At 65.4% G+C, this 40,379-nt stretch carries 34 protein-coding genes; 22 read left to right on the top strand and 12 right to left on the bottom strand.

All coding sequences use genetic code 11. The features are described 5' to 3' along the window. Positions 1–78: 78 nt before the first annotated feature. Positions 79–258 (bottom strand): hypothetical protein, encoded by a 180-nt coding sequence (locus K0M74_RS12415; protein ID WP_293972685.1) that lies wholly within the window; start codon positions 256–258, stop codon positions 79–81. A gap of 103 nt (positions 259–361) precedes the next feature. Here K0M74_RS12415 and K0M74_RS12410 point away from each other — a divergent pair, with 103 nt between their 5' ends. From K0M74_RS12410 to K0M74_RS12380, 7 genes are all read left to right on the top strand, one after another. Continuing rightward, positions 362–1,282 carry a LysR substrate-binding domain-containing protein gene (locus K0M74_RS12410; protein ID WP_293972682.1) on the top strand — a complete coding sequence of 307 codons (921 nt, stop codon included), beginning with the start codon at positions 362–364 and terminating at the stop codon, positions 1,280–1,282. Next, positions 1,279–2,016: a tRNA (guanosine(37)-N1)-methyltransferase TrmD gene (trmD, locus tag K0M74_RS12405; protein ID WP_293972679.1), complete on the top strand. Its 738-nt coding sequence runs from the start codon at positions 1,279–1,281 to the stop codon at positions 2,014–2,016. The genes K0M74_RS12410 and trmD overlap by 4 nt, the downstream gene beginning before the upstream one ends. A gap of 4 nt (positions 2,017–2,020) precedes the next feature. Next, positions 2,021–2,398, top strand: coding sequence for a 50S ribosomal protein L19 (gene rplS, locus K0M74_RS12400; RefSeq protein WP_088442879.1), 378 nt, complete (start codon positions 2,021–2,023; stop codon positions 2,396–2,398). A 114-nt stretch (positions 2,399–2,512) separates the two neighbouring features. Next, positions 2,513–3,538 (top strand): aspartate-semialdehyde dehydrogenase, encoded by a 1,026-nt coding sequence (locus tag K0M74_RS12395; RefSeq protein WP_293972676.1) that lies wholly within the window; start codon positions 2,513–2,515, stop codon positions 3,536–3,538. Between the two features lie 109 nt (positions 3,539–3,647). After that, complete coding sequence (locus K0M74_RS12390; protein ID WP_293972672.1) at positions 3,648–4,430, top strand: dimethylarginine dimethylaminohydrolase family protein; 783 nt, start codon at positions 3,648–3,650, stop codon at positions 4,428–4,430. Between the two features lie 125 nt (positions 4,431–4,555). Beyond that, entirely contained in the window at positions 4,556–5,176 is a 621-nt protein-coding gene (locus tag K0M74_RS12385; protein ID WP_293972669.1) for a DUF2238 domain-containing protein, read from the top strand. A 3-nt stretch (positions 5,177–5,179) separates the two neighbouring features. Further along, positions 5,180–5,785, top strand: a complete 606-nt coding sequence (locus K0M74_RS12380; protein ID WP_293972666.1) for a hypothetical protein — start codon at positions 5,180–5,182, stop codon at positions 5,783–5,785. Positions 5,786–6,117: 332 nt separating this feature from the next. Here K0M74_RS12380 and K0M74_RS12375 read toward each other — a convergent pair whose 3' ends face one another. From K0M74_RS12375 to K0M74_RS12360, 4 genes are all read right to left on the bottom strand, one after another. Next, positions 6,118–6,810: a hypothetical protein gene (locus K0M74_RS12375; RefSeq protein ID WP_293972663.1), complete on the bottom strand. Its 693-nt coding sequence runs from the start codon at positions 6,808–6,810 to the stop codon at positions 6,118–6,120. Positions 6,811–7,244: 434 nt separating this feature from the next. Continuing rightward, positions 7,245–8,834: an MDR family MFS transporter gene (locus tag K0M74_RS12370; protein ID WP_293972660.1), complete on the bottom strand. Its 1,590-nt coding sequence runs from the start codon at positions 8,832–8,834 to the stop codon at positions 7,245–7,247. Between the two features lie 120 nt (positions 8,835–8,954). Further along, entirely contained in the window at positions 8,955–10,073 is a 1,119-nt protein-coding gene (locus K0M74_RS12365; protein ID WP_293972655.1) for an HlyD family secretion protein, read from the bottom strand. Next, complete coding sequence (locus tag K0M74_RS12360; RefSeq protein WP_088442865.1) at positions 10,073–10,522, bottom strand: MarR family transcriptional regulator; 450 nt, start codon at positions 10,520–10,522, stop codon at positions 10,073–10,075. The genes K0M74_RS12365 and K0M74_RS12360 overlap by 1 nt, the downstream gene beginning before the upstream one ends. A gap of 142 nt (positions 10,523–10,664) precedes the next feature. On the opposite strand from K0M74_RS12360, the gene K0M74_RS12355 reads away from it, so the two are divergent. From K0M74_RS12355 to K0M74_RS12340, 4 genes are all read left to right on the top strand, one after another. Then, positions 10,665–11,312 carry a 2-hydroxychromene-2-carboxylate isomerase gene (locus K0M74_RS12355; protein WP_293972649.1) on the top strand — a complete coding sequence of 216 codons (648 nt, stop codon included), beginning with the start codon at positions 10,665–10,667 and terminating at the stop codon, positions 11,310–11,312. Positions 11,313–11,354: 42 nt separating this feature from the next. Continuing rightward, positions 11,355–12,107 (top strand): alpha/beta hydrolase, encoded by a 753-nt coding sequence (locus tag K0M74_RS12350; RefSeq protein WP_293972646.1) that lies wholly within the window; start codon positions 11,355–11,357, stop codon positions 12,105–12,107. Between the two features lie 76 nt (positions 12,108–12,183). After that, complete coding sequence (locus K0M74_RS12345; protein ID WP_293972643.1) at positions 12,184–14,031, top strand: M2 family metallopeptidase; 1,848 nt, start codon at positions 12,184–12,186, stop codon at positions 14,029–14,031. A 99-nt stretch (positions 14,032–14,130) separates the two neighbouring features. Continuing rightward, positions 14,131–14,865, top strand: a complete 735-nt coding sequence (locus K0M74_RS12340) for a hypothetical protein (protein ID WP_293972640.1) — start codon at positions 14,131–14,133, stop codon at positions 14,863–14,865. Position 14,866: 1 nt separating this feature from the next. Here K0M74_RS12340 and K0M74_RS12335 read toward each other — a convergent pair whose 3' ends face one another. After that, positions 14,867–15,193, bottom strand: a complete 327-nt coding sequence (locus K0M74_RS12335) for a helix-turn-helix domain-containing protein (RefSeq protein ID WP_293972637.1) — start codon at positions 15,191–15,193, stop codon at positions 14,867–14,869. Positions 15,194–15,241: 48 nt separating this feature from the next. On the opposite strand from K0M74_RS12335, the gene K0M74_RS12330 reads away from it, so the two are divergent. Both K0M74_RS12330 and K0M74_RS12325 read left to right on the top strand, forming a co-directional pair. After that, the gene (locus K0M74_RS12330) at positions 15,242–15,724 is read left to right on the top strand and encodes an SRPBCC family protein (RefSeq protein ID WP_293972634.1); all 483 of its coding nucleotides are present in this window, start codon (positions 15,242–15,244) and stop codon (positions 15,722–15,724) included. A gap of 100 nt (positions 15,725–15,824) precedes the next feature. Beyond that, positions 15,825–16,667 (top strand): hypothetical protein, encoded by an 843-nt coding sequence (locus K0M74_RS12325; protein ID WP_293972631.1) that lies wholly within the window; start codon positions 15,825–15,827, stop codon positions 16,665–16,667. Positions 16,668–16,780: 113 nt separating this feature from the next. Here the strand turns inward: K0M74_RS12325 and K0M74_RS12320 are convergent, their stop codons facing one another. Both K0M74_RS12320 and K0M74_RS12315 read right to left on the bottom strand, forming a co-directional pair. Continuing rightward, positions 16,781–18,268: an AMP nucleosidase gene (locus tag K0M74_RS12320; RefSeq protein ID WP_293972628.1), complete on the bottom strand. Its 1,488-nt coding sequence runs from the start codon at positions 18,266–18,268 to the stop codon at positions 16,781–16,783. A 167-nt stretch (positions 18,269–18,435) separates the two neighbouring features. Beyond that, the gene (locus K0M74_RS12315) at positions 18,436–18,918 is read right to left on the bottom strand and encodes a peroxiredoxin (protein ID WP_293972625.1); all 483 of its coding nucleotides are present in this window, start codon (positions 18,916–18,918) and stop codon (positions 18,436–18,438) included. A gap of 310 nt (positions 18,919–19,228) precedes the next feature. Between K0M74_RS12315 and K0M74_RS12310 the strand changes: the two genes are divergently transcribed. Then, complete coding sequence (locus K0M74_RS12310; protein WP_088443418.1) at positions 19,229–19,792, top strand: YqgE/AlgH family protein; 564 nt, start codon at positions 19,229–19,231, stop codon at positions 19,790–19,792. Here the strand turns inward: K0M74_RS12310 and K0M74_RS12305 are convergent. Further along, positions 19,789–20,187, bottom strand: coding sequence for a hypothetical protein (locus tag K0M74_RS12305; protein ID WP_293972622.1), 399 nt, complete (start codon positions 20,185–20,187; stop codon positions 19,789–19,791). The genes K0M74_RS12310 and K0M74_RS12305 overlap by 4 nt on opposite strands. A gap of 403 nt (positions 20,188–20,590) precedes the next feature. Here K0M74_RS12305 and ahcY point away from each other — a divergent pair, with 403 nt between their 5' ends. After that, positions 20,591–22,006: an adenosylhomocysteinase gene (ahcY, locus tag K0M74_RS12300; RefSeq protein ID WP_293972620.1), complete on the top strand. Its 1,416-nt coding sequence runs from the start codon at positions 20,591–20,593 to the stop codon at positions 22,004–22,006. Between the two features lie 42 nt (positions 22,007–22,048). Here the strand turns inward: ahcY and K0M74_RS12295 are convergent, their stop codons facing one another. After that, on the bottom strand, positions 22,049–23,734 hold the full coding sequence (locus tag K0M74_RS12295) for a tetratricopeptide repeat-containing sulfotransferase family protein (protein ID WP_293972618.1): 1,686 nt from the start codon (positions 23,732–23,734) through the stop codon (positions 22,049–22,051). 129 nt (positions 23,735–23,863) lie between these two features. Then, on the bottom strand, positions 23,864–27,010 hold the full coding sequence (locus tag K0M74_RS12290; protein ID WP_293972616.1) for a TonB-dependent receptor: 3,147 nt from the start codon (positions 27,008–27,010) through the stop codon (positions 23,864–23,866). 329 nt (positions 27,011–27,339) lie between these two features. Between K0M74_RS12290 and K0M74_RS12285 the strand changes: the two genes are divergently transcribed. The 7 genes from K0M74_RS12285 (at position 27,340) to trxA (ending at position 38,953) form a co-directional block, all read left to right on the top strand. Continuing rightward, positions 27,340–29,697, top strand: coding sequence for a PAS domain-containing sensor histidine kinase (locus K0M74_RS12285; protein ID WP_293972614.1), 2,358 nt, complete (start codon positions 27,340–27,342; stop codon positions 29,695–29,697). Positions 29,698–29,818: 121 nt separating this feature from the next. Continuing rightward, the gene (gene tsaE, locus K0M74_RS12280) at positions 29,819–30,268 is read left to right on the top strand and encodes a tRNA (adenosine(37)-N6)-threonylcarbamoyltransferase complex ATPase subunit type 1 TsaE (RefSeq protein ID WP_293972610.1); all 450 of its coding nucleotides are present in this window, start codon (positions 29,819–29,821) and stop codon (positions 30,266–30,268) included. After that, on the top strand, positions 30,265–31,233 hold the full coding sequence (locus K0M74_RS12275; protein ID WP_293972688.1) for a phosphotransferase: 969 nt from the start codon (positions 30,265–30,267) through the stop codon (positions 31,231–31,233). The genes tsaE and K0M74_RS12275 overlap by 4 nt, the downstream gene beginning before the upstream one ends. After that, entirely contained in the window at positions 31,233–31,952 is a 720-nt protein-coding gene (locus K0M74_RS12270) for a nucleotidyltransferase family protein (RefSeq protein WP_293972608.1), read from the top strand. Before K0M74_RS12275 ends, K0M74_RS12270 begins: the two co-directional genes overlap by 1 nt. A gap of 132 nt (positions 31,953–32,084) precedes the next feature. Beyond that, positions 32,085–35,099 (top strand): double-strand break repair protein AddB, encoded by a 3,015-nt coding sequence (addB, locus tag K0M74_RS12265; RefSeq protein ID WP_293972605.1) that lies wholly within the window; start codon positions 32,085–32,087, stop codon positions 35,097–35,099. Further along, positions 35,096–38,569, top strand: a complete 3,474-nt coding sequence (addA, locus tag K0M74_RS12260) for a double-strand break repair helicase AddA (protein ID WP_293972602.1) — start codon at positions 35,096–35,098, stop codon at positions 38,567–38,569. The genes addB and addA overlap by 4 nt, the downstream gene beginning before the upstream one ends. A gap of 63 nt (positions 38,570–38,632) precedes the next feature. Further along, entirely contained in the window at positions 38,633–38,953 is a 321-nt protein-coding gene (gene trxA, locus K0M74_RS12255; RefSeq protein ID WP_088442833.1) for a thioredoxin TrxA, read from the top strand. An 80-nt stretch (positions 38,954–39,033) separates the two neighbouring features. Here trxA and argJ read toward each other — a convergent pair whose 3' ends face one another. Beyond that, a complete protein-coding gene (argJ, locus tag K0M74_RS12250) occupies positions 39,034–40,260 on the bottom strand; it encodes a bifunctional glutamate N-acetyltransferase/amino-acid acetyltransferase ArgJ (RefSeq protein WP_293972596.1) in 1,227 nt (408 codons plus the stop codon). Between the last annotated feature and the right edge of the window lie 119 nt (positions 40,261–40,379).

The raw sequence follows: 40,379 nt of genomic DNA, 5'->3' as shown, positions 1-40,379 counted from the left end.
AGGGGGCGGGACTCCCTTCGACCAGCTCGCGGCTATGGTTTGGACGATCCTGCCATTAACCAGCCTTGTGCTAAATGGTCAGGCTGCATCGGGCCGCGGCACCGGTGCGGGGGTCGATTCCACGGTGGTGGTGCGCCGCATCACCCGGCCTCCGATACGCCGGAATCGGGCGACCAGCCATAACAGACCATCGTGCAAATCATCGCTGAAACGGGGACGGCCGTCGTCCCACGTCCGCATCCAAAGTTCGTCCTTCATCACACGTCTCCTGCTGGTCCAATGGTTGCCAGATGCGCCTTCGCGTTGCGGTCCGCCAACAAAAGCTTTGCGTCATATCATAAGGTCAGCTTATATAGTGGCGATGCCGAAGCTACCGCCCCTCGCCGCGATCCGGACCTTCGAAGCTGCCGGACGCCTGCAGAATTTCTCGCGCGCCGCCGAAGAGCTGGGGCTGACGCAGGCGGCAGTCAGTTATCAGGTGCGCCAATTGGAGGACCGGCTTGGCCGTGCCTTGTTCGTGCGCGAAAAGGGGCGGGTGCGGCTGTCCGAAACCGGCCAGCGGCTGCTTCCTGCAATCTCCGGCGCCTTTGGCGCGATGGGCGACGCGTTTGCCGCGCTAGGCAATGACGAGGCCGATGTGCTGACGATCAGCGCGATGACGACCTTTGGCGGCACTTGGCTCAGCGCGCGGATCGGCGGGTTCCAGCTGGCCTATCCCGACCTTGCAGTGCGCATGCTGATGAACAACGATTTGGTCGATTTCAACGCCACCAATGTCGATGTCGCAATTCGGGTGGGCCTTGGCGGATGGTCCGGGCTGCGCGCCGATTTTCTCTACCGCAGCCATGTGACGCCGATCTGCGCGCCTGGCTTTCTCGACGTCAATCACATCGCGTCGCCCGCCGATTTGCTGAACGTCGACCGACTGGCGCCCAACGACCCCTGGTGGGCGGGCTGGTTCGCCGCCGCGGGCGTCGCCACCGTGCCGCCGCCTCAGCGCAGCGGCATCGAACTCGACAGCCAGTTGCAGGAGGCGAGCGCGGTGCAGAGCGGTTACGGTATCGCAATGATGACGCCGCTGCTGTGGCGCGCCGAACTCGACGCCGGGCGACTGGTCCAGCCGTTCGACACGCTCTTTCAGCCCGGCACCGCGCATTATCTTGTCCACCGCGAAAACCGCGTCGGCGTCCGCAAGATCGAACGCTTCCGCGAATGGCTGCGCGCCGAACTCGCGAAGGATCGTCATCTGTTGCCCGAGGCGCTATGGCATCCGCTGCCATGACCTTCACTGCCGTCCCCCTAACCCTTTATCCCGATATCTTCCCTGGCCCGCTGGGACACAGCATGGCGGGGCGCGCGCTCGAGAGCGGGACGTGGGCGTGCGCGCCAGTGCAGATCCGCGATTTTGCGACCGACAAGCACCGCACCGTCGACGACACGCCCGCGGGCGGCGGAGCGGGGATGGTGCTCAAGGCCGATGTGCTGGCGGCGGCGCTCGACCATGCGGTCGCGGCGCATCCGGGCCTCCCGATCCTCGCCATGACCCCCCGCGGCACGCCGATCACCCAGCGCCGCGTGCGCGACCTCGCGGTGGGGCCGGGGGTGATCATCCTCTGCGGCCGGTTCGAGGGTTTCGACGAACGCATCTTCGACGCGCGGCCGGTCGAACAGGTGTCGATGGGCGACATCATCCTGTCGGGCGGCGAGATAGGGGCGCTGTTGCTGCTCGACGCTTGCATTCGGCTGCTTCCCGGCGTAATGGGCGCGGCTTCTAGCGGGGACGATGAGTCGTTTGAAAACGGCTTGCTCGAATATCCGCACTATACCCGGCCCGTCGAATGGGAAGGGCGCACGATCCCCGAAGTGCTGCGATCGGGGGATCATGCGAAGATCGCGGCCTGGCGGAAACAACAGGCGGAAGATCACACACGGTTACGCAGGCCGGACCTTTGGGAGCGTCATATCGATGCTCGGGCCCGACCTGCCTCTGGCGCGCGGCGAAAAGAAAAGGACTAGAGGCATGAACCTCATCCAGACGATCGAAGCCGAAGAAATTGCCAAAGCGGCAAAGACCATTCCGACCTTCCGCCCCGGCGACACGCTGAAAGTCGGCGTGAAAGTGGTCGAAGGCGAACGCACCCGCGTCCAGAATTTCGAAGGCGTGTGCATCGCGCGCTCGAACAAGGGCATGGGCTCCAACTTCACCGTGCGCAAAATGTCGTTCGGCGAAGGTGTCGAGCGCGTGTTCCCGCTGTACTCGCCCAACCTCGACAGCATTACTGTCATCCGCAAGGGTGCCGTGCGTCGTGCGAAGCTTTATTATCTTCGTGGCCGCACTGGTAAATCGGCGCGTATTGCGGAGCGCCGCGACTACCGGCCGGAAGCCAGCGAGGGCTAAGGGAGACTTTCCCAACCCCAAGCGAAAACAGCTTTCCAAAACGACCGGTTCCGCCAAAGCGCAGAACCGGTCGTTTTTCGTTTCAGCACATCATCTTCAGAACGGGATTTCATCATGGGTTATCGGATCGTTGTCGCCGGCGCGACGGGCAATGTTGGGCGCGAAGTGCTCGCCATCCTTACCGAGCGCGAATTCCCCATCGACGAACTGGCGGTCGTCGCCTCGTCGCGCAGCCAGGGGACCGATGTCGAAATCGGTGACACCGGCCGTACGCTGAAATGCCAGAATATCGATAATTTCGACTGGGCCGGCTGGGACATGGCGATCTTCGCGATCGGCAGCGAGGCGACGAAGATCCACGCGCCCAAGGCCGCGGCGGCGGGCTGCGTCGTAATCGACAATTCGTCGCTGTACCGCATGGACCCCGACGTGCCGCTGATCGTGCCCGAGGTGAATCCCGACGCGATCGACGGCTATACCAAGCGCAACATCATCGCCAACCCCAACTGCTCGACCGCGCAGATGGTCGTCGCGCTGAAGCCGCTCCACGACGCCGCCACGATCACCCGCGTCGTCGTCTCGACCTATCAGTCGGTCAGCGGCGCGGGCAAGGCGGGCATGGACGAGTTGTGGAACCAGACGCGCCAGATCTTCGTCGGTGACGAAAAGGACATCCAGAAGTTCACCAAGCAGATCGCCTTCAACGTCATCCCGCACATTGACAGCTTTCTCGACGACGGGTCGACCAAGGAAGAGTGGAAGATGGTCGTCGAGACCAAGAAGATCCTCGATCCCAAGATCAAGGTCACCGCGACCTGCGTCCGCGTGCCGGTGTTCGTCGGCCATTCGGAAGCAATCAACATCGAGATGGAGCGCGAACTGTCGGCCGAGGACGCCCAGCGCATCCTGCGCGAAGCCCCCGGCATCGTCCTCCACGACAAGCGCGAGGACGGCGGCTACATCACCCCCGTCGAATGCGTCGGCGACTTCGCGACCTTCGTGTCGCGGGTTCGCGAGGATCCGACGGTCGAGAACGGCCTCAACCTGTGGTGCGTCAGCGACAACCTGCGCAAGGGCGCGGCGCTGAACGCGGTGCAGATCGCGGAGTTGCTGGGGCGGCGGCATCTGAAAAAGGGCTAATCCCGCCTTCCGAATTCCATTCGTGTCGAGCGCAGTCGAGACACCCATCGTCGGTGCGCGCCCTCGCGGCATCTCGACTTCGCTCGATGCGAACGAATAAGGGAGGCAGATGAATTCTGACCCCTACATCTTCACCCACGCGCTCTGCCGCGCCCCCGCCCCGTCGGCGAGCCACGGCATCCGTGCCGACGGCGGCCCCGATCCCGATTTCGCGGGTCTCGCCGCCGAGCATGCCGCCTATGTAGCGACGCTGCGCGACCTCGGCCTGACCGTCGACGTCCTCCCGCCGCTCGATGACTTCCCCGACGCGCTCTTCACCGAAGACGTCGCGCTGACTTTTCCGGAGGGCGCGATCCTGCTCCGCCCCGGTGCGCCGACTCGCGCAGGCGAGGTCGCGCATATCCGCGCCGCGCTCGCCTTCCATCACGCACAGCTGCTTGAAATGACCGGCCCCGGCTACGCCGACGGCGGCGACGTGCTGCGCCTCGCCGACCGGGTAATCATCGGCCTGTCCGACCGCACCGACCGCTCGGGCGCGACCGAACTGGCAAAGCTGCTCGAAACGCTCGACTACCGCGCCGAAATCGCCGAAACACCGCCCGGCGTCCTCCACTTCAAGACCGGCTGCGGCCTGATCGACGCAAACACGATCCTCGCGGTCCCCGAACTGGCGAGCTGCCCGCAATTCGCCGGGCTCGAAGTCGTGCTCACCCCGCTTGGCGAAAACCCCGCCGCCAATATCCTGCGCGTCTGCAACACCGTTCTCGTCGGCGACCGCTGGCGCGCGACGCGCGCGATGCTCACCGCGCGCGGCATCGATTGCCGTCCGCTCCCGACCAACCAGATAGCGCGCATCGATGCCGGGCTCAGCTGCATGTCGCTGCGCTGGTGACCGCCGACAAACTCTTGCTCAGCTCTCAAATTCCGTTTGCATCGAGCGAAGTCGAGATGCGCCTCGTTCGTGCTAGTCTTGACGGTGTCTCGACTTCGCTCGACACGAACGGATAGGGGGACGGGATGACCGAAGCCGCTTCCACGACCCAGCCCGCCCAGCGCCGCCTGCTCGGTGTCCTCCTTATCCTGCTGCTGCTCGCGCAAATCGAGCAACCCTATCCCGAGATCGCGCTACTCCAGCATATCCCGACAATGGCGCTGCTCGTCGCCGCCCCCGCGCTGCTCCGCCGCTGGCCGCTATCCACCCCCGCAGTTGCTTGCATCGTCGCCTTCATGGCGCTCCACATCCTTGGCGGCCGCTATGCCTACAGCAGCGTCCCCTACGACGCCTGGTCGCGGGCATTGACCGGCACCAGCCTGTCCGACGCCTTCGGCTGGACCCGCAACCATTATGACCGCCTCGTCCATTTCGCCTTTGGCGCGCTGTCGGTCATCCCGGTGGCGCAGGTCGCGCGGCGGTCGGGCGGGTTCGGCAAGCGCGGCACCGCGTTAACCGTGCTGGGTTGGGTCTTGGCCACTTCCTGCCTTTACGAAATCTTCGAATGGCTGCTGACCATCGTCGCCGCGGGCGAGACTGCCGACCGCTACAATGGCCAGCAGGGCGACATCTGGGACGCGCAAAAGGATATGGCGCTGGCGGCGCTGGGTGCGATATTGGTGCTGCCGGTTCAGCGGAGGAGATAGGCGATGCGTAACATGACGGCCCTCGCGATGGTGGCACTGCTCGCCGCGTGCAAACCGGCCCCCGAAAAAGTGCCAGCCCCGACCGAGATCACCGCGCCCCCGGTCCCCGAAGCGAAAGCTGACGGCCCCGCCGCCGCAACCACCGCGGTCAGCCTTGATGGCGAGGGGCTGCGCTTTATCGACAAGACCAGCGGCAAGGCCAGCCTGCTCGCTTTCGGCGTCCCGCGCGCGCAGGCCGAGGCGGCGCTGGCGAATGTTGCGGGCAAGGAAGACGATCGCAGCACCAACGACGAATGCGGCGCCGGCCCGATGCAATTCACCCGCTATGACGCGATGACGCTGAATTTCCAGGACGACAAATTCGTCGGTTGGTTCCTCGGCAACGAACCCGGCGCCGCCGCCTATTCGACGGCGAGCGGCATCGCTATCGGCACCACGCGCGCCAAGGCGGGCGAGTCGGTGTCGATCATCGCCGTCGAGGACAGCTCGCTGGGCGAGGAATTCAGCATCGGCACCGGCGAGCATGTCGTCGGCGGTATGTTCGCTGCGCCGGGCGACGCGGCAAAGATCGATGCACTGTTCGCAGGGGTGAATTGTTTCTTTCGGTGATCAGCGGACGCGGGCCTCTCTTCTCCAATCCCCACTAGGGAGGGGCTGGGAGCGGGTAGCCGCCGAAGGCGGCGCTCTGCCTCGGCTCGCTATCGCACGTACCCACCCCTATTCCCTCCCTGAAAGGGAGGGAATGCCCGAAGCGAGCGATTGCGGACGAAAAGTTCCCTCCCCATGGGAGAGAATTGGGTGAGGGTGTCCGCGGTTAGTTTTCTTAGTCGATGGATGATCCCCTCACCCAACTTCGGCTAGGTTGCTGCGCAACCAAGCCGTCGTATCGCTCTCCAGACGGGAGAGGGAAAAGGTAGTTCCCCACCTCCAAGCGTCCAAACCTACCGCCGCCGCACCCCATAATCGATCCGGATCCGCACCCACGCCCCAACCATCGGCTTGCCGCCCAGCCGCGGCGGTCGCACCCGGAACTGCCAGGCCGCGGCCAGCACCGCGCGCATGATCTGCGATCCGGTCGGATATTCGTCCAGCCCGACGCAATCCTCGACGCGGAAATCGGGGGCGGTGCGGCAGGCGATCAGGCCCCAGCCGGGGCCGTCGGCGGTGGACAGATATCCGCGCAATTCGCCGTCGCTCGGCTCGCGGTACCAAGCGGCGGCATAGAGCGGCTCGCCGTTGGGCGCCGTCCCGACCCGTTCGGTGTCGCGAGACGATGACGAAGCGCCCCCCGTATTGGGCGGCCCGTAAACCTGTCCGCCTGGCGGGCGCGCCCCGATCCGCGGGACCGTCGTCGGCGGTAGCGGTAGCGGGGGCTGAGGCGGAGCGGGCGGTGTCGGTGCGGCGAGCGGCTCGGCGGCGTTTGGCGTCACTGGTTCGTTGGGCGTTGGTGGCTCAGGCAGAGGCTCGGTCTCGGCCCGCTGGCTCTCGCGCGGGCTGGCTTCGGCGGCCTCTTCGGCCGCCTGCGGCGCGGCGATGCTGACCACGCTGACCCACTCCTCCTTGACCACCGGCGGCTCTTTCACGCCAAAGGTCAGGAGCATTAACAGCAGCAGCGCCGGGATCAGGACCGCCAAGCCGATGGCAAGCGAACGCCGCCCCGCCCCGATGTTGAGCTGTTCGACATAGGGGGTGGGGGGAACAGGGCTCAGCGGAAGCGATCTTTTGGTGGCGGCACCCGGCGGCGGGCACCCGAAGGCACGGTTCGCGGGGATAGGGGGAGGTCGGGTCTTTGACAAGGGGACGGGCGTAGAAGGGTATCGAGCGATTGCGGACATGGGCGATCCGTCCCCCGCCGGGCGAGGGAAACCACCCGAAGGGTGGTGTAGTGGCGCAGGAAGCTTACGCGGCGCCAGTGTAAGTAGGTTCCCTCTTACGGAGGATATCGCGGTCATGCATTATGGCAGCGGCAAGGCAAGCCGATGGCGCCCCTCCACCAGCTTCGCTGGTTCCTCTCTCCGTTCCGGGGAGGATCGGCTACGCTGACTTCCTATCCCAAAGCAGCCTCAACCTAATGTCCCATATCCGCCGCCGACGCCACCGGCCCACCCGGCCTCGGCGGCCGCAGCAGCAGCACCAGCGGCACCGCCGCCAGCGTCATCCACATCATCGCCCAGAAATCGTCGATATAGGCGACCATCGCCGCCTGCCGGTTGATCTCGGCATTGACCATCGCCAGCGCGGTTTCGCCCGCGATGCCGAACCGGTCGGCGGTCGACGGGTCGAGTATGCTGACCGAACTGCTGGTGACATGCGCCGACAGGTCGGCGTGGCTCGTCTGGATATTCGACCCCAGCAGGGTGGTGACGATCGAGATGCCGATCGAGGCGCCCAGGCTGCGGAACAGGTTGAGCAGGCTCGATCCGTCGGTGCGATATTGCGGCGCGATCGTCGCGAACGCCATCGTGTTGAGCGGGATGAAAATTAGCCCCATGCCCAGCCCCTGCACCAGCCCGCTAATGATCACCGGCTCCATACCCATCGTCAGCGACCAGTGGCTCATCTGCCACAGCGAAAATGCGGCGATCGCGAGGCCGGTCCCGACCAGCCAGCGCGGATCAACCTTGCCCAACAGGCGCCCGGCGACCGCCATGCTCATCAAAATGCCGATCCCGCGCACCGCCAGCGCCAGCCCGGTGTCGATCACTGGCCACCCGAACAGATTCTGCAACATCGGCGGCAACAGCGCCATTGACGCGAACATCACCACCCCGACCACGACCATGAACCCCATCGCGGTGACCAGATTGCGATCGGCCAGCATCGCGCGGCTGAACAGCGGCGCGCGCGCGGCAAACATATGCACCACGAACATCCACAGGCACGCGACCGCGACGCCGCATTCGATCCAGATTTCGACGCTGTCGAACCAGTCGGCATGCGCGCCGCGGTCGAGCATCAATTGCAGCGCCGCCAGCCCGAGCGCGAGCATCGAAAAGCCGAACAGGTCGAACCGGCGGCTCGTCTTTTTCGTTGCCGGCAGCAGCGCCCACATCAGCGCCAGCGTCAGCAGTCCGAACGGCAGATTGACATAAAAAACCCAGCGCCAGCTCGCCTGCTCGGTCAGCCAGCCGCCCAGGACGGGGCCGACGATCGGTCCGATCATGATTCCCATGCCCCAGATCGACATGGCGCGCGCATGGCGTTCGGGCGGGTTGATGTCGAGCATCACCGCCTGCGACAGCGGCCCGATAAAGGCCGCAAAAACGCCCTGCAAAAAGCGAAAAGCGACCATCTGTTCCAGCGATTGCGCCGCACCGCACGCCATCGACGCAATGATGAAGCCGAAAATCGCGCCGAGAAACAGCTCGCGCCGCCCGATGCGGTCGGCCAGCCAGCCGGTGATCGGCATCGCGACCGCGCTCGCCAATATATAGCTGGTCAGTACCCACGTCACCGTCTCGCTCGTCGCGCCCAGCGCCGACTGCATGTGCGGAATCGCGACATTGGCGATCGTCGTGTCGAGGATCTGCATGATCGATGCCCCCATGACCGCGACGGTCAACAGGGCGCGGTGGCGGACACGTTCGTGTAGCGGGATGCTGTCGTCGGCGGGCAGCGCGGTCGCGGCGGGGCGGTGTGGGAGAGAGCGCGAGGCCATCGGTTCAGCTAACAAACTTCGTCATTTCGAGCGCAGCGAAGCTATCCAGAGTTCCGCAGACCGCTCTGAATTGCTTCGCTGCGCACGCAATGACGAGCGTTGGGGACGCCAAGGCCACCCCTACTCCCCCGTCACCGCACCAGCGCTGGTAAACACTCGCACATCCGCCGACAGTCCCGCGATCATCTCGCGCGCCGGTTTCTCGTCGAAAGCGATCCGCACCGGCACGCGCTGCGTCACCTTCACCCAATTGCCGGTCGCATTTTGCGCCGGCAGCACCGAAAATTCGCTGCCCGTCCCGGCGCCGATCGTCAGCACATGCCCGCGCACCTTCAGCCCCGGATAGGCATCGAAGCTCACCTCGGCGCGCTGGCCGACGCGCATGTTGGCGAGGTCGGTTTCCTTGAAATTCGCCTCAACCCACGGGTGCGCGGTGTCGACCAGCGTCAGCGCGGGCAGCCCTGCGACCATCATCTGGCCGATCTGCAACCGGTCCGATTGTGCGACGCGCCCGGCACTCGGCGCGCGGACGGTGGTGCGGGCGAGGTTCACCTGCGCTTGCGACCGCTGAACCCGCGCCGCCTCGACCTGCGGGTTGACCCCGCTCGCCGGACCCGCCGCCAGCTTGGTATGCGCTTCGACTGCGGCGGCCTCGGCTTGCCGCACCCGCTCGCGCGCCTGCGCGACCGCGTGGCGCGACGCGTCATAGGCGGCTCGGGTGGTGAAACCTTTTTCCATCAGCGCGGCCTGCCGTTCGAAATTGACCTGAGCGAAGGCGACATCCTCGCGCGCTGCGGCAATGTCGACGCTCGATGTGTTGGCGCTCGCCGACAGATTGCCGACCTCGACCTGCGCCGCGTCGATCGCCGCGGTCGCCTGCGCGACGTTCAGCGCATAGGGTTCGCCGTCGATGCGGAACAGCAATTGCCCCGCGGCGACCTGCTGGCCGTCGCGCACCGTAACTTCAGTGATCCGGCCGCCCACTTCGGCGGCGACCGACACCTTGTCCATCTGGACATAGGCATTGTCGGTCGACACCGACCCGCCGCTGGTCAGCCAATAATATCCGCCCGCCGCAATCAGGATCGCGGGCAGGCCAAACATCAGCAGGCGGGTGCGCCACTTCGGCGCGTCTTTCGGTTCGGTCGCGGTCGCCGGGCTCGCGGGCGGCAGCGGATCGGCCTTGGGCGCCGCTTTTGAATCGTCGGGCGCGGGGCGGGTGGGCGAGAGCTGGTCCATCAGGCGGCCTCTTCTTTTTCTTTCTGGCAGATGCGGCGCGACAAATTGGCGCGCACGCGCTCCACCAGGTCGTTCAGCTGCTCGCGCTCGGCGGCGCTCAGTCCCTCGGTCGCTTCGGCGGTCAGCGCATCGATCGTGCCTCGCATCCCGTTGAGCAGCTCGGCCGCGCGCGGCGCCAAGTACAATTGCCAGGCGCGGCGGTCGGTCGGGTCGGCGCGGCGCTCGACCAGATCGGCCTCGACCAGCCGGTCGATCATCCGCGACAGGGTGATCGGCTCGACCTCGATCAGCTCGGCCATCGGCCCCTGCCGTATCCCCTCATTGCGCCGCAGATAGGTGATCAGCCGCCATTGCAGCGCGGTGATCCCCGTGTCGCGGGTGCGGGCGTTGAACGCACGGCGGAACAGCCGCGCGCTGTCGTTGAGCAGGAATCCGATCGTTTCACTCATGGCATGTGATATAATAGCAATAGCTACTAACTGCAAGGGATCGACCCGCTGGCAACTTTGCAACTTCCGCAAATTCATCCATCTTGGTGGAAGCTGCCCCGACAAAGCTTGCAAAGCGGCACCATTTCCGCAGGATGGCGTCATGACATTGACCGCAGACCTCTTCTGGTCGTTCCGCTCGCCCTACAGCTATCTCGCCATCGCCCGCTACCGCGCGCTCGCGGCGAGCCACGACCTGTCGATCAACCTCCGCCCCGTCTATCCGCTCGCGATCCGCCAGCCCGATTTTTTCGACCGCAACCACCCCAACTGGCTCAGCTACACGATGCGCGACATGATCCGCGTCGCGCAATTCCACGGCATCCCGTTCGGCCCGCCGCGCCCCGACCCGATCGTGCAGGATATCATGACGCGCGAGATCGCTGCCGAGCAGCCCCATATCTATCGCCTTACCCGACTGGGGCAGGCGGCGTCGCGGCGCGGCAAGAGCCTGGCGTTCGCGCATGAAGCGGCACAACTGATCTGGGGCGGCGCGCGCGACTGGCATCTCGGCGACCATCTGGCGGGCGCGGCGCAGCGCGCCGGGCTCGATCTCGCCGAGCTGGACGCCGAAGCCGTGAAGGATGCGCAGACGCTCGACAATGAAGTCGCCGCCAACCAAATCGCGCTGGAGATGGCCGGACATTGGGGCGTGCCGACTTTGGTGTTCGAGGGTGAACCCTTTTTCGGGCAGGACCGAATCGAGATGGCGAAGTGGCGGATGGAACAAAAGGGGCTGCGCCCGCGCTGAACGTCCTTGCCCAACCGGCCGCCACGGGGGCATAGCCGGTGCATGACGGTCGAACCTGAATATTTCGAGGCGCGCGACGGCGTGCGGCTAGCGTGGCGCGAAACCGGCGAGGGCAGGCCGCTTGTGCTGCTCCACGGCCTGTTTTCCAGCGGGGAGGTCAACTGGATCAAATTCGGTACCGCAGCGCGCGTCGCGGCCGAGGGCTACCGCATTATCATGCCCGACCTGCGCGTCCACGGGTCGAGCGGTGCGCCGCATGACGAGGAATTTTATCCGCCCGACGTGCTGGTGCGCGACCTTGAGGATCTGGTCGCGCAACTTGCGCTGACCGACTTCGACCTCGGCGGCTTTTCGCTTGGCGCGCGGACGAGCGTGCGCGCCGTCGTCGCGGGGATGGCCCCGCGCCGGTTGATCCTGGGCGGCATGGGGCTGGCGGGCCTCGCCGGCTGGCAGCGACGCGGGGCGTTCTTCCAGCGCGCGATTGCCGAATATGAAACCGCTAAACGCGGCGACGACACTTGGCTGTCGATCCAGTTCATGAAAACGATGAAGGTCGACCGCATTGCCGCGGCGCATTTGCTCGACAGCTTCACCGACACCCCTCCCGAGGCGCTCGCCGCGGTGACGATGCCCGTGCTCGTAGTGTGCGGGACGGACGACCACGACAATGGCTCGGCGCCCGAGCTGGTCGCCGCGCTTGCCGATGCCGAACTCGCGACGATTCCCGGCACCCATATGTCAAGCGTGACCCAGCCCGAGCTGGGTGAGGCGATCGCGGCGTTCCTGACCGCTTGACCCTGCCGCCACCGCGCGCCAAGCTATCGGCATTGCGCCAAAGAGCGCCGTGAGAACAATCCAGAGGACGCACCCCATGAAAACCATGATTTCAAGCCTGTCGCTTGCCCTGTCGCTCGCCGTCGCTGGCCCCGCCGTCGCGGCGGAGCAGAAGCCCTCCGCATCTGCCGTCAAGGCGGCGAAACCTACTGCCGCCGACGCCGAAGCCTTTATCGCGGCCGCCGAAAAAGACCTCTTCGACTATACGGTCGAGGCGAGCCAGGTGAACTGGGTCAACAGCACCTATCTGACCGAAGACACCGACGCGATGGCGGCGCGAATCAACGCCGTTGGCACCGAAAAATCGGTCAAATATGCCCTCGAAGCCGCGAAGTATAAGGATGTTCCGGGGCTGAGCGCCGACACCAAGCGCAAGCTCGACATCCTGCGCACCGGCCTCGTCCTGCCGGCGCCGACCAAGCCCGGCGCGGCGACCGAACTCAACCAGATCGCGACCGACCTGCAGTCGCGATATGGCAAGGGCCGCGGCACGCTGAATGGCAAGGAAATCTCAGGCTCCGACATCGAGGAGCAGATGGGCAATATCGAACGGACTCCCGCCGAGCTTGCCGAAATGTGGACGAGCTGGCACGACAATGTTGGCGCGCCAATGAAGGATGACTATGCGCGCCTGGTCGGCATCGCCAACGAAGGTGCGAAGGAATTGGGCTTCGCAAACACCGGTGCGATGTGGCGTTCGGGCTACGACATGTCGCCCGAAGATTTCGCCAAGACGACCGAGCGTTTGTGGCAGGAAGTGAAGCCGCTCTATATGGCGCTCCACACCTACACGCGCTGGAAGCTTAACGAGAAATATGGCGACGCGGTGCAGCCGAAGACCGGCCCGATCCGCGCCGACCTGCTCGGCAATATGTGGGCGCAGGAATGGGGCAATATCTACCCGCTCGTCGCGCCCGCGGGGTCGGGCGACCTAGGCTATGACGTCGGCGAGCTGCTGACCGCGCAGGGCAAGTCACCGCTCGATATGGTCAAGATCGGTGAAAATTTTTATTCGTCGCTCGGCATGGCCCCGCTGCCCGACACCTTCTGGAAGCGGAGCATGTTCACCAAGCCCGCCGACCGCGAAGTCGTGTGCCACGCGTCGGCATGGGACGTCGACAACAAGGACGACATCCGCATCAAGATGTGCATCAAGGTCAACGCCGACGACTTCACGACGATCCACCACGAGCTGGGCCACAATTATTATCAGCGCGCCTATAACAAGCAGCCGTTCCTCTATCTGAACGGCGCCAACGATGGTTTCCACGAAGCAATCGGCGATTTCGTCGCGCTGTCGATCACCCCACAATATTTGGTCGATATTGGCCTGCTTGACAAGGCGAAGGTGCCGAGCGCGGACAAGGACACCGGGCTGCTTTTGCGGCAGGCGATGGACAAGGTTGCCTTTCTGCCCTTCGGCCTGCTCGTTGACCGCTGGCGTTGGGGTGTCTTCGATGGCACGATCAAGCCCGCCGATTACAACAAAGCGTGGACCCAGCTACGTACTCAATATCAGGGTATCGTGCCGCCGGGTGATCGACCGGCGAACGCCTTTGACGCGGGCGCGAAGTTTCATATCCCCGGCAACACCCCCTACACCCGCTATTTCCTCGCCCGCATCCTGCAGTTCCAGTTTTATGAGGCAGCGTGCAAGCAGGCGGGCTGGACCGGGCCGCTCCACCGCTGTTCCTTCTATGGCAACAAGGAGGTCGGCGCGAAGCTGAACGCGATGCTCGAAATGGGCGCGTCGAAACCTTGGCCCGAAGCGCTGGAGGCCTTTACCGGCAGCCGCGAAATGTCGGGCAAGGCAATGGCGGACTATTTCGCGCCGCTGAAGACGTGGCTGGACGAGCAGAACAAGGGCAAACCGCAGGGTTGGTGAGGCGCGGCGCCCTGCTGCTGTTGGCGAGCGGGGCGGCGGCGGTTTCGTCCGCCGCTGCCCCACCACCACCGCGGGTCTGTCCAGCATGATTTGCCGCGGATGCTCGACGGTTGCGACTTGGGCGTCGTCTATTCGCAATACAGCTTCTGGATCGAGGGGCAGAAGGGTACGGTGATCGATGCGATCATGGCTGAGCCGATCGAGGTAGCCGGCTATCGGCCGCACTTCGCGGCGCCCATCAGCTTCAGGTCATTTTCCTATTATGGGCATGTCCAGTCGGGCGATATCCGTAGCTATTGTCGGACGGTAGGTGCGACGCAGGTGGACCGCAGCGACTGCCGGTTCGTTTACAGGTCTGTCACTATTCCCGCTGTCGCAATTGACCGCACCGGTCCTGTCGGATCCTTCATGCGGGAAACTTTCGATCCGGCTGCCGTGGTCGCGAGCATGAAAGCGAACGGTGTCGCCCCCGATGCCGATATGTGGCAGGTCGAGGGTCACCGGATATTTGCAACCCTGCCATCGCCGACCAAGCTGCTGCGCGACAATGCAAAGGTCGAAACGATCGATTCGCACCGGTGTCCGGCGATGCGACGTGCGCTTGGTGCCATCGAGGGGCAGGCGCTGCCGCAGCGGATCGATATTCCGCTCATCGGCGAAGACGGGCCGGTGCCTCCGCCCGGGCCCCATGCCGCCCAACGCGAAGACAAGCTGAACTTTGTCGCGGACGGAGGTTCCATGACCGTGACCGGTTGGCGCTCCCTCCAACCGCTGCTCGGACCGGTTTATGCGGCTGCCGATGCCTGCATGAGCGGGCGCTTGATGTCCGGATAGACTATTCCGTTTCGGCCGACTGCTTGAACCGCGCCAGCCGCGCGCTTGCTGCGGCCGCGTGCGGGCCGATCCAGCGGTCGTGGATGTCCTGAATCGGCATCGCGTTGAGGTGGTTCCAGCGTTCCCGGCCGCGGCGTTCGGCGATGATCAGCCCGGCGTCCTCCAGCACCTTCAGATGTTGCATCACGGTGCAGCGGTCGATGTTGGAGAAGTTGCCGCACAGCGTGCCTGTGGTCAGCGGCTGATCCTTCAGACAATCGAGAATCTGACGGCGGATGTGCGACGCCAGTGCTTTGAAAATCTTGTCATATTCGGCGTGGATTGACATGTTATAAATATATAACATAATGACAGGCGAATCAAGCGGAGAGTGTCAATGGAGCTTAAGTTTCGAGTGGCGGCGCGGATCGCGAAGCCGGTGCATCAGGTTTTCGAGGCGGTTGCCGACCCCGCCCAGCTGTCGGAATATTTCACGACCGGGGGCGCGCAGGGGCGGCTGCAGGCGGGGGCTACGGTGGCGTGGGACTTCCACGACTTCCCCGGTGCCTTCCCGGTATATGTGATCGAGGTTGTCCAGGATGAGAAGATCGTCCTCGAATGGCAGGCGAGCGAAGGCGAGGCGCCGAACGTCGCGGACGGTGAGCTGACGGCCGCCGATTACCGCACCCGGGTAACGATGAGCTTCACCGCGCTCGACGATGGTCGGACGCTGGTTGAGATCGCCGAGGAGGGCTGGCGCGAAAATCAGGGCGCGCTGGGTGCCAGCTATGGCAATTGCCAGGGCTGGTCGCAGATGTTGTGCGCGCTGAAAGTGTGGATCGAGCATGGCATCCATTTGCGCACCGACATGTATCGCTGAACGGGCGCGTCGACGACGAGATACCCGGTACATCTTTGCGGTGGCATTCGGCCATCGGGGCGGCGATGAAACGCGTTCCGATGCAACGAAAGGCAACCGTGTGAAGCGCGTATTCCTGGCCGTCGCTGGCCTGTTTCTAGGCGCCGAGACGGCGCAAGCTGCGACGTGCGAAGATAGTTTTGTCAAAAAGGGCAATCCCGTCACCGGGTTGCGCTTTGTCGCGACGATCACCGTGCCGGACATGAGCATGAGAAGCGCGATCGGCCAGCTCAACGGCATCGTCGCTTCCAAAGGCTATACGATCCTGGCCGTCGAGCCCGATGGCGGCGCAATGCTGGTCGAACCGCCGCCGACCGGAAAATCGCGCCCCATTCCGATTGAGATTGCCGCTGACGGTGCGGGGACGGTGCGCATGGAGGCCAAGCTGCGCGCCGGGATGGGCATTCCCGATGCCGCGGCCAAGGCCGAAATTTGCGGCATCCTGACCCAGCTGAAAGGCGGAAAAGCGGGCGACGCGCTCGCGGCGAAGGGGCTGGGCGCGACCAGCGCCCCCGGCGCCCCGGTCCGCATGAGCGCACTGCGCTTCTCGCAGGACATCACCGGGCAGGCCGACAAGAATAATGCCGCGGTGCAGAAGCGTTATGAGGGGCGGCAGTTCACTCTTTACGGGCCGGTTTCCCATGTCGGGCCGATCGGCGACAGTTATCGGGTCGAATGGAAGCTGCTCGCCAATGTGCTGACCGACCTTGTCCCCGGGCGTTCGTCGGCAGGCTTTTCGGTCAACTGCGTGCTGGCGAAGGGGCAGGGGGTGTATGCGCTGCAGCTGAAGCCCAACAAGCATGTTGAGCTGACCGGCACGTTTGACCAGCTGGATTACGGCCTGTCGTCAGTGTGGCTGAAGGATTGTCGGCCCGTGAACAGGGCGCTGGGGCGTGAACATTAGCTGCATCGACATAAATTCGTTGCCCCCGCGAAAGCGGGGGCCGCTGTCGGTTTACGCGGCGACGCGGGAACGAGCCGCTCGCGGCTCCCGCCTCCGCGGGGGCGACGTATCAATTAGCGGAACGGCGGCTCGTTGAACGCGCGTAATTTGCGGCTATGCAGCTTGGCGCCCTCGTCGCGCATCGTCTCGCACGCGCGTATGCCGATCTGGAGGTGCGCGGCGATCGCTTCTTCGTAGAAGCGGTTTGCCTGTCCGGGCAGCTTGAGTTCGCCGTGCAGCGGTTTGTCGCTGACGCAGAGCAGCGTCCCATAGGGGACGCGGAAGCGGTAACCCTGCGCGGCGATCGTCGCCGATTCCATGTCGATGCCGATCGCGCGCGATTGCGAGAAGCGCAGCGCGCTGTCGGTGTAGCGCAGTTCCCAGTTGCGATCGTCGGTGGTGACGACGGTGCCGGTCCGCATGCGTTTTTTAAGGTCGGCGCCGGTAGCGCCGGAGACCGACTCGGCAGCGCTCGCCAAAGCCTGTTGGACCTCGGCGATCGGCGGGATCGGGATGGCCACCGGCAGCACCGCGTCGAGGATATGGTCGTCGCGCAGATAGGCGTGGGCGAGGACATAGTCGCCGATCCGCTGGCTGGGGCGCAGCCCACCGCAGTGACCGATCATCAGCCAGGCCTCGGGCCGCAGCACCGCAAGATGGTCGCAAATCGTCTTGGCGTTTGACGGGCCGACGCCGATGTTGACGAGCGTGATGCCGCCGCCGTCGGGGGAGATCAGGTGGTAGGCGGGCATCTGGTGCCTTCGCCAGGCGCTGTCGGCAACAAGCGCGCTGGCGTTGACGCCGGGCTGGTCGACGTAAAGCCCCGCCGCGCCCGCGAGCGCAGTGTAGCGCCCTTGCCCGACCTGCGCCCCCGCCCAGGCGACGAATTCGTCGACATAGCGGTGGTAGTTGGTGAACAAGATGTAGCGCTGGAAATGTTCGGGCGCCGTGCCGGTGTAGTGGCGGAGGCGCGCGAGCGAAAAGTCGGTGCGCAGCGCGTCGAACAGCGCGAGCGGCTGCGACGCGGTCGGATCGGCCCCGAACAAGCCGTCGGCGAGCTCGTCGCCGATGTCGGCAAGCTCGGTGGTCGGGAAGTGGCGCGCGAGATCGAGCGGGGTGACCCCGCCCATGTCCGACCCGTCGCTGGCGTCGAGCACATAGGGGAAGGGGATCTGCTGCCCGGTGCGCGTGACCTCCAGCGTGATGTCATAATGACGCGCGAGCAGGCCGAGCTGGTCGCGCAGATAATCGGCGAACAGGTCGGGGCGCGTCACGGTGGTGACAAATACGCCCGCGCGCTCGAACTGGCCAAAGGCGAGGTTATGCCCCTTTTGCCCTTCGCGCTGTTCGCCGGTGGTGGTCAGGCGGATCGCCGGATAGTCGAACAGCCCGGTGGCCGCGGCATCGGCCGGCGGCAGAGTGCGATCGCGGACATAGGCGGCGATGGCGGATTTGAGGTTGGAGACCGAGGCGCGGAACCTGTCTTGCAGTTCGGCGATGATCTCGTCGACGAGAGCGGTGGGGTCAGCGATGTCGGATGGCTGCGATGCGTCTGATGTCATCGCGACGCTGTTGCACGAAATTGTGACAAAAGGGAAGGGGCGGGCATAAAACTCCGCTCCCTCTAAGGAGGGGCTGGGGGTGGGTGGCGCGGTCAGGCGCCGGGCCCGTGCTTGCTTCGCTCGCACCCACCCCTAACCTCTCCCTGGAAGGGAGAGTGATTGTCGACTTACAGCTGCTCGAGCATATGATCCGCGCTCGATACCTTGAATTCGCCGGGCGCTTCGACGTTGAGCTGTTCGACGACGCCGTCGTTGACGATCATCGAGAAACGCTGGCCACGCTTGCCCATACCGAACGCCTTGCCGTCCATGGTCAGCCCTACCGCGTCGGCGAAATCACCGTTGCCGTCGGCGAGCATCGTGACGGCATCGCCAGCATTGCCGCTCTTGCCCCACGCGCCCATCACGAACGCGTCGTTGACCGCGGTGCAGACGATTTCGTCGACGCCCTTGGCCTTCAGCTCGTCGGCCTTTTCAACGAAGCCAGGCAGATGCTTCGCCGAGCAGGTCGGGGTGAAGGCGCCGGGGACCGAAAACAGCGCAACCTTGCGGCCCTTGAAATAATCGGCGGTGCTGACCTGCTCGGGACCGTTTTCGGTGACCTTTACAAAGGTGGCGTCGGGCAGCTTGTCGCCGGGCTGGATCGTCATGGTTGGCATCCTTTTCGTTGAGGGGATTTCTGGTCGGCGAGACATTGGGTCGGGCGGGGCGGGAGTCAAGGTTGGTAAGGGGGGTGGGGGTAGGATTTTGGGAGGAATGACGGCTGGCGGTAAAAACCAGCCGTCGCCCCGCAAAGGCGGGGCCGCTTTCAGTTTACGCAGAGACGGAGGAAAAAAGCCGCTTGCGGCCCCTTCCTTCGCGGGGGCGACGTTAGGGGACGAATGACAGCCCCCCACCCCAAACGTGTCCCGCTCGCCAAAGGTGCTGGACCGCCCCGTCCCGCCGCTGCATGATGGCACGATGGAGACAGACCCCATTTGGTTCACCGGCCAGTTGCTGCTCGCGCTGCCCGGGATCGGCGATCCCCGCTTCGAGCATTCGGTGATCGCGATGATCAGCCATGACGAGGAAGGCGCGATGGGGATCGGGATTTCCGATCCGATGGCCGGGATGACCGTGGGCGCGGTGCTCGATCAGCTCGACATCGCGCACGACGATCCGCTCGAACAGCCGGTGTTCGTGGGCGGGCCGGTCGAGCCCTCGCGCGGGTTCGTGCTGCACAGCATGGATTGGGGCGGGCAGGAGGCGGTGCAGGTCAGCGATCGTTGGATGGTGTCGAGCTCGCACGACATATTGCGCGCCATCGGCGAGGGGCGAGGGCCGTCACGCTGGCTGGTGGCGCTGGGCTATGCGGGATGGTCGGCGGGGCAGCTGGAGGGCGAGATGGTGCGCCACGGGTGGCACGTCACGCCGGGCAGCGACGCCCTGTTGTTCGACACGCCGCCCGCCAAGCGCTGGCAGGCGGCGTTTGCCGAAGCGGGAGTGGACGCCCGCTTGCTGACAACCGAGGGTGGCGAGGCTTAGCGCGCCAGCGCCAGCTGCGGGCGCCCCGCCGCAAGGTTCGCACGCGCGGTGCGGGCGGCCCAGCGCGAATCGACATAACGCCCATCGGCGAGTTCGAGGTCATAGCGGATCGGGCTGGCGAGAGCCGCGTCATAGGCGGCAGCGGCGTCACTGGTGCGACCCAGACGAGCATAAGCGGTGCCGAGGTTGATCAGCCGCGACGGGTCACGGGCGTCGAGATCGGTATCGCCGGTCAGCTTTGCGACCGCGGCGTGATTTTCACCAGCGCGCAGCTCGGCAAAGGCGACGGGCAGCGCCGTCGAATCGGCTTGCGGTCCGGTCACGACGATGATCGATTGCGCGGCAGCCGGCGTCGCAAAGGCCAATGCGATCAGCGGCAATAATATTTTTTTCATCTCTCTATCTCCCCGAAAACTTTAGCCGATTTTCTGCCCCATCAGAGGAAAAGTCAATGTTTTCGGCGCCTTGTAACACTCTTGTCACAATAGCTGATTATGCTCATCGCATGGCGCATTATAAGTCATGATTTTCAGAATCTTGGCTTGGCCGACTCGGTGTCACAATTTTGCGGCCCCGACTGTCATAATTGCGCCCGTAGAAAATAAATTTTTGCCCCGGTGCATTTTGCGCTCAGGATTCGCGCGTCCGCGGCCCGCGGCGGAGCGCCCGGCAATTGCGATATAAAGAAAAGTTTATATTTGATCCGGAGGGCGCTTTGAGCTAGGGCGCGCAACATAATTACCTGACTTTTCGTGGCCGCTCGCCTGCGGCCGATACTCGCCTACAGGAGATTTAGCCGTGGCCACTCTCGCCGCCGACACCCGTGATTATGTCGTTGCCGACATCGCGCTTGCCGATTTCGGTCGCAAGGAAATCAACATCGCCGAAACCGAAATGCCGGGCCTGATGGCGCTGCGCGAAGAGTTTGGCGCGTCGCAGCCGCTGAAGGGTGCGAAAATTGTCGGGTCGCTGCACATGACGATCCAGACCGCGGTGCTGATCGAGACGCTGACCGCATTGGGCGCCGAGGTCCGCTGGGCGACGTGCAACATCTTTTCGACCCAGGACCATGCCGCCGCCGCGATCGCCGCGACGGGCGTGCCGGTGTTCGCGGTGAAGGGCGAAAGCCTGGCCGATTATTGGGACTATGTTGGCCGCATCTTCGACTGGGGCATCGAAGATGGTACGACGTGCAACCTGATCCTCGACGACGGCGGCGACGCCACGATGTTTGCGCTGTGGGGTGCGAAGCTTGAGGCCGGTCAGGACATGCCTGCGCCCGAGAACGAGGAAGAGATCGAGATGCAGCGCGCGCTGAAGGCGTTTGTCGCGGCGAATCCGGGTTACCTGACCAAGACGGTCAAGGCGATCAAGGGCGTGTCGGAAGAAACGACGACCGGCGTCCACCGCCTGTACCACATCGCCAAGAAGGGCGAGCTGCCCTTCCCCGCGATCAACGTCAACGACAGCGTCACCAAGTCGAAGTTCGACAACCTCTATGGCTGTAAAGAGTCGCTCGTCGACGCGATCCGCCGCGGCACCGACGTGATGCTCGCGGGCAAGGTCGCGACCGTCGCCGGCTTCGGCGACGTCGGCAAGGGCTCGGCCCAGTCGCTCCGCAACGGCGGTGCGCGCGTCCTCGTCACCGAAATCGACCCGATCTGCGCGCTGCAGGCGGCGATGGAAGGCTTCGAGGTCGTGACGATGGACGAAGCCGTCAAGCGTTCGGACATCTTTGTCACTGCGACCGGTAATGCCGATGTGATCACCGCCGAACATATGGCGGCGATGAAGAATATGGCGATCGTCTGCAACATCGGCCATTTCGACAGCGAGATCCAGATCGCGGCGCTCGCGAATTACAAGTGGACTGAAGTGAAGCCGCAGGTCGACCTGGTCGAATTCCCCGACGGCAAGCAGATCATCATCCTGTCGAAGGGCCGCCTTGTGAACCTCGGCAACGCGACGGGTCACCCGAGCTTTGTGATGTCGGCGAGCTTCACCAACCAGACGCTGGCGCAGATCGAGCTGTGGACGCGCGCCGAGCAGTACGGCAACGACGTTTACGTCCTGCCCAAGCACCTCGACGAAAAGGTTGCAGCGCTGCACCTGGACAAGCTGGGCGTGAAGCTGAGCCAGCTGAGCCAGAAGCAGGCCGACTATATCGGCGTGCCGGTTGCCGGGCCGTTCAAGCCTGATCATTATCGTTACTGATGGACGCAATGCCGGGCTGGCACCTTGTGCCGGCCCGGTTCGTCAGCCGTCGGCCAGATCGCCCAGCGCGTCCTTTAGCGGCTGGAGCCAGCTGTCATAATTTCGCCATTGATCGACCGCGTCGCGGTTGATCGGGCGGCGTACCTGCTCGGCGCTCGGGGTTCGCACCGGGCGCTTGTTCGCATGGAAATTGAGGCACGCGTCCTCGAACGGCAATTCTAGATAGGCGAGCAGGCCGCGGATTTCGCGTTCGGGATCGTCGATCAGTCGTTCATGGACCAGCCGGTACACCGAATCCGGCAATGCCCTATCCACATGATCCATGAAGCGGACATAGTCGCGATAGTATCGCCCCATGTCGGAGAGCGAATAGGCAAAGCCCTGACCGCGAGCAAAATGCTGTTTGAAATTGGCAAAGCAGCACGCCATCGCGGCACGCCGCGCGTCGATGATCTTGGCGCCCGGAAACAGGGTATGGATCAGCCCGACATTCAGCCAGTTGTTCGGCAGCTTGTCGATCATCCAGGGCTTGCCGGTCTGCCGGTGCTGCGCCGCCGAGCGGAGATAATGGGCGGCCAGCGTGTCGATGGTGTCGGGGGGAAGTGACGCCAGGATCTGGGGATATTTGCCGACCTGATCGGACCAGCGATCGGCGACGATCTTTTGGGTGATCAGCGGGATATAAGGCAGTTCGGCGGTCCCCTCGATCTGACTGTGCGAGGCGAGGATTTGTTCAACCAGCGTCGATCCGGCGCGGGGCATGCCGACGATGAAGATGAATCTGGCGTCGGCATCGCCGAAGCCTTTTGTCGCGGCGAAATAGTCGGCGTCGAAAAAGGCGATCGATTCTGTGACCTCGTCGCTCATCGCCTGCGCGTCGTAGCGCAGTTCGGCGCGGCGGATGCGGTTTGCAATCGCATAACGAGCGAACGAGCGTTCGTAATCGCGCGCATCCTCATAGGCCTTGCCCAGCGCGAAGTTCAGTTGCACCTGACCGGGATCGGCATTGGGCAGGGCGGCGGCGAGATCGAGCATCGCCTGGCGATCGGCGGCGTCGAACGATACGCGCTTAAGATTGGCCAGCCCCCACCAGGCTTCGGTGCGTCGGCGATCGAGCGACAGCGCACCCCGGAAGGCTGATACGCTTTCGTCGTAGAGGCCCATTGTCTTGCAGACATTGCCGTAACCGATCCAAAGCCACGGTGCGTCGGGTTGCTGCGTGAGCGCCTGTTCATGTGCGGCTAGCGATCGCTCATAGGCTCCGATCTGTCCCAGCGTTGCGAGCTTGGTGCTGAGCGCGGCGCGATGCCGCGGATCGAGCGCCAGCACCTCGTCGAGCAGCGACAGGCCGTCATCGAAGTCGCTGGTACGAAACAAGGCGCGCGCGAGATTGGTCTTGGCGTCGGCGAAGTCGGGCGAGACGGCAATCGCGTCGCGAAACAGGCGCTGCGCTTCCGCATAAATGCCCAGCCGGACGGCGATTTCGCCGAGAATGCACAGCGCGGCGACATTGGTGGGCGCGCTTGCCAGCAGTGGCCGCACGATCGCCTCTGCCTGCGCCAACTGGCCTGACATCAGCAGGTGGCTCGCCTGCATGATCGCCGGGTCTTGTGCTTCCCGGGCGACGGCCTGTGCGTCAAGTTCGGCGGCTCTATTGCGTTCGCCGGCTGCGCGAAGCGCTGCGGCCTGTTCGCGCATATCAGCGACTTGGGTGGAGATGCGATCCATCAGAATCCCTGTGTTCGCAGCGCCGTGAACCGTGACATTGTCCCGCCCATTCGCCGCGTAATCGCTGCGGCTTAGTCGTAAAAAAATGGCCGGGGCAAGCCCCGGCCAAATTTTCGAGATCGCCGCATTCTACATCTTGGCGGTGAATCCCGCGTAGAAAAAACGACCGCGGTTTGAATAAATGCCGCTGCCGCCGCCCGCACCGCTCAGCCCGAACGGTGGGTCGCGATCGAACGCATTGTCGACGCCACCATAGAAGGTGAATTTTTCGGCGACGTCGAAGCCGACACGGAAGTCATGATACCAGACCGCCGGGTAATATTTAAAGCCGTCGGCAAAGGCATCGTCGTTCTGCGGCGGACGACCCTGGACGCTGTTGTAGTTTTCCCAGGCGCCGTTCGACATTTTGCCAATGTAACGAGCGCGATAGCCGACGGTGAACGGCCCCGAGACGAGCGACGCGTTGAGGTTGAAGGCGTGCTGAGGATCGCCGAGTTCGCCATTTATGCGATCGGCGCGGCCCGGGTCCGTCGGCGACAGGAACGAGTTGTTCTTGAGCGCCATGGTGTAGATGCCGCCGAGCGATATCTTGCCGACGTTGTCGATCTGTCGATCGTAGCGCGCTTCGAAATCGACGCCGGTCACCTGCAATTTTGCATAGTTTAGCGGCACGACCTGCAGGCTGTTTTCTAGGATGCGCCCGGGAATTTCGCCGCGCGGACCGCCGCCAGCACCCGCACGCTCGAAGAGCGCACAGAACTGGTTGTTGAGATCGGCCGCGTCATAACAGGCGTTCAAAATGCCCTGCGCCGACGGTGCCGTGATCACGTCCTTGACCGTGATGTTGTAATAGTCCGCCGAAAAGGTGAAGCCTGGAATGAAGTCGGGAGTGAAGACACCGCCCAGCGTGTACGAATCGGAGGTCTCTTCGCCGAGATTGGTATTGCCGCCTGACAGAAACCCGATTGATGAGGTGTAGACATAGTCATAACCTGCGGGAACGCCGTCTGCCGTGCAGTTTGCCGCCCGCGTCGAAGCGCCGGTACCGACATTGCGCGCCGAGCAAGGATCCGCCACCGTCGCGAAATTCTGCCCCAGCGGGGTGTAAAGGTCCGCCAGATTGGGGGCACGAACCGCGCGCGAATAGTTGCCGCGCAAGCGAAGCGACCGGAACGGCGCCCACTCGATGCCGCCATTATAAGCGAACACCGTGCCGGTTGAGCCGCGATAGTCAGCAACGCGCGCTGCGGCCGAAACCGTCAGCTCCTCGAAAAATGGCGTGTCCTTGAGGATCGGGAGCCTGATTTCAGCATAGGCTTCCTTCACTTCGAAGGCCGGCGGGTTAAACTGCGGGATAGCATTGTAGAAGGTCATCCCGGCTGCGGTTGCTGCGTCCTGGACATAATCGGCGGTTTCCCGGCGATACTCGGCGCCGATTGCAAAGCCGATCGGACCGCCCGGAAGTTCGAACCATTTGCCGGTATCGCCCGACATAAAGGCGCTGACAACGAATTGCGAAATCTTGCCCTTCGCCAGCGAGTCTTGGAGCAGGTAGTTACGCGCTTCCTGCGTCACGTTGCCTGAACCGAACAGATTCACGGGAACGCAGGCCGCGACATCGGCGGCCAGTTGTGACGCTGCGTAGGCCGGATCCGCGGCGACTTCGAGCGCGACGCGCGCCGCGGGATCGATCGACGCGCGGCACACGACATTGCCGTTGGCCACCCCATTCTGGAACAAGCCCTGGTCGACCGCGTCGATCGCCAGCAAATAACGCTGGAGATTGACGTTGCCCAGAATGGCCGTCTTTTCGCGGAATTCGCCGTAATTGGCCGAAACCTCGTAGTTCCAGCCGTCATTGAACTCGCCGCGAACACCCAGCACTGCGCGATAGGTTTCGCGCCGCGCGCGTTCTTCGCGGTTGGTCAGGTCGACGGCATTTTTCAGGAAGGTGAAGCCGGTCTGGTCGGCGTCGGGGATGCCGTCGGGAGTGTCGTTGCCGGCCGCATCATAATAGTCGCCGTAATAGTCGCGGATGATCGGTTTGGCTTGTTCGTTCAGATACGGGTTCTGAGTGAAGAAGCGCTCGCGCGGCGATCCGGTCGCGCCGGTGAAAAACGGCCCCGATGCATTGCCGAGCGAGTCGGTACGGACATATTTGGCTTCGATAAAGGGTACGAAACCCGGGCTGACTTCGAAGCGACCGATCAAGTTGGCGCTGTAACGATCGAGCGTCGGAGTGAGGCCGAACTGCGTCCCATCACGGAAGTTGTCGCCATTGCCGCCGAGATAGGCGGGTACCGGCGGCCGACCGGTCTGGATACCGGTCTGCTGGACCAGCGTCCCGTTGGGCTGGAAGAGGAACGGGGTGTAGCTCGATCCGCCCAGATAGGACAGGAAGGTGCCGCCATTGCTGTAGGTGCCGCTGCGGATGTCGCGATAGAACAGCGCGTCGGGGGTGCCGTCGCTGCCATTTACCGAACCCGCGGGATCGGTATCGACCGTGATGAAACCATCATTCTGGCGCAGGTTCGGGCGGCCCGAGGCATAAAAATCGTCCTGTCGCGCATATTCCAAATTGATCGCAATGTTACCGCGGCCGTCGGCGAAATTCTTGCCGGCCAGCAGGCTGCCATAATAGGAGCCCGCGTCGCCATATTTGCTGATGCCGCCCTGGCCTCGCAGCTGGACGCCTTCATAGCTGTCCTTGAGGATGAAGTTCACCACCCCGGCCAGCGCGTCCGAGCCGTAAATGGCCGAATTACCGCCGGTAACCACATCGACGCGTTCGATCAGATCGGTCGGGAAGGTGTTGGTGTCGGGTGAAACCGCGTTGGAGAGCACGTCCGAACCGACATGGCGGCGACCGTTGACGAGCACCAGCGTGCGCTGCGTCCCGAGACCGCGAAGATCGAGCAAGTTGAGGCCCGAGGTGCCAAGAAAACGCGTCGAGTTTGACTGACTGAATGTGCTGCGCAGCGCCGGCAGTTCGTTCAGCGTGTCGCCGACCGACGTGTTGCCGCGTTCGAAAAACTCATCGCCGGAAATCGAAACGACGGGAACCTGCGATTCCAGATTGGGGCGGCGGATACGCGATCCGGTGACGACGATCGCCTCGCCCGGATTGCCGTTATCGACCGCTTCGTCAGCGGGAGCGACTTCGGCCTCTTCCGTCTGTGCGAAGGCTGGCGTTGCCAGCATCACAGCCATCGCCGAAAGGCTGGCCAAACCCAGATTCCGCCGCAAGCGCGGCGCGACCCACTTTTCACTGTTCATTTCAATTCCCCAGTTTTTTGTCATTCTGACTGCATTTTGCCGCAGGGGGCGTTTACAAAAGGTCAAGCCGATGACGTTTCGCAACCGCCCCAATATTCGGGTTCGATGCTTTCAAGCCGAATCGTCCCAAAGCTGCGCGTGCAAGTCAAGCAGATTGCGGTAAGATTCCTGGCGAGGACATCATGGTCGGCCTGGCTCAATGATCCGCCATGGCGCGCGGTGAAGGCACCCCGACGCCAAGCGATTGAAACCCGCGCGGACAGTCGATAGGGCGGGCTGATGGCCTACCGCCGCTCTTTCCTGTCCACCCGCGCCGTGGCGCGCGCTCGATGACGCTATCGTCGGGCGGGCTCTTTGCTCTGGGCCTGTTTGCGTCGCTCTGGCTGCTCGCCGGGTTGTGGGCAGTCGGGCGCGGGATTGCGATGCAGCGGCGCGCGGCGTTTGTGGCGGGGCAGGCCGAGCGGCTTGGCAGTCTGGTCGAGGCGTCGCCGCAACTGCCGGTTATCGTGCGCGCCGACTGGCGGATCGAGGCGAGCGAGAAATTGGGGCGCTGGCTGGGCCTGGAGCAAGGGCCTCGCAATTTTGACGAGCTGCGCGGGCTGGGCAGCGGGCTCGACCCCGATGGCCATGACGCGCTGCGTCAGGCGATCCTCGGCGCGCAGCGCGGCGCCAAACCCTTCACGCTGAGCCTGAAACCGCAGGGGAGCGAGCGCACGATCATCCTGCACGGCGCTCCGGCGCCGCAGGCGGTCGGCGGGCCGGGCAGCGTGCTGCTGTGGCTGAGCGATGCGACCGACGGCCAGCACGCACTGGCACAGGCGCGCAGCGATCGCGACGAGGCGATGGCGGCGTTCGAGGCGCTGTCGGGGCTGATCGAGGCGGCGCCTTTCCCGATGTGGTTCCGCGACACCGACCTCAATCTCGCGCTCGTCAACAGCGCCTATGTTCGCGCGGTAGAGGCGAAGAGCGCGGTGGCGGTGATCGATGGCGGCATCGAGCTGTGCGAAACCGTCGCCGGGGTCAGCGCCGCCGAAGCCGCCGACGAAGCGCGCATTGCGGGTTCGGCGCAAATCCGCACGATCCCGGTGACGATCGAGGGTGAGCGCCGGATCATGCGCGTCGTCGATGTGCCGCTGGCGCCGACCGGCGGCCGGGTGATCGGCATCGCAGGCTATGCGATCGACATTCAGGAACTGGAGAGCGAACGCGGCGCCCACCGCCGCTTCGTCGATACGCAGCGCGAACTGCTCGACCGATTGTCGGCGGCGGTGGCGCAATTCGGTCCTGATCAGGGGCTGGCCTTTGCCAATCTGCCGTTCCGCCGCCTGTTTGCGCTCGATGCCGAGGATGTAAGCGAGGCGCGGGCGTTCGCGCGGCTGCTCGATGCATGGCGCGAGGGCGGGCGGACCCCCGAGGTGCGTGACTATCCCGAATGGCGGCAAGCGCATGTCGACTGGTTTGCGCAGGCGGGGGCGAGCGAAGAGGATTGGCTGCTGCGCGACGGCACTCACCTGCATGTTGTGGCGCAGCCAACCCCCGATGGCGGACTGCTGCTGATCGCCGAGGACAAGACCGAACAGGTGCAATTGGCGGGCGCGCGCGACACCCTGCTGCGTGTCCGCACCGCGACCTTTGACAATCTGTTCGAGGCGATCGCGGTGTTCGCCCCCGACGGGCGGCTGCATCTGTGGAACCAGCGCTTCCGCCGCCTGTGGGGGATCGACGAGGGGACGCTGGCGGCGCATCCGCGCGTCGATGCGCTGATGGGTGGGCTGGCCGACCGGTTGGTGAAACCGAACCAGATCAGCATCGTCCAGGAAGTCATCCGCGCCGCGACCCTGGAGCGGCAACAGCGCGGCGGCGAAATCGGCTTTGCCGATGGGCGTTATTTCGATTTCGCATCGATCCCGCTGCCCGACGGCAATGCGCTGCTCATCATGCTCGACATCACCCCGAGCCGGAAGATGGAAGGCGCGCTGCGCGAACGCAACGAGGCGCTCGAGGCGGCGGACAAGGTGAAGACCGCGTTCCTGTCGCGGATGAGCTACGAACTGCGCACGCCGCTGACCTCGATCGGCGGGTTCGGCGAGATGTTGCAGGCGGGCTATGCCGGCAAGCTGAGCGAGCAACAGCAGGGCTACGTCAATGCGATCATGGATTCGGTCGCGGTGCTGGGGCGCCAGATCGATAATGTGCTGGACCTGGCGCAGGGCGAAGCGGGGTCGCTGGTGGTCGAGCGGGCGCCGGTCGATGTGCGCAAGCTGCTCGATGGCGCGCTGACGGACGCCAGAGCGTTTGCCGCGGCCGAGAAGGTCGAACTGGTTGGCAATATTTCGCCCGATCTGGGCCGCATCGACGGCGATGCGCCGCGGCTGTCCCGGCTGGTCGCGGGGCTGCTCGACAATGCGGTCCGCTACACTGCGCCGACCCGCAAATCGGGCGGCCGCGTGCTGCTGCATGCGACGGGCGACGCGCACGGGATCGACATCATCGTGTCGGACAATGGCCCGGGAATGCCCGAGGCGGTCGCCGCGGTGACCAAGGGTCAACAGGCGGGGACCGCGTCGGGCGGCATCGGCCTCGCGCTCGCACGCCAGCTCGTGGCTGCGCATGGCGGGTCGATGGAGGTGTTGAGCGAGGCTGGGCAAGGGACGCTGGTGCGGATCAGTTTGCCGCGGCGCGTATGACGACGCTGGTCGCCATCTTGTTTGCTTTTTTCCCTGCGAAGGCAGGGATCCATCTTCCGACACCTCAACATGGCACCGACCGGAGATGGGCCCCTGCCTCCGCAGGGGCGCGGCGCATTTTATGAATTTCACTTGTTCCTACAATCTCACCGAGGCCGACCGCATTGGCGCGGCGATTGGCGCGGCGTTGATGCCGGGTGATGTCGTCCTGCTGTCGGGGGATCTTGGCGCGGGCAAGACGACGCTGGCGCGCGCGATGCTGAAGGCGCGCGGACTGGTCGGCGAGGCGCCGAGCCCGACCTTTGCGATCGTCCAGCCCTATGCGCCTCCCGAGGTCGACCTGCCGATCGCGCATGTCGATCTGTACCGGATCGAGGAGGAGGACGAGCTGATCGAGCTCGGCCTCGACGACTATCTGTACGACGGCGTACTGCTGATTGAATGGCCCGAACGGCTGGGATCGCAGGGCTGGCCCGACGCGCTGTCGATCACGATTTCGGGGAGCGGCGACGCGCGCGTCTTGACAGCCGACGTGCCGACGTCTTGGGGGAGCCGATGGCCGCTCCGATGATTCCGCCCGCCCATGCCCCGGCGTTCCTTGCCGCGCATGGCTGGGGCGATGCCCAGATTTTGCCGCTTGCCGGCGATGCGTCGTTCCGGCGCTATTTCCGCGTCGTCGACGGCGCGCGGCAAGCGGTGCTGATGGACGCGCCGCCGCCGCACGAGGATCCGCGCCCGTTCATCGCGGTGGCCGAATATCTGTGCGAGCAGGAGCTGACCGCGCCGACGATATTTGCCCGCGACCTGGCGCAAGGGCTGCTGCTGATCGAGGATTTCGGCGATGTCCGCCTGCGCGAAACCGCCGATGCGGCGCTGCACCGCGAGGTGGATTTATATGCCGGGGTGACCGACCTGCTCGTCCACCTCCACACGCGCCCGCCGATGCCCGGACTGCCGGTGCTGGGGCTGGAACAGTGGCTCGAGGAGGTGATGCTGTTCAGCGACTGGTATTGCCCAACACTGGGCATCGACGTCGACCGTGATGCCTTTCGCGGCGCTTGGGAAGCGGTTCTGGCCCCGGTGGAGCATGACGGCCTGCCGCGCGTCACCGTGCTGCGCGATTATCATGCCGAAAATATCATGCTGGTGCCGGGCAAGGCGGGGGTGGCCCATTATGGCCTGCTCGATTTCCAGGACGCGCTGATCGGGCACCCGGCCTATGACCTCGCCTCGGTGCTCGAGGATGCGCGGCGCGATGTCACCCCGGCGGTCGAGGCGGCGATGTTGGCGCGTTATCAGGGCGCGACGGGGCAAGACATCGAAAATGCTTATTGGGCGCTCGCGGCGCAGCGCAACACGCGCATCCTAGGGGTGTTCGTGCGATTGTGGAAACGCGATGGCAAGCCGGGGTATCGCCAGTTCCAGCCGCGGATGTGGGGGCTGCTCGAACGCGATCTGGCGCATCCGGGGCTCGCGCCGGTGCGCGCCTGGTTCGACGAAAATATTCCCGCCGATAAACGCGCGGCAGCGTGGTGATGGACGCCAGGATCGACAGCGCGATGGTGATGGCGGCAGGGCTGGGCAAGCGCATGCGCCCGCTCACCGCCACCCGGCCCAAACCGCTGGTGCGCGTCGCGGGCAAGCCGCTGATCGACCATAGCCTCGACCGCATCGAAGCGGCGGGGATCGGGCATGTCGTCGTCAACGTCCATTATCTGGCCGACGCGCTCGAAGCGCATCTCGCGGCGCAAAAGCGGTCATTCACGATCGGCATTTCGGATGAGCGCGACCTGTTGCTGGAAACCGGCGGCGGGATGGTCAAGGCTTTGCCGCAGCTCAGCGGCGATCCCATCCTGATCGTCAACAGCGACAATATCTGGACCGACGGGCCGCAGGACAGCATTCGGCACCTTGCGCGGCACTGGGACGGGGGGCGGATGGACGCGCTGTTGCTGCTGATCCGGCAAGCGAGCGCGACCGGCCATGGCGGACGCGGCGATTTCCATATGGACCCGTCGGGATTGTTGTCGCGGCGCAAGCCCGGTCGCATTGCGCCGTTCGTCTATACCGGCGTCCAGCTGATCTCGCCGCGCCTGCTTGACGATGCGCCCGCGGGACCGTTCTCGACCAACATCCTGTGGGACCGCGCGATTGCGGCGGGGCGGCTGTTTGGTCTGTCGCATATGGGGCAGTGGTTCGACGTCGGATCGCCCGCGAGTATTGCGCCGACCGAAGCGGCGCTGGGTGAGGTTTGAACGCTTGATCCTCCCTGTCGCGCAGCGATGGGGAGGGGGACCGCCGCCGCTTCGCGCTGCCACCTCCCCATGGCAACGCCACAGGGAGGAGCGGCTTGCGTATCTTTGGCAAGCCTTGAATAACCGGTCGGCATGACCACGCATCCCACCGTCTTTTCGATCCCCGTCCAACGGGCGTTTGCCGACGCGCTCGCCGCTGGCCTGATCGAACGCTTTGCCGATGGCGCACTCGGGCTCGCCGAAGGGCTGATCCTGCTGCCGAGCAACCGCGCGCGCAGCGCGGTGCAGGCGGCGTTTGTGCGCGCCAGCGGGACGGGGTTGCTGATGCCGCGGCTCGCGGTGATCGGCGACGCCGACCTTGATGAAAGCGTGGCGCTGGCGCTCGATGCGATCGACGCTGCCGAGCCGATCCCGCCCGCGATCGACGCACTGCGGCGGCGGCTGATGCTCGCGGCGCTGATCGAGCGGCACAATCCGGCGGGCGAGGAAGCGATCACCGGCGCCGCGGCGTTCCAGCTCGCCGAAGGGCTGGGGCGGGTGATCGACCAGCTGCATTATGAGGAGATTGCCCCCGTGCGGCTCGGCGACATCGAAGCCGCGCTCGGTGACCTTGCAGGGCATTGGCAGGCATCTTGGCAGCGCCTGCGCCTGCTGATCGACCATTGGCCCGCGATGCTGACCGCGACGGGGCATATCGACCGCGCCGACCGGCGCAACCGCTTGCTCGCGCGCGTCAGCGATGGATGGCGCGCCGCACCGCCGGCGCGCTTTGTCGTCGCGGCGGGGGTGAGCACCGCGGCGCCCGCGATCGCCCGGCTGCTCCGCACCGTCGCCGACCTGCCACAAGGGATGGTGGTGCTGCCGGGGCTCGACTTGGGCATGGCCGCGGAGGAATGGGACGCGCTGGGTCCGGTCAAGCCCGATCCCGATCAACCGGGCGAGCGTCCGCTCGAAACGCATCCGCAATATCATCTGAAACTGCTGCTCGGCCGCATGGGCATCGCGCGTGAAGAGGTCGGCGAATGGGCCGCGGCGTCGCCGTTCGACGGCCCCGATGCACGTGCGCCCTTTCTGTCGCTGCTGTTTGCGCCCGCCGCCTATACCGCGCGTTGGCAGGCGGCGGACGATGTTGCGCCCAGCCTGATCGGGGTCAGCGCCGCAACCTTCGCCGATGACGGGCAGGAGGCGCAGGGCATCGCGCTGATGATGCGGCGGATGCTGGACGAGCCGGGACGCACCGCCGCGCTGGTGACCCCCGATCGTTTGCTCGCCGAACGCGTCGCCGCGGCGCTCGCGCGCTGGGACATTGCGGTCGATGACAGCGCCGGGCAGCCACTGGGGCAGACCCCGCCGGGCGCGCTGCTGTTGCTGCTCGCCGACTTTGCCGCGGCGTTCGATCCGGTGCGGCTGATCGCGTTGCTCGGGCATCCGCTGGTGCGCGCGGGCGAGGGTCGGCTGGACTGGCTCGATCAAGTGCGGCGGCTCGATCTGGTGCTGCGCGGGCCGGGGCTGGTACCGGGCTGGGCCGGGGTGTCGGCGCGGATTGACGAGATTGCGACCGACAGCGATCGGCGCGGACATGGCGCGGCGGGGGCGATTGGCGAGTGGTGGGCTGAGGTGGCGGCGGGGCTGAGTACCGCGCTCGCGCCCTTCGCCGCGGGTGTGTCGGCGCCGCCGTCGGTACTGCTCGCAGCGTTGCAGGACGCGCTCGGCTTGCTGACCGGCGAGGGCGCATGGACCGGGCATGCGGGCCGCGCAATGTCCGACCTGTTCGACCGCTGGGCGATGGCGAAGGGTGACGGCCCGGCGCTGGTCGCGCCCGCCGATTTCCCCACGATGCTCGCCGACCTGATGAGCGGCGAGAGCATCCGGCCACCCTATGGCGGGCATCCGCGGTTGTTCATCTGGGGCTTGCTGGAGGCGCGGTTGCAGCGCGCCGACCTGATGATTTTGGGCGGGCTCGACGAAGGGCGCTGGCCGCCACAGCAAAGCCCCGACCCCTGGCTCGCGCCCGGCATACGGCGGATGCTCGGCCTCGCGGCGCCCGAGCGCCAGCAGGGGATGGCGGCGCATGATTTTGCCGGCGCCTTTGCCGCGCGCGAGGTGGTGGTAACGCGCGCGATGCGCAGCGGCGGCGACCCGGCGGTGGCATCGCGCTTCTGGCTGCGGCTGGCGGCGCTGGCGGGCGAACTGCCCGCAGCGACGCTCGACGGCCAGTCGGTGACCGCGCTCGCGGCGACGCTCGATGTCGCGCCGGGGAGGAGCGAGCCCGCCGACAAGCCGCGTCCCGCCCCGCCACAGGCGGCACGTCCCAACCGGATAAGCGTCACCGGGGTCGACCAGCTGGCGCGCGACCCCTTTGCCTTTTACGCGGCGAAGATCCTGCGACTGAGCGAGCTCGAGCCGCTAAGCAGCGGTCCCGACGCCAAATGGTTCGGGACGCGGGTGCATAAATTCCTGCAGGACTGGCAGGCGGCGGGGCTGACCGAGGCGGCCTTTGCCGCGGAACTCGCCGCCTTGCGCGCCGATCCGGCGCTCGATTCATTGGGTCGTGCCTTCTGGTTGCCGCGGATCGAGCCGTCGCTGCGCTGGGCGGCAGAGCAGGTGTGGGCGGCGCGCGACGAACGCTGGCCGGTCGCCAATGAAGTGAGCGGCAAGCTGCTGACGGGCGGCATCATGCTGCGCGGCACCGCCGATCGCGTCGATCAGGCTGCCGACGGGACGCTGGCAATCGTCGATTACAAGACCGGCGCGGCGCCGTCGGCCAAATCGGCGGGCGAGGGGCTGAACAGCCAGCTCGGTTTGCTGGGGCTGATCGCCGAGGAAGCGGGGCTGGGCGATCTGGCGCCCGAGCCCGTCGGGGCGTTCGAATATTGGGAATTGAAGCGCGACCGCAAAAAGGGTGTCGATGGCGCGGTCAAGCCGATCAAGGGGCAAAAGCCGAAGCCATCGACCGCAGCGGCGGTGATCGAACGCGCGCGCGAAGCGCTGGGGGAGCTGAGCGCGCGCTTCCTGCTCGGACAGGAGCCATTCGCCCCCGGCGACAGCGCCAAACGCTACGCTGATTTCGACCAGCTGATGCGCCGCGACGAATGGTTCGGGCGCGGCGACACCGATCAGGGCATGACTGATGGGGGTTCGGCATGATCGACCCCGACAAGCTGCTCAAGACGCTCGACGGCGGGCAACGCGCCGCGGCGCAGCCGCACGATCATGTTTGGCTGGGTGCGTCGGCGGGGACGGGCAAGACGCAGGTACTGTCGGCGCGGGTGCTGCGCCTGATGCTGGCGGGCGTGTCGCCCGCGGCGATCCTGTGCATCACCTTTACCAAGGCGGGCGCCGCCGAAATGGCGCATCGTATTCACGAGCGGCTGGCGATGTGGGTGCGGATGGCCGACGGTGACCTGCGGCTCGACCTTGCCGCGCTGGGCGCCGACTGGGCCGAGCCGGGCATCCTTGACCGCGCGCGGTCGCTGTTCGCCACGGTGATCGACAGCGCTGGCGGCGCGGTGCGGGTGCAGACGATCCACAGTTTCTGCCAGACCTTGCTCGCGAGCTTCCCGCTTGAGGCGAAAATCCTGCCGGGATTCCGCGCGCTGGAAGACAGCAAAGCGAGTGCGTTGCAGCGCGAGGTTCTGGGCCAGTTGCTCGCGCGCGGCGATGCCGACGGCGATGCGATGCGGACGATCGCGGCGATGCTGTCGCAGCGACTGGGGCAGGATGCGGCGATCGCATTTTTGGCGCGCTGCGCGAGCAGCTTCACCGCCGCTAACGCCCCGCGCCTTGCCCCCCGTGCGGCGGACCTGCGCGCGCAGCTGGGGCTACCGCTGGGCGATCCGCTGACCTGGCAAGCGGCGGCGCTGGGCGGCGGCGCGATTGCCGATGCCGACATCGCGGCGGTTGCGGCAAGCGGGCGCGGCTGGGGGACCAAGACCGGCGACGGCCGCGCCGACATCATGGACGACTGGTTTCGCGCCGACGCGCATGGCCGCGCGGCGATGCTTGCGGCGGTGCGAGGCTGTTTTCTGACCGGCACCGGCGACATGCGCGCCGATTATACCAAGGACAAGGGCGGCATGAGCAGCTGCCTCGCCGCCGCCGAACGCATCGTCGCCGCGGCCGATGACCTGCTTGCGACTGCCACCGCGATGGCGGTCGCCGACGATCTGGCGGCGGCGTGGGATCTGGGCAGTCGCTTCGCGGAGGCCTATGCGCTGGCCAAGCGCGAGCGCGGGTTGGCCGATTTCGACGATCTGATCAGCATCGCGGGACATCTGCTGGCGCAGGGCGATTTTGGCGACTGGGTGCGCTTCAAGCTCGACCAGCGCATCGACCATATATTGGTCGACGAGGCGCAGGATACGAACACGCGGCAGTGGGCGATCGTCGCCTCGCTGGCGGGCGAGTTTTTCGCCGGGGTGGGTGCCAAGGACGACCGGGTCCGCACGATGTTCACCGTCGGCGACCGCAAACAGGCGATCTTCGGCTTTCAGGGTACCGAGCCCGCGGCGTTCGAAGCCGCGCGGCTGAGCTTTGCCAAACGGGCAGCGGAGGGCGACAGGCCGTTCGAGGATGTCGATCTCGACACCAATTACCGCTCGAGCCCCGCGGTGCTCGACGTCGTCGATGCGTGGATCGCGGCGGGCGCGCCCGAACTGATGGGGCTGGAGAGCGACGAGCCGCCGCACATCCCCGCCGAGTTCAACCGCGACAGCGCCGGGCGCGTCGAACTGTGGCAGCCGTTGCCGGTCGGCAAGGCGCTTGATGCTGACGCGGACGATGAAAGCGGTGCCGAAGGTGACGACGGTGATGAGGGAGCCGGACCGCGCGACACCTCCGCCGCGGCAAGCGACCCCGCCAGCCTGCGGCTGTCGCGCGCGATCGCCGACGAGGTGCAGGACTGGATCGCCCACGGCAAGGACGGGCGCAGCGTCGCGCCGGGTGACATATTGATCCTCGTCCGCCGCCGCCGCGATCTGGCGGCGCGGATCGTCGCGCGGTTGCAGTCGCTGCACGTCCCGGTCGCGGGGGTCGACCGCTTTTCGCTGACCCAGTCGCTCGCGGTGCAGGATCTGCTGGCGGCGATGCGCTTTGCGGTGCAACCGCTCGACGATCTCAATCTCGCCAGCTTGCTGGTGTCGCCGCTGTTTGGCTGGACGCAGGAGGATCTGTTCGTCTTTGCCCATGGTCGCCAGAAACGCGCGCTGTGGGAGCAATTGCGCGCGCGCGAGGTAGAGGCGAAGCCCGAAACCATGGCAGCGCTGCGCGCCCTGCTCGGCATGGGCGATTTCACGACGCCGTTCCGGTTTCTCGAGCGTATCCTGTCTGGCCCGCTTGATGGGCGGCGCAGGCTGTATCACCGGCTGGGACGCGAGGCGCGCGACCCGATCGACGAACTGCTCGCGCAGGCGCTGGCGTTCGAGCGGCAGGAAGCACCGTCGCTGCTCGGCTTCCTGTCACACATCGCTGCGAGTACGGCGGAAATCAAGCGCCAGAGCGAAGCGCGCAGCGATGTCGTGCGGGTGATGACGGTGCATGGGTCGAAAGGCTTGCAGGCGCCGATCGTGATCCTGGCGGACGCGACCGACGATCCCAGACCGCGGCGGGTTAGCTTTGGCCTGTCGATGGGCAATTGGGATAAGTTGCCGGTGTTTGCGCTCGGCAAGGGCGAGCGGCATGGCGCGATCGCGGATGCGCACGACGCCAAGGAACGCGCCGAGCGTGAGGAGCATTGGCGATTGCTCTACGTGGCGATGACGCGCGCCGAGGAATTGCTGATCGTCACCGGGACGCGGAAGGCGGACGAGCTTCCCGAGGGCAACTGGCACAGCGCGGTCGATGCGGTGATGGCCGATATGGGCGCCGAATGGCAGGACGCCGGGCCGCGCTGGGGGCAGAAGCGCGTCCATGCGGTGATGGGCAAGGCACGCGCGGCGAAGGACAAGGCGCGGCTCGTCGCTCCGCCGGTGGTCGTGCCCGCGTGGGCGCGGCAGGCTGCGCCCGAAGAAGCGCGCCCGCCGCGTCCGCTCGCGCCCTCGGCGCTGGGCGAAGATGACGTTGCGGCGGCGCCGCAGGGCGCTGCGCGCGCGGCGGCGGTGAACCGTGGGCGGCTGCTCCATGCGCTGTTCGAGCGGCTGCCGCCGGTGGCGCCGGAGCTTCGGTGCGCGGCGGCGCTGCGCTGGCTGGGGGTGCAGGCGGCCGATCTCGACGCTGCGGCGCGCGGTGCGATGGTCGACGAGGTGCTCGGCGTACTCGACGATACCGCGCATGCGGCACTGTTCGGGCCGGGGTCGCTCGCCGAGGTGCCGCTGTCGGCAGTGGTCGACGGGACGGTCGTCGCGGGAATCGTCGACCGGCTACTGGTCACCGCCGACGCGGTGACGGTGATCGATTACAAGACGGGGCGGCATGTGCCGGAGAGTGCCGCCGCCGTGCAGCCCGCCTATCTGCGCCAGATGGCGGCGTATCGCGGCGCTCTGGCGGCGATTTTTCCAGGGAGGCGGATCGATGCGGCGCTGCTCTATACCGCCGGGCCGCGGCTGATCGGGCTGGGCGATGCGCTGCTCGATGCGTACAAGCCGGGCTTGGCGGCAACCAAGGCGAATTTGGGCGGTTGAGGTCTTGAGCCGGAGGCTATGACGTCTTAGCTTGAGGACAACCGAATTTCAGGAGTTTGTATCATGGGTACCAAGGCCATCACCGACGACAGCTTTCAGGCCGACGTCCTCGACAGCGACACCCCGGTGCTTGTCGATTTCTGGGCCGAATGGTGCGGCCCGTGCAAGATGATCGGCCCGTCGCTCGAAGAAATCGCCAATGAGCTGGGTGAAAAGGTCGTGATCGCGAAGCTGAACATCGACGATCACCCGAACGCCCCCGCCAAATATGGCGTGCGCGGCATCCCGACGATGATCCTGTTCAAGAACGGCGAGGTCGCCGACACCAAAGTCGGCGCGGCACCGAAGAGCGCTCTCAAGGGCTGGCTTGAAGGCGCGCTTTAACGAATCCATTCCCCGGCGAAAGCCGGGCCCCAGTCCAGCGCCATTGGGCCCGGCTTTCGTCGGGGAACAACAGCTAGCTCCTAGCTTCGATAATCGGCGTTGATGCTGATGTAGCCGTGGGTCAGGTCGCACGTCCAGACCGTCGCGCGGCCTTCACCGAGGCCGAGGTCCGCGCCGACCCGGATTTCCAGACCCTTCAGATGCGCCGCGATCGGCGCTTCGTCGTAACCGTCGATGGGCAAGCCATCTCTGGCCACCCAATGATCGCCGAAGCGGATCGCGAGCCGGTCGCGGTCGGCGGGTTCACCCGCTTTGCCCACCGCCATCACGACGCGGCCCCAGTTGGCGTCTTCGCCCGCGATCGCTGTTTTCACCAGCGGCGAATTGGCGATCGCCAGCGCGACGCGCTTCGCGCTGTCGTCGCTGACTGCGCCCGACACCTGTATTTCGATGAATTTCGACGCGCCTTCGCCATCGCGCACGACCTGCTGCGCGAGGTCGAGCGCAACCTGGCGGATTGCGCCGTAAAGGGCATCGGCGCCGGGATCGTCGCGGGTGGTCAGCGGGGCGTTGCCCGCCTGTCCGGTCGCGAAGAGCAGCACGGTGTCGCTGGTCGAGGTGTCGCTATCGACGGTGATGCTGTTGAACGTGCCGCCAGTCACCTCGCTCAGCATATTCTGGAGCAGCGCGGGGGCGACCGCGGCGTCGGTGAAGATATAGCCGAGCATTGTCGCCATGTCGGGGGCGATCATGCCGGAGCCTTTGACGATGCCTACAACACGGACGGTGCGGTCGCCCACAATTGCGCTGGCGGCCGAGCCTTTGGCGAAGGTGTCAGTGGTGCAGATCGTTTCGGCGACGGCTTCCCATGAGCAGGGCTGTGCGGTCAGCGCCGCGGTGACCCCGGCGCGTGCCTTGTCTTTGGGAAGGGGAACCCCGATGACACCGGTCGAGCTGACGAACACTTCGCTGGCATCGCAGCCGAGATGCTCCGCGACCTGCGCCATGATTTGCTCGACCGCTTCGCGCCCGCGATAGCCGGTGAAGGCGTTGCTGTTGCCTGCGTTGACGATCAGCGCGCGGCCTGCGCCGCCCTTGACCTGCTCGCGGCCGAGCTCGACTTCGGCCGAGCAGCAGACATTGCGCGTGAAGACGCCCGCGACCGTCGTGCCAAGCGCCAGCTCGACATAGGTGAGGTCGCAGCGATCCCAATTCTTGTACTGCGCGCGCGCGACGCGGCGCGTCACCCCGGCGATGTCCGGGAGGGTGGGGAAGGCGGCGGGAGCGAGAGGGGAGCGGGTGGTCATGGGGGTGCGCATAATCGCTATCGGCTCAAAGCAAAACCCCCACCGCAAGCGAGAGGGGCCTTTGATCCTCCCTGTCGCGAAGCGATGGGGAGGTGGCAGCGCGGAGCGCTGACGGAAGG

This window comes from Sphingopyxis sp. (genome assembly GCF_019459305.1).
Classification (GTDB): domain Bacteria; phylum Pseudomonadota; class Alphaproteobacteria; order Sphingomonadales; family Sphingomonadaceae; genus Sphingopyxis.
This window is presented reverse-complemented; position numbering and strand designations above follow the sequence as displayed.

Excerpts from the sequence above, each read along its gene's own strand:
- K0M74_RS12415 (WP_293972685.1), bottom strand. The coding sequence starts at position 258 with ATGAAGGACGAACTTTGGATGCGGACGTGGGACGACGGCCGTCCCCGT.
- K0M74_RS12410 (WP_293972682.1), top strand. The coding sequence starts at position 362 with ATGCCGAAGCTACCGCCCCTCGCCGCGATCCGGACCTTCGAAGCTGCC.
- trmD (WP_293972679.1), top strand. The coding sequence starts at position 1,279 with ATGACCTTCACTGCCGTCCCCCTAACCCTTTATCCCGATATCTTCCCT.
- rplS (WP_088442879.1), top strand. The coding sequence starts at position 2,021 with ATGAACCTCATCCAGACGATCGAAGCCGAAGAAATTGCCAAAGCGGCA.
- K0M74_RS12395 (WP_293972676.1), top strand. The coding sequence starts at position 2,513 with ATGGGTTATCGGATCGTTGTCGCCGGCGCGACGGGCAATGTTGGGCGC.
- K0M74_RS12390 (WP_293972672.1), top strand. The coding sequence starts at position 3,648 with ATGAATTCTGACCCCTACATCTTCACCCACGCGCTCTGCCGCGCCCCC.
- K0M74_RS12385 (WP_293972669.1), top strand. The coding sequence starts at position 4,556 with ATGACCGAAGCCGCTTCCACGACCCAGCCCGCCCAGCGCCGCCTGCTC.
- K0M74_RS12380 (WP_293972666.1), top strand. The coding sequence starts at position 5,180 with ATGCGTAACATGACGGCCCTCGCGATGGTGGCACTGCTCGCCGCGTGC.
- K0M74_RS12370 (WP_293972660.1), bottom strand. The coding sequence starts at position 8,834 with ATGGCCTCGCGCTCTCTCCCACACCGCCCCGCCGCGACCGCGCTGCCC.
- K0M74_RS12365 (WP_293972655.1), bottom strand. The coding sequence starts at position 10,073 with ATGGACCAGCTCTCGCCCACCCGCCCCGCGCCCGACGATTCAAAAGCG.
- K0M74_RS12360 (WP_088442865.1), bottom strand. The coding sequence starts at position 10,522 with ATGAGTGAAACGATCGGATTCCTGCTCAACGACAGCGCGCGGCTGTTC.
- K0M74_RS12355 (WP_293972649.1), top strand. The coding sequence starts at position 10,665 with ATGACATTGACCGCAGACCTCTTCTGGTCGTTCCGCTCGCCCTACAGC.
- K0M74_RS12350 (WP_293972646.1), top strand. The coding sequence starts at position 11,355 with ATGACGGTCGAACCTGAATATTTCGAGGCGCGCGACGGCGTGCGGCTA.
- K0M74_RS12345 (WP_293972643.1), top strand. The coding sequence starts at position 12,184 with ATGAAAACCATGATTTCAAGCCTGTCGCTTGCCCTGTCGCTCGCCGTC.
- K0M74_RS12340 (WP_293972640.1), top strand. The coding sequence starts at position 14,131 with ATGCTCGACGGTTGCGACTTGGGCGTCGTCTATTCGCAATACAGCTTC.
- K0M74_RS12335 (WP_293972637.1), bottom strand. The coding sequence starts at position 15,193 with ATGTCAATCCACGCCGAATATGACAAGATTTTCAAAGCACTGGCGTCG.
- K0M74_RS12330 (WP_293972634.1), top strand. The coding sequence starts at position 15,242 with ATGGAGCTTAAGTTTCGAGTGGCGGCGCGGATCGCGAAGCCGGTGCAT.
- K0M74_RS12320 (WP_293972628.1), bottom strand. The coding sequence starts at position 18,268 with ATGACATCAGACGCATCGCAGCCATCCGACATCGCTGACCCCACCGCT.
- K0M74_RS12315 (WP_293972625.1), bottom strand. The coding sequence starts at position 18,918 with ATGACGATCCAGCCCGGCGACAAGCTGCCCGACGCCACCTTTGTAAAG.
- K0M74_RS12310 (WP_088443418.1), top strand. The coding sequence starts at position 19,229 with ATGGAGACAGACCCCATTTGGTTCACCGGCCAGTTGCTGCTCGCGCTG.
- K0M74_RS12305 (WP_293972622.1), bottom strand. The coding sequence starts at position 20,187 with ATGAAAAAAATATTATTGCCGCTGATCGCATTGGCCTTTGCGACGCCG.
- K0M74_RS12295 (WP_293972618.1), bottom strand. The coding sequence starts at position 23,734 with ATGGATCGCATCTCCACCCAAGTCGCTGATATGCGCGAACAGGCCGCA.
- K0M74_RS12290 (WP_293972616.1), bottom strand. The coding sequence starts at position 27,010 with ATGAACAGTGAAAAGTGGGTCGCGCCGCGCTTGCGGCGGAATCTGGGT.
- K0M74_RS12285 (WP_293972614.1), top strand. The coding sequence starts at position 27,340 with ATGACGCTATCGTCGGGCGGGCTCTTTGCTCTGGGCCTGTTTGCGTCG.
- tsaE (WP_293972610.1), top strand. The coding sequence starts at position 29,819 with ATGAATTTCACTTGTTCCTACAATCTCACCGAGGCCGACCGCATTGGC.
- K0M74_RS12275 (WP_293972688.1), top strand. The coding sequence starts at position 30,265 with ATGATTCCGCCCGCCCATGCCCCGGCGTTCCTTGCCGCGCATGGCTGG.
- K0M74_RS12270 (WP_293972608.1), top strand. The coding sequence starts at position 31,233 with ATGGACGCCAGGATCGACAGCGCGATGGTGATGGCGGCAGGGCTGGGC.
- addB (WP_293972605.1), top strand. The coding sequence starts at position 32,085 with ATGACCACGCATCCCACCGTCTTTTCGATCCCCGTCCAACGGGCGTTT.
- addA (WP_293972602.1), top strand. The coding sequence starts at position 35,096 with ATGATCGACCCCGACAAGCTGCTCAAGACGCTCGACGGCGGGCAACGC.
- trxA (WP_088442833.1), top strand. The coding sequence starts at position 38,633 with ATGGGTACCAAGGCCATCACCGACGACAGCTTTCAGGCCGACGTCCTC.
- argJ (WP_293972596.1), bottom strand. The coding sequence starts at position 40,260 with ATGACCACCCGCTCCCCTCTCGCTCCCGCCGCCTTCCCCACCCTCCCG.